The sequence below is a fragment of the Pseudomonas fluorescens genome (assembly GCF_000967965.1).
Taxonomy (GTDB): domain Bacteria; phylum Pseudomonadota; class Gammaproteobacteria; order Pseudomonadales; family Pseudomonadaceae; genus Aquipseudomonas; species Aquipseudomonas grandcourensis.
In genome coordinates this window covers 263255-311299 of sequence record NZ_LACC01000022.1, presented here as the reverse complement: position 1 = coordinate 311299, position 48045 = coordinate 263255, and the positions used below count along the sequence as shown (strand labels likewise).

45 protein-coding genes are annotated in these 48045 nt (G+C 59.5%); 27 read left to right on the top strand and 18 right to left on the bottom strand.

Annotated features, from left to right (window positions below):
- Window positions 1–28: 28 nt before the first annotated feature.
- The 9 genes from msrQ to mrcB form a co-directional block, all read right to left on the bottom strand.
- The gene (gene msrQ / locus VC35_RS18370) at window positions 29–649 is read right to left on the bottom strand and encodes a protein-methionine-sulfoxide reductase heme-binding subunit MsrQ (RefSeq protein WP_046041830.1); all 621 of its coding nucleotides are present in this window, start codon (window positions 647–649) and stop codon (window positions 29–31) included.
- Window positions 649–1662, bottom strand: coding sequence for a protein-methionine-sulfoxide reductase catalytic subunit MsrP (gene msrP, locus VC35_RS18365; RefSeq protein ID WP_046041829.1), 1014 nt, complete (start codon window positions 1660–1662; stop codon window positions 649–651). The genes msrQ and msrP overlap by 1 nt, the downstream gene beginning before the upstream one ends.
- 63 nt (window positions 1663–1725) lie before the next feature.
- Window positions 1726–2583, bottom strand: coding sequence for a CDP-diacylglycerol--serine O-phosphatidyltransferase (gene pssA, locus VC35_RS18360; protein ID WP_046041828.1), 858 nt, complete (start codon window positions 2581–2583; stop codon window positions 1726–1728).
- A gap of 144 nt (window positions 2584–2727) precedes the next feature.
- Window positions 2728–3744 (bottom strand): ketol-acid reductoisomerase, encoded by a 1017-nt coding sequence (ilvC, locus tag VC35_RS18355; RefSeq protein ID WP_003228216.1) that lies wholly within the window; start codon window positions 3742–3744, stop codon window positions 2728–2730.
- 45 nt (window positions 3745–3789) lie between these two features.
- Window positions 3790–4281: an acetolactate synthase small subunit gene (gene ilvN, locus VC35_RS18350; protein WP_003176102.1), complete on the bottom strand. Its 492-nt coding sequence runs from the start codon at window positions 4279–4281 to the stop codon at window positions 3790–3792.
- Between the two features lie 2 nt (window positions 4282–4283).
- The gene (locus VC35_RS18345; RefSeq protein WP_046041839.1) at window positions 4284–6008 is read right to left on the bottom strand and encodes an acetolactate synthase 3 large subunit; all 1725 of its coding nucleotides are present in this window, start codon (window positions 6006–6008) and stop codon (window positions 4284–4286) included.
- A gap of 483 nt (window positions 6009–6491) precedes the next feature.
- Window positions 6492–6827 carry a YqcC family protein gene (locus VC35_RS18340; protein WP_046041827.1) on the bottom strand — a complete coding sequence of 112 codons (336 nt, stop codon included), beginning with the start codon at window positions 6825–6827 and terminating at the stop codon, window positions 6492–6494.
- The gene (locus VC35_RS18335; RefSeq protein WP_046041826.1) at window positions 6827–7564 is read right to left on the bottom strand and encodes a tetratricopeptide repeat protein; all 738 of its coding nucleotides are present in this window, start codon (window positions 7562–7564) and stop codon (window positions 6827–6829) included. Before VC35_RS18335 ends, VC35_RS18340 begins: the two co-directional genes overlap by 1 nt.
- Before the next feature lie 16 nt (window positions 7565–7580).
- Window positions 7581–9899, bottom strand: a complete 2319-nt coding sequence (gene mrcB, locus VC35_RS18330; RefSeq protein ID WP_046041825.1) for a penicillin-binding protein 1B — start codon at window positions 9897–9899, stop codon at window positions 7581–7583.
- A 116-nt stretch (window positions 9900–10015) separates the two neighbouring features.
- On the opposite strand from mrcB, the gene VC35_RS18325 reads away from it, so the two are divergent.
- From VC35_RS18325 to VC35_RS18305, 4 genes are all read left to right on the top strand, one after another.
- Window positions 10016–11572 (top strand): bifunctional aminoglycoside phosphotransferase/ATP-binding protein, encoded by a 1557-nt coding sequence (locus VC35_RS18325; RefSeq protein ID WP_046041824.1) that lies wholly within the window; start codon window positions 10016–10018, stop codon window positions 11570–11572.
- Window positions 11573–11663: 91 nt separating this feature from the next.
- On the top strand, window positions 11664–12008 hold the full coding sequence (locus VC35_RS18320) for a pentapeptide repeat-containing protein (protein WP_046041823.1): 345 nt from the start codon (window positions 11664–11666) through the stop codon (window positions 12006–12008).
- Window positions 12009–12254: 246 nt separating this feature from the next.
- Window positions 12255–12527: a TfoX/Sxy family protein gene (locus VC35_RS18310; protein WP_008053897.1), complete on the top strand. Its 273-nt coding sequence runs from the start codon at window positions 12255–12257 to the stop codon at window positions 12525–12527.
- A gap of 454 nt (window positions 12528–12981) precedes the next feature.
- Entirely contained in the window at window positions 12982–13299 is a 318-nt protein-coding gene (locus tag VC35_RS18305; protein ID WP_046041821.1) for a Rieske (2Fe-2S) protein, read from the top strand.
- Here the strand turns inward: VC35_RS18305 and sfsA are convergent.
- Window positions 13296–14009, bottom strand: a complete 714-nt coding sequence (gene sfsA / locus VC35_RS18300) for a DNA/RNA nuclease SfsA (protein ID WP_046041820.1) — start codon at window positions 14007–14009, stop codon at window positions 13296–13298. The two genes, VC35_RS18305 and sfsA, sit on opposite strands and share 4 nt — an antisense overlap.
- On the bottom strand, window positions 14009–15181 hold the full coding sequence (locus VC35_RS18295) for a pyridoxal phosphate-dependent aminotransferase (protein ID WP_046041819.1): 1173 nt from the start codon (window positions 15179–15181) through the stop codon (window positions 14009–14011). The genes sfsA and VC35_RS18295 overlap by 1 nt, the downstream gene beginning before the upstream one ends.
- Window positions 15182–15512: 331 nt before the next feature.
- Between VC35_RS18295 and dksA the strand changes: the two genes are divergently transcribed.
- The 16 genes from dksA to VC35_RS18215 all read left to right on the top strand — a co-directional run bounded on the left by dksA (window position 15513) and on the right by VC35_RS18215 (window position 36540).
- The gene (gene dksA / locus VC35_RS18290) at window positions 15513–15953 is read left to right on the top strand and encodes an RNA polymerase-binding protein DksA (protein WP_046041818.1); all 441 of its coding nucleotides are present in this window, start codon (window positions 15513–15515) and stop codon (window positions 15951–15953) included.
- 77 nt (window positions 15954–16030) lie between these two features.
- Complete coding sequence (gluQRS, locus tag VC35_RS18285; protein ID WP_046041817.1) at window positions 16031–16921, top strand: tRNA glutamyl-Q(34) synthetase GluQRS; 891 nt, start codon at window positions 16031–16033, stop codon at window positions 16919–16921.
- A 77-nt stretch (window positions 16922–16998) separates the two neighbouring features.
- Window positions 16999–17175: a hypothetical protein gene (locus VC35_RS29560; RefSeq protein ID WP_003176118.1), complete on the top strand. Its 177-nt coding sequence runs from the start codon at window positions 16999–17001 to the stop codon at window positions 17173–17175.
- Window positions 17159–20113 carry a sensor histidine kinase gene (locus VC35_RS18275; protein WP_185754808.1) on the top strand — a complete coding sequence of 985 codons (2955 nt, stop codon included), beginning with the start codon at window positions 17159–17161 and terminating at the stop codon, window positions 20111–20113. The genes VC35_RS29560 and VC35_RS18275 overlap by 17 nt, the downstream gene beginning before the upstream one ends.
- 22 nt (window positions 20114–20135) lie before the next feature.
- Window positions 20136–21575: a sigma-54-dependent transcriptional regulator gene (locus tag VC35_RS18270; RefSeq protein WP_046041815.1), complete on the top strand. Its 1440-nt coding sequence runs from the start codon at window positions 20136–20138 to the stop codon at window positions 21573–21575.
- A gap of 736 nt (window positions 21576–22311) precedes the next feature.
- Complete coding sequence (locus VC35_RS18265; protein WP_046041814.1) at window positions 22312–23712, top strand: polynucleotide adenylyltransferase PcnB; 1401 nt, start codon at window positions 22312–22314, stop codon at window positions 23710–23712.
- Window positions 23713–23715: 3 nt separating this feature from the next.
- A complete protein-coding gene (gene folK / locus VC35_RS18260; RefSeq protein ID WP_046041813.1) occupies window positions 23716–24201 on the top strand; it encodes a 2-amino-4-hydroxy-6-hydroxymethyldihydropteridine diphosphokinase in 486 nt (161 codons plus the stop codon).
- 363 nt (window positions 24202–24564) lie between these two features.
- Window positions 24565–25365, top strand: coding sequence for a 3-methyl-2-oxobutanoate hydroxymethyltransferase (gene panB, locus VC35_RS18255; protein WP_046041812.1), 801 nt, complete (start codon window positions 24565–24567; stop codon window positions 25363–25365).
- The gene (gene panC / locus VC35_RS18250) at window positions 25362–26222 is read left to right on the top strand and encodes a pantoate--beta-alanine ligase (RefSeq protein ID WP_046041811.1); all 861 of its coding nucleotides are present in this window, start codon (window positions 25362–25364) and stop codon (window positions 26220–26222) included. Before panB ends, panC begins: the two co-directional genes overlap by 4 nt.
- Window positions 26223–26471: 249 nt before the next feature.
- Window positions 26472–26852, top strand: coding sequence for an aspartate 1-decarboxylase (panD, locus tag VC35_RS18245; protein WP_008153310.1), 381 nt, complete (start codon window positions 26472–26474; stop codon window positions 26850–26852).
- 224 nt (window positions 26853–27076) lie between these two features.
- Complete coding sequence (gene pgi, locus VC35_RS18240) at window positions 27077–28741, top strand: glucose-6-phosphate isomerase (protein WP_046041810.1); 1665 nt, start codon at window positions 27077–27079, stop codon at window positions 28739–28741.
- Window positions 28742–29016: 275 nt separating this feature from the next.
- Complete coding sequence (gene acs / locus VC35_RS18235; protein ID WP_046041809.1) at window positions 29017–30954, top strand: acetate--CoA ligase; 1938 nt, start codon at window positions 29017–29019, stop codon at window positions 30952–30954.
- A 142-nt stretch (window positions 30955–31096) separates the two neighbouring features.
- Entirely contained in the window at window positions 31097–31969 is an 873-nt protein-coding gene (locus tag VC35_RS18230) for an oxygenase MpaB family protein (protein ID WP_046041808.1), read from the top strand.
- A 210-nt stretch (window positions 31970–32179) separates the two neighbouring features.
- The gene (locus VC35_RS18225) at window positions 32180–33196 is read left to right on the top strand and encodes a class I SAM-dependent rRNA methyltransferase (RefSeq protein ID WP_046041807.1); all 1017 of its coding nucleotides are present in this window, start codon (window positions 32180–32182) and stop codon (window positions 33194–33196) included.
- Window positions 33197–33256: 60 nt separating this feature from the next.
- On the top strand, window positions 33257–36247 hold the full coding sequence (locus VC35_RS18220; protein ID WP_046041806.1) for a DUF748 domain-containing protein: 2991 nt from the start codon (window positions 33257–33259) through the stop codon (window positions 36245–36247).
- Window positions 36247–36540 carry a DUF2845 domain-containing protein gene (locus VC35_RS18215; protein ID WP_185754807.1) on the top strand — a complete coding sequence of 98 codons (294 nt, stop codon included), beginning with the start codon at window positions 36247–36249 and terminating at the stop codon, window positions 36538–36540. The genes VC35_RS18220 and VC35_RS18215 overlap by 1 nt, the downstream gene beginning before the upstream one ends.
- A 183-nt stretch (window positions 36541–36723) precedes the next feature.
- Here VC35_RS18215 and VC35_RS18210 read toward each other — a convergent pair whose 3' ends face one another.
- Entirely contained in the window at window positions 36724–37080 is a 357-nt protein-coding gene (locus tag VC35_RS18210; protein ID WP_046041804.1) for a BON domain-containing protein, read from the bottom strand.
- A gap of 300 nt (window positions 37081–37380) precedes the next feature.
- Window positions 37381–37803: a pilin gene (locus VC35_RS18205; RefSeq protein ID WP_046041803.1), complete on the bottom strand. Its 423-nt coding sequence runs from the start codon at window positions 37801–37803 to the stop codon at window positions 37381–37383.
- Window positions 37804–38030: 227 nt separating this feature from the next.
- Between VC35_RS18205 and VC35_RS18200 the strand changes: the two genes are divergently transcribed.
- Genes VC35_RS18200 through yacG form a run of 4 tightly spaced genes read left to right on the top strand, consistent with a single transcriptional unit; the run spans window position 38031 to window position 40939 of the window.
- The gene (locus VC35_RS18200; protein ID WP_046041802.1) at window positions 38031–39248 is read left to right on the top strand and encodes a type II secretion system F family protein; all 1218 of its coding nucleotides are present in this window, start codon (window positions 38031–38033) and stop codon (window positions 39246–39248) included.
- 1 nt (window position 39249) lies between these two features.
- Window positions 39250–40122: a prepilin peptidase gene (locus VC35_RS18195; protein WP_046041801.1), complete on the top strand. Its 873-nt coding sequence runs from the start codon at window positions 39250–39252 to the stop codon at window positions 40120–40122.
- The gene (gene coaE, locus VC35_RS18190) at window positions 40119–40742 is read left to right on the top strand and encodes a dephospho-CoA kinase (RefSeq protein ID WP_046041800.1); all 624 of its coding nucleotides are present in this window, start codon (window positions 40119–40121) and stop codon (window positions 40740–40742) included. Before VC35_RS18195 ends, coaE begins: the two co-directional genes overlap by 4 nt.
- Window positions 40739–40939 carry a DNA gyrase inhibitor YacG gene (gene yacG / locus VC35_RS18185; protein WP_007970539.1) on the top strand — a complete coding sequence of 67 codons (201 nt, stop codon included), beginning with the start codon at window positions 40739–40741 and terminating at the stop codon, window positions 40937–40939. The genes coaE and yacG overlap by 4 nt, the downstream gene beginning before the upstream one ends.
- 35 nt (window positions 40940–40974) lie before the next feature.
- Here yacG and VC35_RS18180 read toward each other — a convergent pair whose 3' ends face one another.
- Together VC35_RS18180 and VC35_RS18175 are read right to left on the bottom strand one after the other, a co-directional pair.
- Window positions 40975–41664: an energy-coupling factor ABC transporter permease gene (locus VC35_RS18180; protein WP_046041838.1), complete on the bottom strand. Its 690-nt coding sequence runs from the start codon at window positions 41662–41664 to the stop codon at window positions 40975–40977.
- A gap of 71 nt (window positions 41665–41735) precedes the next feature.
- Window positions 41736–42668: a LysR family transcriptional regulator gene (locus tag VC35_RS18175; RefSeq protein WP_046041799.1), complete on the bottom strand. Its 933-nt coding sequence runs from the start codon at window positions 42666–42668 to the stop codon at window positions 41736–41738.
- A gap of 121 nt (window positions 42669–42789) precedes the next feature.
- Between VC35_RS18175 and VC35_RS18170 the strand changes: the two genes are divergently transcribed.
- On the top strand, window positions 42790–43032 hold the full coding sequence (locus VC35_RS18170; RefSeq protein WP_046041798.1) for a DUF2790 domain-containing protein: 243 nt from the start codon (window positions 42790–42792) through the stop codon (window positions 43030–43032).
- Window positions 43033–43041: 9 nt separating this feature from the next.
- Here the strand turns inward: VC35_RS18170 and VC35_RS18165 are convergent, their stop codons facing one another.
- Genes VC35_RS18165 through VC35_RS18155 form a run of 3 tightly spaced genes read right to left on the bottom strand, consistent with a single transcriptional unit; the run spans window position 43042 to window position 46894 of the window.
- Window positions 43042–44310, bottom strand: coding sequence for an OprD family porin (locus VC35_RS18165; protein WP_046041797.1), 1269 nt, complete (start codon window positions 44308–44310; stop codon window positions 43042–43044).
- A gap of 16 nt (window positions 44311–44326) precedes the next feature.
- On the bottom strand, window positions 44327–45547 hold the full coding sequence (locus VC35_RS18160) for a benzoate/H(+) symporter BenE family transporter (RefSeq protein WP_046041796.1): 1221 nt from the start codon (window positions 45545–45547) through the stop codon (window positions 44327–44329).
- A 3-nt stretch (window positions 45548–45550) separates the two neighbouring features.
- The gene (locus VC35_RS18155; RefSeq protein WP_046041795.1) at window positions 45551–46894 is read right to left on the bottom strand and encodes an aromatic acid/H+ symport family MFS transporter; all 1344 of its coding nucleotides are present in this window, start codon (window positions 46892–46894) and stop codon (window positions 45551–45553) included.
- 219 nt (window positions 46895–47113) lie between these two features.
- Between VC35_RS18155 and VC35_RS18150 the strand changes: the two genes are divergently transcribed.
- The gene (locus tag VC35_RS18150) at window positions 47114–47740 is read left to right on the top strand and encodes a DUF1780 domain-containing protein (RefSeq protein ID WP_046041794.1); all 627 of its coding nucleotides are present in this window, start codon (window positions 47114–47116) and stop codon (window positions 47738–47740) included.
- A 104-nt stretch (window positions 47741–47844) separates the two neighbouring features.
- The gene (locus VC35_RS18145) at window positions 47845–48018 is read left to right on the top strand and encodes a DUF3094 domain-containing protein (RefSeq protein WP_046041793.1); all 174 of its coding nucleotides are present in this window, start codon (window positions 47845–47847) and stop codon (window positions 48016–48018) included.
- The last annotated feature ends 27 nt before the right edge of the window (window positions 48019–48045 follow it).

The following is a 48045-nucleotide window of genomic DNA, read 5'->3' as shown; positions in this document are numbered from 1 at the left end:
ACACCTGGAATCTGCCGTCAACCACTATTTACGCCTTTTTGGCAGAAGAGCCCTTTTTAGCCATTAGACGCGGGATTCGTCGAGCCAAAGGCGGTAGCCGCAGCACTGACAGCAATGCACCTATAGATGCATAGATCACCCACTCCTTCAGGTCGGCGCGCACAATCCAGAGCATATGCAGCAATCCCAGCCCGAGAATGACATACGCCAGGCGGTGCAACTTCTTCCAGCGGGTACCCAATCGTCGCTGACTGTATCGATTGGAAGTCACCGCCAATGCCAGCAAACCAAGAAAACCCAGCACCCCGACAATAATGTAAGGCCGCTTGCGCAACTCGACACCCAGCTGCGACCAGTCAAAACCAAGTATGAATGCGCAATAACTACTGAGGTGGAGCAGCACATAGGCAAAGCACCACAACCCCAACTGTCGTCGCACGGCATTCCACCTCGCCCAACCAGTGAGTTTCTGCAAAGGCGTCAAGCTCAAGATTACGAGCAACAGAACAAGCGCTCCCAAACCCAGCCGATCGACCAGTACCTTGCCCGGATCCGGCCCGAGGACATCCTCACAGGCCTGATACAACCACAGCAGCGGCCACATCAGCACCACGACAAATACACCGATACGCCAAAACGGATAGCGCATCAGTAGTTCTTCCTCAGGTCGAGCCCCGTATATAGAGAGGCGACTTCCTCTGAATAGCCGTTGAACATTTGCGTGTCGCGCACATTGGGCTTGAACAAACCGCTAGGCAGGCGGCGTTCACGCGCCTGAGTCCAGCGAGGATGATCAACAGCAGGATTCACGTTCGCATAAAAACCATACTCATCCGCCGCAATGCTCTGCCAGGTGGTTTTCGGCTGCTCGCTGACCAGACTGATCCGCACGATGGATTTGATGCTTTTGAACCCGTACTTCCAGGGCACGACCAGGCGCAGTGGAGCCCCGTTCTGATTCGGCAGTTCACGCCCGTACATACCCACCGCCAGAATCGACAACGGGTTCATTGCCTCGTCCAATCGCAGCCCTTCTATATAAGGCCAATCGATCAAGGCAAAACCGGAGCGCTGACCCGGCATGCTTTTGGGATCCTGCAGGGTTTCGAAGCGGATGAATCTGGCTTTCGAGGTCGGCTCGACTTCCTTGAGCAAGGCCGAGAGGGGAAAACCGATCCAGGGAATGACCATCGACCAGGCTTCCACGCAGCGCAAACGGTAGATTCGCTCCTCCAGCTGATACGGTTTCATGAAGTCTTCGAGCGCATACCGCCCGGGCTTACCCACCTCCCCGTCCACCACCACCGACCACGGCTCCGTCTTCAGCGTGCCGGCATTCGCGGCCGGATCACCTTTGTCGGTGCCGAACTCGTAGAAGTTGTTGTAGTGGGTAGCATCCTTGAAGGGTGTGATTGCCTCATCCTTGACGACAACCGCCCCCCACTTGACCGAGGAAAGCTTTTCGCTGAACCAGGAAGGCGCCTTACCAGGCTCGACGTCCGCATAACGCGCCACATCGTCGGCAGCCGCCCACCGAGGAAGACCGCTCACGGCCAAACCGGCAACAGCAACACCCAATACATTGCGTCGAGAAAGATAGATGGATTCAGGCGTGACATCCGACTCATGGCAGTCGGATGCTTTAGGGACTTTGATCAGCATGGCTACTCCGCAGTATTGGAGAACAGATGCACCAACAGACTGCGGAGTATGAGGGAAATTACATCACTCGACGCTTTTACGCCGACGAAGATGTAACAGGTATTGAACCGGGCCGGACGCGGCATAGGCGAGGAAGACCAGCAGCAGAATGCGCGGCGGATCACTGAACACTACTGCGAACACCAACACCACCGCGAGAATCGCCACGAAAGGTACTCGCCCCTTCAGGTCCAGTTCCTTGAAGCTGTTGTACTTGATATTGCTGACCATCAGCATGCCGGCCGCCGCCACCATCAGCGCAACCAGGAAAGACATCTTGGAACCCTGGATACCGTAGTCGCTGAACGCCCAGACGATACCTGCAACCACACCTGCAGCGGCAGGACTGGCCAGACCGATGAAGTAGCGTTTGTCCGCGGTGCCGACCTGCGTGTTGAAGCGCGCGAGGCGCAATGCCGCGCCAGCCACATAGATGAAGGCGACCATCCAGCCAACCTTGCCCATGTCACCCAAGGCCCAGCCAAAGGCCAGCAATGCCGGCGCAACACCAAAGGCGACCATGTCCGACAGCGAGTCGTACTCGGCACCGAAGGCGCTCTGGGTATTGGTCATGCGGGCCACGCGCCCATCAAGACCATCGAGCACCATGGCGACGAAGATCGCGATGGCCGCGAACGCGAAATACTTGCTCGCATTGGCCGAGTCACCGGCACTCAAGGCCGCCTGGGCGCTCATCGAGCTGATGATGGAATAGAACCCTGCGAACAGGTTCGCAGTGGTGAACAGATTCGGCAAAAGATAGATACCACGATGCCGGACTTTACGACCTTCAGCGTCATGCCCTTCCTCGACATGTTCATCGATGGGCAGCAGGCTTTCGGCGTCAGAAGCCTGGTTTGGCTCTTCGGGGCGTTCGCTCATGGACATTACCTTGCAACGGGGTGGAAAGTTTGGACAGGTGTCTGGGACGACGGTTCGGCCGCAAACGATGCAGCTTTATACCAGAACCGGCCCCTCAAACGAAAAAACGCGGCCTAAGCCGCGTTTTTCGTACAAGCGCGTGACTTAGTTTTTAGCTTTGTCGACGATCTTGTTGGCACCGATCCACGGCATCATGGAGCGCAGTTGCTCGCCGATGATTTCGATACCGTGAGCGGCGTTGTTACGACGCTTGGCGGTCATCGAAGGATAGCCGGTAGCGCCTTCGCTGATGAACATCTTGGCGTATTCGCCGTCCTGAATACGTTTCAGGGCGTTGCGCATGGCCTGACGGGATTCGGCGTTGATGACTTCAGGGCCGGTCACGTACTCGCCGTACTCGGCGTTGTTGGAGATCGAGTAGTTCATGTTGGCGATACCGCCTTCGTACATGAGGTCAACGATCAGTTTCAGTTCGTGCAGGCACTCGAAGTAGGCCATTTCCGGCGCGTAGCCAGCTTCAACCAGGGTTTCGAAACCGGCTTTCACCAGCTCAACGGTACCGCCGCACAGAACGGCTTGTTCGCCGAACAGGTCGGTTTCAGTCTCGTCCTTGAAGGTGGTTTCGATGATACCGGTACGACCGCCGCCAACGCCGGCAGCGTAGGACAGAGCGACGTTCTTGGCATTGCCCGAGGCGTCCTGGTAGATAGCGATCAGGTCAGGGATACCGCCGCCCTTCACGAACTCGGAACGTACGGTGTGGCCTGGAGCCTTCGGCGCGATCATGATCACGTCGAGGTCAGCGCGCGGCACAACCTGGTTGTAGTGGATCGCGAAACCGTGGGAGAAGGCCAGGGTGGCGCCTTTCTTGATGTTCGGCTCGATTTCGTTCTTGTACAGGGAGGACTGGAATTCGTCCGGGGTCAGGATCATGACCAGGTCGGCAGCTGCAACAGCGGAAGCAACGTCGGTCACTTTCAGGCCGTGGGCTTCAGCCTTGGCAACGGTAGCCGAACCTTTACGCAGGCCGACAGTCACGTCAACGCCGGAGTCTTTCAGGTTGCACGCTTGAGCGTGGCCCTGGGAACCGTAACCGATGATGGCAACTTTCTTGCCCTGGATGATCGACAGGTCGCAGTCTTTATCGTAGAAAACTTTCATGAATTTCCCCTATATCAGGCCGTTCAGGCCGTTCGCTAATTTGGTTTAGATGCTGAGTACTTTGTCGCCGCGGGCAATGCCGGTCACGCCACTACGGACGGTTTCCAGAATCGAGGCGGTGCCGATGGACTGAATGAAGCTGTCGAGCTTGTCGCTGGTACCGGTCAGTTGAACGGTATACACGCTGGCGCTGACATCGACGATCTGTCCACGGTAAATATCGGTAGTGCGCTTGATCTCGGCACGCTGGGCGCCGGTGGCCTTGACCTTGACCAGCATCAGTTCACGCTCGATGTGAGCACTCTCCGACAGGTCGACCAGTTTTACCACTTCGATCAATTTGTTCAGGTTCTTGGTGATCTGCTCGATGACTTCATCGTGACCAACCGTGGTCAGCGTCAGACGCGACAGGGTCGGGTCTTCGGTCGGGGCCACGGTCAGGCTTTCGATGTTGTAGTTGCGCTGCGAGAACAGGCCAACCACACGAGACAGAGCACCGGGTTCGTTTTCCAGAAGCAAGGAAATAATGTGCCGCATGATTAGGTACGCTCCGTCTTGCTCAGCCACATATCGCGCATGGAGCCGTCTTTGATCTGCATCGGGTAGACGTGCTCGCTGGTATCGACCGAAATATCGATCACCACCAGGCGATCTTTCATGGCGAACGCTTCTTCCATCTTCGACTTCAAATCTTTCGATTCAGTGATGCGCACGCCAACGTGACCATAGGCTTCAGCCAGCTTGACGAAGTCAGGCAACGACTCCATGTAGGAGTGCGAGTGACGGCTGCCATAGCTCATGTCCTGCCACTGGCGAACCATACCCAGAACGCCGTTGTTCAGAATGACGATTTTTACCGGCAAACCGTATTGCAGACAGGTGGACAGTTCCTGGATGTTCATCTGGATACTGCCTTCGCCGGTGACGCAAACGACGTCGGTATCCGGGAAGCTCAACTTGATGCCCATGGCGGCCGGGAAACCGAACCCCATGGTGCCCAGACCGCCGGAGTTGATCCAGCGGTTGGGCTTATCAAACGTGTAGTACTGCGCAGCGAACATCTGGTGCTGGCCCACGTCCGAAGCCACAAAGGCGTCGCCCTTGGTCACTTCGCACAGGGTTTCGATCACGGTCTGCGGCTTGATGACGCTGCCGTCGCCCTTGTCGTAAGGGAACAGGCCGCGATCACCGCGCCACTCATCAACTTGCTTCCACCAGCTGGCTACGGACTCCTTGTTCGGGGTCTCGCCGATCTCCTTGAGGATCGCAACCATTTCGGTCAGGACGCTCTCGACCGGACCAACGATAGGCACGTCAGCCTTGATGGTCTTGGAAATCGAGGCTGGGTCGATGTCGATGTGAATGATCTTGGCGTTCGGGCAAAACTTCGAAGCGCCGTTGATTACACGGTCATCGAAACGCGCGCCGACAGCGAGGATCACGTCAGCATGGTGCATCGCCAGGTTGGCGGTGTAGCTGCCGTGCATGCCGAGCATGCCGATGAACTGACGGTCAGTGCCAGGGTAGGCACCCAAGCCCATCAGGGTGTTGGTTACTGGCAAGTTAAGCATCTTCGCCAGTTCGGTCAGCGGCGCGGAGCCACCACCGAGAATCACGCCACCGCCTGCGTACATCACTGGGCGCTTGGCCGCCAGGAGCATTTCTGCCGCCTTGCGGATTTGACCGGAGTGACCGCGAACAGCCGGACTGTAGGAACGCAGCTTGGCTTTTTTCGGGAAGACGTATTCGAACTTCTCGGCCGGGTTGGTCATGTCTTTCGGAATATCGACAACGACCGGGCCAGGACGACCGGATTGCGCCAGGTAGAACGCCTTCTTCATGACTTCCGGGATTTCCGACGCGTGCTTGATCATGAAGCTGTGCTTCACGATCGGCCGGGAGATACCGATCATGTCGGTTTCCTGGAACGCATCGGTACCCACCATGGTGCTAGGCACCTGGCCGGAAATGATCACCATCGGAATGGAGTCCATATAGGCGGTGGCGATACCGGTGATGGCGTTTGTTGCGCCAGGACCGGAAGTCACCAGTACCACACCGGCTTTACCGGTGGCACGGGCGTAGCCGTCAGCCATATGGGTAGCCGCTTGCTCGTGACGAACCAGGATGTGGGTCACTTCCGGTTCTTTGAACAGGGCATCGTAAACATGAAGAAGAGCACCACCCGGGTACCCGTAGATATATTTGACGCCTTCGTCGCGCAAAAAGCGGACGAGCATCTCACCGCCAGATAAAAGCTCCACGTTGCTCACCTCTAAAACGCCAGAATACCGCCCACGAAAAACGGGACGGGTCTTAATAGGTTTACTTCTCGGCAGAGCATGAGCGACGGTGGTCGCCGACTACGTCAGCACTGACTGAGCAAGTATTGGGATCGTCCCAAGTGTTGCGGGGCTTTCCCACCCAGCGCGAGGTAACGCGTTGCGGGTGTAACAGGTCGACGCGGATATGCGCCTCATGATCTGCTGAGAGGGTCTGCTTCTGGCAGTCCCTGTACAGCGGACTTTGGATTCTTCTGTTTCGTCCTTCGCAAGTCAAGTCGTCTATGTGCTTTATTCTACTAAGCACATGAGAACGCAAGAAAAAACCCGTAAATCAGCTCTGTGTTAGCTTCGATTGCGCAACTTTTAGCAAAAAATTGGCACGCGAATGCACTTACCCAGCAACGGCCGACAAAATAGAGAGATATTGTGAACAACTGCCAGCGGACGCTGGCAGCTTCTGGCTCAGCGAGACGCTGTGATCAACTGATCAAACTGCTTGAGTAATACCTGCAGCTGCCGATCCTTGCCCTGGACATTGCGTCCGGCAAAGACCATCTCAGCCATTTCCTGAATGCCCGAAGCGTTGGGTAACGGCAAATCCTGCTCGAGGATCATCTTCATGCGTGGCAGGAAGATCCATTGCAGCCACTGCTCGAAATCCAGTGTGTCGACCGAAAACGGCTCGACACTGGAAAGCGCTTCGGCGGAGGGCGGGACTTCATCCCACCATCCTTGCACCCGCAATTCGCGTTCGATCAACAACAGTTGATCGGCGATTTTCAGAAAGCGCGCATCCATCACAGCGTTACCTTGGCCTTCTGACGAGCCAATGCCGCGCCTTGGGAGTCACCCTGCTTATCACGCGCCTGGCCAATCAGGTCCCACAAGTTGGCCTGAAGGGCTGGACGGCCATTGGCCAAGGTCAGCCCACGGCGAGCGAACTGCTCGGCCTGGGCCGCATCGCCCTGAGCCATGCGCACCTGCGCCAGACGGTAAAGCACCTGCGGCTCACGCGGTGCAACGCGTTGGGCGCGTTCGAGACTGGAGGAAGCACCGTTGAGATCACCGCTCGTCTGTTGCTGTTGAGCGGTGGTCAGCAAGGCCAACACCGGACCGTCCAGTTGCTCGTCGGCAGAAAGTCCGCCCGCACTGGCCGATGGAATCCCGCTTGGCGACGACGGCATGCTGTAGCTGCCCTGATTGATCGGGGCCGATTGGACCGGCGTCGTGTCAATCGGCCCCGGCGTGATCGGACCCGGGGTAATCGGCGCGGTGCTGATCGGCGTCGAAGTCGTTGCCGCGCCTGGCACCATCACCACTACGCCGCTGTCACCCTGCGGAATCGCCTGGGTCCGCGACTGACCTTGCGCAGGACGCTTGACGGTCGTCTGGCGGAAGCCGCCATTGGCCGAGATCCGTTCACTGTTGGACACGGCGGTGCCGGAATCCACGACCGGAATCGAGCCACGTTGTACGCTGGAACAACCGCTGAGCAAAGCTACGGCGGCAACCGCTGGAATCAACCACTTGTTCACTTGAAACCCTCTTTGCTTAATTCATCCAGCCTTTGACCCAGTCCATCACCGACTCAGCAGGGTTTTCACCACCGCAAGCGGCGCCGGGAGGCGGTTCGCTGCCGCGAATATACGGCATCTGCACGGCACCCGGGCAACCGGCGTCAGAACCTTGCCCTGTTCGCGAGTCCACCCAGGCCTGAACGATATTATCCGGCTGCGGCATGTCCAGCGGCAACGGGTCGGCCTTGCGCATGAAGCTGGTCCAGACCTGCAAGGCCCCGGTGGCGCCGGTGAATGGCGTCTTGCCGTTGTCGTCGCGACCCAGCCAGACCACCGCCAGCAAGTCCTGGCTGAAACCGGCAAACCAGCTGTCGCGCGAGTCGTTACTGGTACCGGTCTTGCCCGCCAGGGTCAGGGTCCTTGGCAGCACGTTATAGACCGAGCTGCCGGTACCTTCACGCATCACCCGCTGCATGGCGCTCTGGATCAGGTAAATGGAGGCCGGATCGAAACGCTGCTGGATCTGGAACGGATAACGCTTGAGCGGCTCGCCCTCGGCAGTCAGCACGCTGCGAATCCCGCGCATCGGCGTATTGAAGCCGCCGTTGGCGAGGGTCTGGTACATGGTCGCCACTTCGATTGGCGTCATGCCGCCGGCGCCGAGCAACATCGACGGGAAGGCCGGGAATTCACGGGTCACACCCAGGCGCTCCACCGTCTTCAGGACGTTCGGCACACCGACCGCCAAACCGAGACGCGCGGTCGACAGGTTGTAGGAATGCGCCAGGCCTTGATAGAGGAACACCGTACCGTGAGAACGACGATCATAGTTCTGCGGTTTCCAGACCTGACCGTCCGCGCCTTTGACCGAGAAGGATTCGTCCGACAGCCAACTGGTCAGTGTGTACTGGCTTGGCTTCTCCAGCGCAGTCAGGTAAACCGCCGGCTTGATCAGCGAGCCGATCGGCCTTACCGCATCCAGCGCCCGGTTGAACCCGGCAAAACTGGCCTGGCGACTGCCGATCATGGCCTGCACTTCCCCGGTCTCCGGGTTGGTCACGACCATTGCCGCTTCGACGTCATCGGAACCCTTGCGCCCCGCCAGACGCTTGAAGGTGTCGTCGACCGAGGCTTCAGCCTTCATCTGCAGGATCGGGTCGAAACTGGTGAAGATGCGCAGCCCTTCCTCGGTCAAGTCTTCGTCGCGATAGTCTTCGCGCAACTGACGCTTGACCAGATCGAGGAAGCCGGGGAACGAGCTGTCCGCCAGACTGCCGCGCTTGGTCACGCCCAGCGGCATTTTCTTCGCCGCCTCAACCTGCTCGGCAGTCGCGACGCCCTGCTCTTGCAGCACATCGAGTACCAGGTTGCGCCGCTCGAGGGCACGCTCCGGATAACGACGGGGGTTATAGGAAGAAGGCCCCTTGACCATGCCCACCAGCAGCGCGACCTGATGCAGCTTGAGCTCGGCCAGCGGCTGACTGAAGAAGAACTGGCTGGCCAGACCGAAACCGTGCACCGCACGCTGACCGTCCTGCCCGATAAACACTTCGTTGAGGTAAGCCTCAAGGATTTCGCGCTTGTCGTAATGCAGTTCAAGCAGCAGCGCCATCATCGCTTCGGTGAGCTTGCGGCTCAGGCTGCGCTCGTTGGTCAGGTAGAAGTTCTTGACCAACTGCTGAGTCAGCGTACTGCCGCCCTGACGCATGCGCCCGGACGAACCGTTGACCCAGATTGCACGGGCGATCGACTTCGGCGAAACACCAAAGTGATGATAGAAATCACGGTCCTCGACCGCCACCAGCGTTTCAAGCAGGTACGGTGGCACCTGATCGATCTTGATCAGAATCCGGTCTTCGAGGTTTTTCGGGTACAGGCCGCCGATCAGCAGCGGCTCCAGGCGCACCACCGACAACTTCGAGCCTTTTGCCCCCGCCAACTCGGCCACGTAATCGCCGGAAAAACGCACCCGCACCGGTTGCGCTTGCTCCATGCCTTCATAGAACTGGAAGCCACGGGTGTTCAGGTCAACGGTGTTGCCGCTGACCGACGCCGCACCCGGACCATTGGCCACGCTTTCACGGCGATAGCCCAGGGCATCGAGTTCGGTCAGGAAATCATCCCGGCTCAGCTTCTGTCCGACGAACAGCTCGAGCGGGCGCGCGTAAACCTTGGCCGGGATGGTCCAGCGCTTGCCGGAGAACTTCTCCTGGACGATTGCATCAAGGTAAACGGCGAATCCGGCCAGCACCACAAGGGCGACCAGACTGAGTTTAATGGCCCAGCCCAGCCACGGGCGCAGGCCCCTGGAGGGTGGTTTTTTCGTGGTGCGGGGAGTTCGAGTACGAGTCATGGCGGCGGATTATACGCACTTTATTCATCCTCAACAGGAGCGCTCCGAGGTTTGCGTCAGGCGGACTTGCGGCCATAATGACGGCCTTGAATTTTCCAGACTCTGAAGGATCGCCTGTGAGCCAGTCACTGATCGCTGCCCTGCAAAACCCTGCCCTCTACCCGCATCCTGTAGAGGGATTCCAGGTCATCGAGACCCATATTTCCTGGGTACTGCTCACTGGCCCCTATGCCTATAAAGTGAAGAAGCCGGTGAATTTCGGTTTTCTCGACTTCACCAGCCTTGAGGCTCGCGAACACTTTTGCGCTGAAGAACTGCGCCTGAACCAGCGCCTGACCGACGATTTGTACCTCGAAGTGCTGCCCGTTACCGGCAGCGCCGAGGCTCCGCAACTGGGCGGCGCAGGCCCGGCCATCGAATATGTACTGAAGATGCGCCAGTTTCCGCAAACCGGCTTGCTCAGCACCCTGCAAGCCAATGGCGAATTGACCACCGCGCACATCGACGAGATGGCCGAGCAAATCGCCCGCTTCCACCTCAACGCACCGAAAGTGCCGGCCGGGCACGAAGCCGGCACCCCGGACAGCGTCATGGCGCCGGTGCGGCAGAACTTCGAACAGATCCGTCCGTTCCTCAGCGACAAGGCCGACCTGTTGCAACTCGACGCCCTGCAAGCCTGGGCCGAAAGCAGCTTCGAGCGCCTCAAACCGCTGCTCGCCCAGCGCAAGGCCGAAGGCTTCACTCGCGAATGCCACGGTGATATTCACCTGGGCAACGCCACCGTGATCGACGGCAAGGTCGTGATCTTCGACTGCATTGAATTCAACGAACCGTTTCGCTTTACCGACGTTTATGCCGACACCGGCTTCCTGGCGATGGACCTGGAAGATCGCGGCCTGAAGTGCCTGGCGCGTCGTTTCATCAGCCAGTACCTGGAGCTGACCGGCGATTATCGCGGCCTCGAACTGCTGAACTTCTATAAAGCCTACCGCGCACTGGTTCGCGCCAAGGTTGCCCTGTTCAGCATGCCGGCCGACGCCACTGCAGTGCAGCGCGCCACGACCCTGCGCCAGTACCGCAACTACGCCAACCTGGCAGAAAGCTACAGCACCATTCCTTCGCGCTTCATGGCCATTACCCACGGTGTTTCCGCTGTCGGCAAGAGCCATGTCGCCATGCGCCTGGTCGAAGCCCTGGGCGCGATTCGCCTGCGTTCCGATGTCGAGCGCAAGCGCCTGTTCGGCGAGCAAACCGTCGAGAATGACGTACAGGCCGGCATCTATAGCGCCGACGCCAGCGCGGCAACCTATGCCCACCTGCACGAAATCGCCGACGTCATTCTGCGTGCGGGCTTCCCGGTGGTGGTCGACGCCACTTACCTCAAGCGTGATCAGCGTGACAGTGCCGCAAAGGTGGCCGAAGCCACGGGCGCCCCCTTCCTGATTCTCGACTGCAATGCGCCACAGGCCGTGATCGAAAGCTGGCTGGCCATGCGCCAGGCAGACAAGAAAGATCCGTCCGACGCCACCCTGGCCGTTATCGCAGCCCAGCAAGCCAGCCGTGAAGCGCTGACACCCGCGGAAATCCTCTGCAGCAAGCGCGTCCAGACCAATGAAAGCGGGACGCTCGATACCGTTGTGGAACAGATTCGCCAGCGCCTGCCAGGCCTGTAAGAAACTATTTCGGTCGTGAGGCCCGCACTGGCTTCACGACCGTCAAATAGTGGCACTATACTGGCGTCATAAAACCATCAGGTGATGCGACATGAGCCAGCCTAAACTTCTCGACACACCGCTATATGCCCTGCTGCACAAAGACGACATCAAAGGCTTCAACAGTGAACGCCCCAAGGATGGCCTCATCGACATGGTGGGTGGAGATTTCCGGGGGCTGGACCTGCGCGAACTGAATGCCGACGGCGTGGATTTCAGCGACGCCTACTTCCGTTCCTGCGACCTGCGCGGCATCGACTTTCGCAAAGCGAACCTGGAAGGCGCGAGCCTGGCTCACGCGCAGATTTCCGGTACGTACTTTCCGGTGGAACTCAGTGCCGACGAAATCCTGATGTCGATGAACTTCGGCACGCGACTGCGCTATCGCACTCGCTGATCATCGCCGCTGACTGAAACGTCCAGCGCCTCTCGTTGCGCTGGACTGTGGGGATGTTCGCCCTTGATTTCCAGATTCTTCCCCACCTCTTCCCCTGCGCTCATAGACTTGTTCACGCACTGCCAATACTTGTTTCTTAGAAGCATTTGCTTCGTAAACGAGCAAACAATCACGCTTTTCCTACTGATGGCTACACTCCTCAGAAGATTGCCCACGCTCTCCATTCGGCCATCGCAAGGAGGCTTGATGAATGATGAACTGCAACACCTGAAGAATCTTGGCAAGACGTCAGCGCAATGGCTGCATGCCGTGGGCATCCATAGCGCTTCGGACTTGCGTCGCCTCGGGGCGGTGGATGCTTATCGGGCCGTGCGCACGCGCGGTTTTCGGGCGTCCAAGGTGTTGTTGTACGCAATTGAAGGCGCCCTGATGGACGTTCACTGGAATGATATTCCTGCCGAGCGCAAGGAAGCCCTGAACAAACAGCTGGAAGCCATTTCTACACGCCACAAGAATTGATCCGACAAATATTTCTGAAACTTTGCAGCCTTAAACCCAATGATTACGAGGCCTGCAGACGTAAATCCGGCGAATCGCAAGGAAATCGGAAAACAGCGGTTGACTTGGTAATGAGAATCGATATGATTATCACAACTGGTCGCGAGACTGGTCAGATATTCTGAAAAGCCCTTGGTTCGGACTCTCGGATTATCTCCTCATCAGGCTAATCACGGTTATTTGACCCGGCTCTTGCCGGGTCTTTTTTTGCCTGTGGAAAAGTACTGCCGAGATGCGGAGATCGATGGTCAGGCGCATAAACGGCTTCCTTCAAAGGATTCCCGGGCATCGAAGCAGCCGGCCTAGTATCCTCGACGACAGGCACTTGTACCCGACGGGCAAGGCAGCCATTTGATAGCATTTAACCCTCAGACTCGGACATATCCGGTCACGAGCCGCGGGACCGAGGATAGACATGAAGTTGCTTTGCGCAGGTGCCGAGCTGGTCAATGACAGCAGTCGCGGGTTCGACATCGATGGCCAAAAGTTTTTTGCAGTGCGCCGCAGCGGGCAGGTTTACGTCTACATCAATCGCTGTCCGCACCGGGGTGTTGCCCTGGAGTGGCATCCCGACCAGTTTCTCGACCCCAGCAACAGCCTGATCCAGTGCGCCACCCATGGCGCACTGTTCCTGATCGAAGACGGTGAATGCGTCGCCGGCCCTTGCGCGGGGCAAGCCTTGACCAGCGTGGCCTGCCGTGAGGATGAGCAAGGGGTCTGGATCAGCCTTTAGCTGCCCGGAAACACGTCCAGGCGCCGGTCGACCAGCATTTCTTCGTGGCTCAACCGCACACCGTAAGCCAGCACCTCGACTCCACAGGCAATCGCCTCACGCAAGGCCTGCGCATAAACCGGATCGATTTCCTGCGCCGGGCGCACGGCCTCGATGTCGGTCAGGCAAACGCAGTACAACTGCACCGCACGAATACCGTCCCTGGCCAAGTGCGCCAGCTCCCGCAGATGCTTGGCGCCACGCTGGGTGACTGCATCGGGAAACGCCGCCACCGCCGTACCGTCGAAACCCAGGGTTACGCTTTTGACTTCGACGTAGGCCGGTCCTTCGGGGTAATCGAGGCGGAAATCGATACGACTGTTTTCCTGACCATAAGCCACTTCGCGCTTGAGCCCGGTAAAACCGTTCAGTTCGGTGATGACGCCCGCCCGCAGCGCCTCTTCAATCAAACCATTGGCGCGGGCGGTGTTCACGCAAAACAGCCGCCCTTGCGGGGTTTCACCGATCTCCCAGGTGCCAGGCAACTTGCGTTTCGGGTCGTTGGAGCGACTGAACCAGACCTGCCCGCCTTCGACCTGACAATTGAGCATCGAGCCTGTGTTCGGACAATGAATGGTCAGCAACTCGCCGCCAACGGTTTCGATATCGGCGAGAAAACGCTTGTAACGTCGGATCAGGCGCCCTTCTTCGAGGGGAGGATGGAAACGCATCAGCCTTGCCAGCTCCGCAACCCACGGGCAATGCGCTCGACCGCCTCCTGCAAACGCTCGAGATTTTGCGTATAGGCGAACCGCACATGATGCCCGGCCTGATATCGCCCGAAATCCAGCCCCGGGGTGAATGCCACATGTTCGGTCTCGAGAAAATGCTTACAGAACGCGAAGGCATCGCCGCCGAACTTGCTGATATCGGCATACAAGTAGAACGCCCCTTCCGGCTCCACGGCAATGCCGAAGCCCAATTCACGCAAGGCCGGCAGCAGGTAATCCCGGCGCCGGCCAAATTCGGCGCGACGTTCTTCGAGAATGCTGATGGTTGCCGGCTCGAAACAGGCCAATGCAGCGTACTGCGCCATGCTTGGTGCACTGATGTAGAGGTTCTGGGCGAGTTTTTCCAGCTCACCGACCGCCGCGTCGGGAGCCACCAGCCATCCGAGCCGCCAACCGGTCATCCCGAAGTACTTCGAAAAGCTGTTCAAAACGAATGCACTGTCGTCGACTTCCAGCACGCTGGCCGCATCGGTGCCGTAGGTCAGACCGTGATAAATCTCGTCGACCACCAGATGACCGTGGCGCTCCTTGATCGCGGCAGACAGCTTCGCCAACTCGTCGCGGGTCAGGATCGTGCCGGTCGGATTGGCTGGCGACGCCACCAGTGCGCCGACGCTGTCGTGGTCCCAATGACGCTCGATCAGACCAGGCGTCAATTGATAACGCACATCCGGACCGACCGGCACCAGTTGTGCCGCGCCTTCGACCAGTCGCAGGAAGTGCCGGTTACATGGGTAGCCCGGGTCCGCCAGCAGCCAGTGTTTACCGGGGTCGACCAGCAAAGCGCTGGCCAGCAGCAGCGCGCCAGAGCCGCCAGGCGTGATGAGGATGCGCCGAGGGTCGATGTTCAAGCCATAACGCTGCTGATAAAAGCCCGAAATGGCCTCACGCAGCTCCGGAATGCCGCGCGCGGCGGTGTAACGGGTCTTCCCCGCTGTCAGCGCAGCCTGGCCGGCCTGGATGATCGGTTCGGCGGTGGTGAAGTCCGGCTCACCGATTTCCAGGTGGATCACATCGTGGCCGGCTGCCTGCAATTCATTGGCCCGCGCCAACAGCGCCATGACATGGAAAGGTTCGATCGCGCGACTGCGGGCACTGTAGGGCTGAGCCATTGGCCTTCCTTCAACGGAAAAAAACCGATTCTACCCAAGCGCAGGAACGAGCGAGAACCTAAAGCGGTCAGAGGCCTTGTAACCCCGATCACAAACGACTCAAGCGCGCGCGCAAGGTTTGACTAAAATCAATAATTGAGCAGGTTCCAGAGCCACCAGACAACGGTTTGTCATCATTTGCAAGCACCCTGTGCCGCGAGCTCGACATCCGGGAGTAGCGCGGCCCGAGTTGATCTGGTAAGTTCGCCCGCTTGCAGCCGCAGGGCCGGCAGGTGTCGGTGATGGAGCAATCCTGCGCAGATGGATTACAAGAGTAGAGGCGGTCTATTTCATGTCCACCCAAGCAAAGCAGCAAAACCAGACGATCAGCGGCTTCGAGCCCTATGTTCAGAAAACCGGCGAAGAGTACATGGGCGAGCCCATGCGAAAGCACTTCACCAAGGTCCTGAATCAGTGGAAAAGAGAGCTGATGGAAGGTGTCGACAAGACCGTGGACCACATGAAGGACGAAGCGGCCAACTTTCCTGATCCGGCAGACCGTGCCAGCCAGGAAGAGGAATTCGCCCTCGAACTGCGTGCCCGCGATCGTGAACGCAAGTTGATCAAGAAGATCGACAAGACACTTCAGCTGATCGAAGACGAAGAGTACGGCTGGTGCGAATCCTGCGGCATCGAGATTGGCGTCAAGCGTCTCGAAGCGCGCCCTACCGCCGACCTGTGCATCGACTGCAAGACCCTGGCGGAAATCAAGGAAAAGCAAGTCGGCAAGTAATTGCGACTTGAACGAAGAACGGAGCGTGCGAACGCTCCGTTTTTGTTTCTGATGTTTTTTTGGCTTTAAATGTATTCATGACCGCCAACACCCCCTATACCGGGCGCTTCGCCCCCACCCCTAGCGGCCATCTGCACTTCGGCTCGCTGGTCGCCGCACTGGCCTCCTACCTCGACGCGCGCTCGGTGGGCGGACGCTGGCTGATGCGCATGGAAGACCTTGATCCACCCCGCGAGGAACCCGGTGCCCAGGCCGCCATCCTCAAGGCACTGGAAAGCTATGGCTTCGAGTGGGATGGCGACCTGGTTCGCCAAAGCGAGCGGCACGATGCCTATGCCGAGGTGCTCAATCGCCTGTTCAATCAAGGCCTGGCCTACGCCTGCACCTGCTCGCGCAAACAGCTGGAGCCGTATCACGGGATTTATCCGGGGCTATGCCGCAATGCCGGCCATGGCACTGACGATGCGGCCATCCGCCTGCGCGTACCGGAACTGGAATACCATTTCATCGACCGGGTGCAGGGCGAACATCGCCAACATCTGGGCCGGGAAGTCGGCGATTTCGTGATCCGCCGCCGCGACGGGCTCTACGCCTATCAATTGGCTGTGGTTTTGGACGATGCCTGGCAGGGCATCACCGATATCGTTCGCGGTGCCGACCTGCTGGACTCCACGCCCCGCCAGCTCTACCTGCAAGAACTGCTCGGCCTGCCTCAACCGCGTTATCTGCATATCCCGCTGATTACCCAGCCTGATGGCAACAAACTCGGCAAGTCCTACCGTTCGCCGCCGTTGACCGAGGATCAGGCAACGCCCCTGCTGCTGCGGGCGCTTCGGGCGCTGGGACAGAACCCGGGAACCGAACTGACGTATGCCACGCCACGGGAAGTGCTGAATTGGGGCATTGCCCACTGGGATGCCTCGCTGATCCCGCGCACACTGAGCCTGCCCGAGGCACAGCTATCGTGATCGCACTTGCAGTGGCGCGCCCATCCGTTACCATCGCCGCACGTTTTCGGGCACGCACATAAAAAAGAGAGGCCGGGATGTACATCTATCGCTTGGTCCTGCTTTTGGTAGTGGGGATTTACCTGTTTTCCCCGGCCATCATGGATTGGTGGATCGACGCCACTGGCGCCTGGTATCGCCCTTATCTGCTCTGGCTGATTCTGATCGTCGTGACCTTCATCCTGCAGAGCCAAAAAGATGCCGATGAGCTTTAGCCTGACCCAGATGATCCTGATCAGCGCCGCGTACCTGGCGGTGCTGTTCGGTGTGGCCTGGATCAGTGAACGGGGCATGATTCCCCGGGCGATCATTCGCCACCCGCTGACTTACACCCTGTCACTGGGTGTCTACGCCAGTGCCTGGGCGTTTTACGGCACCGTGGGCCTGGCCTATCAGTACGGCTACGGTTTTTTGTCCAGCTACCTGGGCGTTTCCGGGGCATTCCTGTTGGCGCCGGTGCTGCTCTACCCGATCCTGAAGATCACCCGCACCTACCAACTGTCGTCACTGGCGGACCTGTTTGCCTTCCGCTTCCGCAGTACCTGGGCCGGTGCGCTGACCACGATTTTCATGCTGGTCGGCGTATTACCACTGCTGGCCTTGCAGATTCAGGCGGTCGCCGACTCCATTGGCATCCTCACCCGAGAGCCGGTACAGCATCGCGTAGCCCTGAGCTTCTGCGCACTGATTACGCTGTTCACGATTTTCTTTGGTTCCCGCCACATCGCCACCCGCGAAAAGCATGAAGGCCTGGTGTTCGCGATTGCCTTTGAATCGGTGATCAAGCTGATCGCCCTCGGCGGTGTCGGGCTGTATGCGCTTTACGGCGTGTTCGACGGCCCGCAACAGCTTGAACTGTGGCTGCTGCAAAACCAGACCGCGCTCGCTGCCCTGCACACGCCCTTGCAGGAAGGCCCGTGGCGTACGCTGTTGCTGGTGTTCTTCGCCTCGGCGATCGTGATGCCGCACATGTATCACATGACCTTTACCGAGAACCTCAACCCGCGCTCACTGGTCAGTGCGAGCTGGGGCCTGCCACTGTTCCTGCTGCTGATGAGCCTGGCGGTGCCGCTGATTCTCTGGGCCGGCCTGAAACTCGGCGCCACCACCAATCCGGAATACTTCACCCTGGGCATTGGCATCGCCGCCAACAGCAAGGCTTTGGCCTTGCTGGCCTATGTCGGCGGGCTGTCCGCCGCCAGTGGCCTGATCATCGTCACCACGCTGGCGCTGTCCGGGATGGCCTTGAACCACCTGGTGCTGCCGCTGTATCAACCACCGGCCGAAGGCAACATCTACCGCTGGCTGAAGTGGACCCGCCGGGCGCTGATTGTCGCGATCATCATGGCCGGCTACGGCTTCTACCTGATGCTCGGTGCCGAGCAGGACCTGGCCAACCTCGGCATTGTCGCTTTCGTCGCCACGCTGCAGTTCCTGCCGGGCGTGCTCTCCGTCCTGTACTGGCCGACCGCCAACCGTCGCGGCTTCATCGCCGGCTTGCTGGCGGGGATCCTGGTGTGGCTGGTGACCATGCTGTTGCCTCTGGTCGGCAACCTGCAAGGCTTCTACATTCCGCTGCTGAACATGATCTACGTGCTGGACGACACCAGCTGGCACATGGCGGCGATTGCCTCGCTGGCAGCCAACGTGCTGATGTTCACCCTGATCTCGTTGTTCACCAACGCCAGCACCGAAGAAGCCAGCGCTGCCGAAGCCTGCGCCGTGGATAACGTTCGCCGCCCGCAACGCCGGGAACTGCACGCCGCCTCGCCCCAGGAATTCGCCACGCAACTGGCCAAGCCACTGGGTGCAAAAGCGGCGCAGAAAGAAGTGGAACAGGCACTGCGCGACCTCTATCTGCCTTTCGACGAACGCCGACCCTATGCCCTGCGCCGCTTGCGTGACCGCATCGAGGCCAACCTCTCCGGCCTGATGGGCCCGAGCGTGGCCCAGGACATGGTCGAGACGTTCCTGCCGTACAAGGCTGGCGGCGAAAACTACGTCACCGAAGACATTCACTTCATCGAAAGCCGCCTTGAGGATTACCACTCGCGCCTGACCGGCCTGGCCGCCGAGCTCGATGCCCTGCGCCGCTACCACCGCCAGACCCTGCAGGAATTGCCGATGGGCGTTTGCTCGCTGGCCAAGGATCAGGAAATCCTCATGTGGAACAAGGCCATGGAGGAACTGACCGGCATCGCCGCGCAGCGCGTGGTCGGTTCGCGCCTGAGTACCATTGCCGACCCATGGAAAGAACTGCTGCAAGGCTTCATCAATCTGCCGGACGAGCACTTGCACAAACAGCACCTGGCCCTCGACGGCCAGACACGCTGGCTGAACCTGCACAAAGCGGCGATCGACGAACCCCTCGCGCCAGGCAACAGTGGCCTGGTGTTGCTGGTGGAAGACCTGACCGAAACCCAGATGCTCGAGGACAAACTGGTGCACTCCGAGCGCCTGGCCAGCATCGGTCGACTGGCGGCCGGCGTGGCCCATGAAATCGGCAACCCGATCACCGGAATCGCGTGTCTGGCGCAGAACCTGCGCGAAGAACGTGAAGAAGACCGCGAGCTGAAGGAAATCAGCGGCCAGATCCTCGAGCAGACCAAACGCGTGTCGCGCATCGTCCAGTCACTGATGAGCTTTGCCCATGCCGGCAGCCATCAGCACAGCGACGAGCCCGTCTGTCTGGCCGAAGTGGCTCAGGATGCCATCGGCCTGCTGGCCCTGAACCGACGCAATTTCGAAGTGCAGTTCTACAACCTGTGCGACCCCGAACACTGGGTCGAAGGCGACCCGCAACGGCTGGCCCAGGTATTGATCAACCTGCTTTCAAACGCCCGTGACGCCTCGCCTCCCGGTAGCGCGGTACGGGTCAAGAGCGAAGCCGGCGAACACACGGTCGATCTGATCGTGGAAGACGAAGGCAGCGGTATTCCCTCGAGCATCATGGACCGATTGTTCGAACCTTTCTTCACCACCAAGGACCCTGGCGAAGGCACCGGTCTGGGCCTTGCACTGGTCTATTCCATCGTTGAAGAGCATTATGGACAAATCACCATCGACAGCCCGGCTGATGTTCAAAGCCAACGCGGCACCCGAATCAGGGTTACCTTGCCGCGTCATGTCGAAGCGACGTCCGCTGTGAACTGAGACCGTCGAGAGTATCGAATCAATGCCGCACATTTTGATCGTCGAAGACGAAACCATTATCCGCTCCGCCTTGCGCCGCCTGCTGGAACGTAACCAGTACCAGGTCAGCGAAGCCGGATCAGTGCAGGAAGCACAAGAACGCTTCACCATTCCCTCGTTCGATCTGATCATCAGTGACCTGCGTCTGCCGGGCGCGCCTGGCACGGAGTTGATCAAGCTTGCCCAGGGCACGCCGGTGCTGATCATGACCAGCTATGCCAGCCTGCGCTCGGCGGTCGACTCGATGAAAATGGGCGCGGTGGACTACATTGCCAAACCATTCGACCATGACGAAATGCTGCAAGCGGCCGCACGAATCCTGCGTGATCGACAAACGGTACAAACCGGCGGTGAAGCGGTTGCCGGCAAAGCCGCCAACGGCGCGGCGAAATCCGGTACCGACAACAGCAACGGTGAAATCGGCATTATTGGCTCGTGCCCACCGATGCAGGACCTGTACGGCAAGATCCGCAAAGTGGCACCGACCGACTCCAACGTTCTGATCCAGGGCGAATCGGGTACCGGTAAAGAACTGGTGGCGCGTGCCCTGCACAACCTGTCCAAACGCGCCAAGGCGCCGATGATCTCGGTGAACTGCGCGGCCATTCCGGAAAGCCTGATCGAGTCCGAACTGTTCGGCCACGAAAAAGGCGCATTCACCGGCGCCAGCGCCGGGCGCGCCGGCCTGGTGGAAGCGGCGGACGGCGGCACCTTGTTCCTCGACGAAATCGGCGAACTGCCACTGGAAGCCCAGGCTCGCCTGCTGCGCGTATTGCAGGAAGGCGAAATTCGTCGCGTGGGCTCGGTGCAGTCGCAAAAAGTCGATGTGCGCCTGATCGCTGCGACTCACCGCGACCTCAAGAGTCTGGCGAAGATCGGCCAGTTCCGTGAAGACTTGTATTACCGCCTCCACGTTATCGCGCTGAAGCTGCCAGCCCTGCGCGAACGTGGTGCGGACGTCAACGAAATCGCCAACGCCTTCCTGGCGCGGCAAAGTGCGCGAATCAACCGCACCGACCTGAAATTCGCCGCGGATGCCGAGCAAGCCATTCGTCACTATTCCTGGCCGGGTAACGTTCGTGAACTGGAAAACGCCGTCGAGCGCGCCGTCATCCTGTGCGAAAGCCCGGAAATTTCCGCCGAGCTGCTGGGCATCGACATCGAACTGGGTGACCTGGAAGACGACGAGTTCATTGGCCTGGCGCCCCAACAGGGCAACGGCAGTACCAGTAACAGCAACCACGAACCGACCGAAGACCTCTCCCTGGAAGACTATTTCCAGCATTTCGTCCTCGAACATCAGGACCACATGACCGAAACCGAGCTGGCCCGCAAGCTCGGGGTCAGCCGCAAATGCCTGTGGGAACGCCGTCAGCGCCTGGGCATCCCGCGGCGCAAGACCGGGGTGGCCAGCGAAAGCTGAACTGCACCTGTCTCATGTGCGGGTAACACGTGACATTGTGAAAAAACTGTTACCTCAGCTTTTTCACGTAACAGAAGCCGGGGCTTACGGTAACGAAGCCCCGGCTTTTTTTGGCCCTCGAAATACCTGTCGACCGGCCTAACCCCTTGTTTTATTGGGTTTCGCAAAAGTTGGCACGCACCCTGCTATATGTTTGGTACAAGAACAATAACAAGCAATGCACAAGACAATAAAAATAAGACGAATCGACTCACGCACAATAAAAACAAGACGGCGAGAGGCGCAGCTAACTGATTCTTTTGGAGAGGCGTTGTATTTGGGGCTTGCCCCACGACCAGGCCGAGAACAACAAAAAACTGTCTTAAGACAGAGCCTGTACTGGTTGGATCGAAAGATCACTGCAATTCAGCGACCAAAGCAATCCGTTTGCTCTTGGCTCCCGATTGGGAGGGTCATGAAGGAAAGCTTCATGGCGAGGGCACTCAACAAAAACAAGAAGCCCGAAACCAAAAATAAAAATAGAGCATGCAACTACTTCTTGGGGAGCTTCGGCTCCCCTTGTGGTTTCCGCGATTCGGAAATCCTCGCAAATCGGCTCGTTCCAGCCTTGAATCCTGCGGCCTACAGCTCATATCTGCTGTGTCCTACACCATCCCCCGACTAAATGCTAGAATCCCCGCCCATCATGCGGTCATTCTTCTGTTATGGCCGAATATTCCTTCAAACAGTGCATCCCATGCTGAAGAAGCTGTTCCAGTCATTCCGTACTCCCAAGCGTCCTACGCAACACATTCGCAGCACGCCTGAAGTGCTCAACAGCGGCCAACACTCGCTGCAGAAGGCGCAATTCAGCCGTTACGCGGTGAATATCGTTGAACGCCTGCAGAACGCCGGTTATCAGGCTTACCTGGTTGGCGGTTGCGTGCGCGACATGCTGCTGGGTATCACACCGAAAGATTTCGACGTTGCCACCAGCGCTACACCCGAGCAGGTACGGGCCGAATTCCGTAACGCGCGAATCATCGGGCGCCGGTTCAAGCTGGTGCACATCCACTTCGGCCGCGAAATCATCGAAGTCGCGACCTTCCGCGCCAATCACCCGCAGAACGAAGACGAGGAAGACAGCAATCAGTCTTCGCGCAACGAAAGCGGGCGCATCCTGCGCGATAACGTCTACGGCACCCTGGAAGAGGACGCACAACGTCGCGACTTCACCATAAATGCCTTGTATTACGATCCGGTCAGCGAACGCATCCTCGACTACGCCAACGGCGTACACGACATCCGCAATCACCTGATCCGCCTGATCGGCGATCCGACGCAACGCTACCAGGAAGACCCGGTACGTATGCTGCGGGCCGTGCGTTTCGCCGCCAAGCTGAACTTCGGCATCGAAAAACACAGCGCCCTGCCGATCCGCGGCCTGGCGCCGATGCTGCGCGAGATCCCGTCGGCCCGCCTGTTCGAAGAGGTGCTCAAGCTGTTCCTCTCCGGCCATGCCGCCGATACGTTTGAAATGCTGGTCGACCTGCAGTTGTTCGATCCACTGTTCCCGGCCAGCGCCGAAGCACTGGAATACAACCCGACGTACACCCACACCCTGATCAGCGAAGCCCTGATCAATACCGACCTGCGGATCAAGCAGAACAAACCGGTAACTCCGGCGTTCCTGTTTGCAGCCCTGCTCTGGCCTGCCCTGCCGGCCCGCGTCCTGCGCCTGCAGGAACGTGGCATGCCGCCGATTCCGGCGATGCAGGAAGCGGCGCACGAGTTGATTGCCGAGCAGTGCCAGCGCATCGCGATTCCGAAACGCTTCACCATGCCGATCCGCGAGATCTGGGACATGCAGGAACGCCTGCCACGCCGCAGCGGCAAGCGTGCCGATCTGTTGCTGGACAATCCGCGCTTCCGCGCCGGCTACGACTTCCTGCTGCTACGCGAAAGCGCTGGCGAGCAGACCGATGGCCTGGGCGAATGGTGGACGGACTATCAGGACGCCAACGAAAGCGAGCGTCGCGACATGATTCGCGACCTCAGCGGCAAGGACGAAGGCACCGGCGCCCCGCGCAAGCGTCGCCGCAGCGGTGGTTCCAAGCGCAAACGCGCTGCCGGCGCTTCGAGCACCACGGGCGAGTAATCCATGGAACGCATCTACATCGGCATGGGCAGCAATCTGGCTGACCCCGCCGAACAATTGCGTAGCGCCGTCGAGGCGCTGGCGCACTTGCCACAAACGGAACTGGTCGGGGTATCCGCGTTTTACCAAAGCGACTCGCTACTACCCGGACAACCGCGCTACACCAATGCGGTGGCCGCTCTAGACAGCACGCTGGCGCCGCTGGACCTTCTGGATGCCTTGCAGGCCATCGAAAACGGCCAGGGTCGCGAACGCCTTGAGCGCTGGGGGCCGCGCACGCTGGACCTCGACATCTTGCTGTTCGGTGATCGCCTGATCGACGAACCGCGCCTCAAGGTTCCCCATTACCACATGCAGGAACGGGCCTTCGTTCTGTATCCGCTGGCGGAACTGGCACCTGCAGATCTGCGCCTGGCCGATGGCCGGACCTTGGCCGAACTGCTCAAGGCATGCCCGTTCGTCGGCCTGGAACGCCTCCCCCCGAACTGACCAAAATCCCCTGTAGGAGCGAGCCTGCTCGCGATGACTATTCAACATTCACCATATATGTTGACTGACAGTCCGCCATCGCGAGCAGGCTCGCTCCCACATTGGTTTGTGATGCGTCCTACAGAATCTGCTGAATCGCATCAGTTACCCCGGTAACACCCCACCCGTAACAATGCGGTAACACACGCAATTGACTTCCCTCGTTCTCCTCACGACTATAGGCGTCCCGCTGCCGCCTACACGGCGTTCAAGGGCGCAATCCAGGCCTTAAAAGCACGACGAAAGAGCGTGCGCCTGTATTCAACGAAGAATCACGCGCGTTACTCGCAGTAGTTTCCACAGCGCCTGAATGAGGAACTTTTCATGCCAGCCATCACCCTGACCACCCTGCAAGGTCTGAAGCAAAAAGGTGAAAAGATCACCATGCTGACCTGCTACGACGCGACCTTCGCCCACGCCTGCAACCAGGCCGGCGTCGAAGTGCTGCTGGTGGGCGACTCCCTCGGCATGGTTTTGCAGGGTCACGACAGCACCTTGCCTGTCACCACTGCAGAAATGGCTTATCACGTGGCCGCCGTCAAACGCGGTAACAGCGATGCCCTGATCCTCGCCGACCTGCCGTTCATGGCCTACGCCACCACCGAGCAAGCCATGATCAACAGCGCCCTGTTGATGCAGGCCGGCGCGCACATGGTCAAGGTCGAAGGAGCGTTGTGGCTGGCCGATTCGATCCGCCTGCTGGCCGAGCGCGGCATTCCTGTCTGCGCGCACATGGGCCTGACGCCGCAGTCGGTGAACATCCTGGGCGGCTACAAGGTCCAGGGCCGCAATGAAAACCAGGCGCGGCAGATGCGTGCCGACGCGATCGCCCTGGAACAGGCTGGTGCGGCAATGCTGCTGCTCGAGTGCGTCCCGAGCGAACTGGCGGAAGAAATCACCCAGGCGGTGAAGATTCCAGTGATTGGTATTGGCGCCGGCAATCGCACCGATGGCCAGGTACTGGTTCTGCACGACATGCTGGGCCTGTCCATTACCGGTCGCATGCCGAAATTCGTGAAAAACTTCATGACCGGCCAGACTAGCATCGAGGCTGCATTGAATGCCTACGTGACTGAAGTCAAAGCGGCAACATTCCCTGGGATCGAACACGGATTCTCTGCATGAACACCGTAAAAACCGTACGCGAACTGCGGGCCGCCGTGGCCCGTGCCCGGAGCGAAGGCAAGCGCATCGCCTTTGTGCCAACCATGGGCAACCTGCACAGCGGCCACGTGGCGCTGGTAACCAAAGCCTCCCAACGGGCGGACTTCGTGGTTGCGAGCGTTTTCGTCAACCCGCTGCAATTCGGTGCTGGCGAAGACCTCGACAAGTACCCGCGCACCCTCGTCGCCGACCAGGAAAAACTGCTCCAGGCCGGTTGCCATCTGCTGTTTGCCCCCACTGTTGAAGAGATGTACCCCGACGGCATGGCCGGCCAGACCCGCGTCAGCGTCCCGCAATTGTCCGAAGGCCTGTGCGGCGCCAGCCGTCCAGGGCATTTCGAAGGCGTGGCGACGGTGGTCAGCAAGCTGTTCAACATGGTCCAGCCGGACCTGGCGATTTTCGGCGAGAAAGACTTCCAGCAACTGGCGGTGATTCGCGCGCTGGTTCATGACCTGAACATGCCGATCCAGATCATCGGCGAGCCCACTGTTCGCGCAACCGATGGCTTGGCGCTTTCGTCGCGCAACGGTTTCCTCAGCGAGGAACAACGCGCTGTGGCACCAGTGGTTTATCGCACACTGAATGCGATCGGCGAAGCGATCAGGCAGGGCGAACGCGACTACCCGGCGCTGATCGGCACCCAGATCAAACAGCTCGAAGCAGCCGGCCTGCGTCCTGACTATCTGGAAATCCGCCACGCCCTGACCTTGCGCCCGGCGACGGCGCAGGATCGTGACATGGTGATTCTGGTGGCGGCGTTCCTGGGGACAACGCGGTTGATCGACAACCTGCACTTGAACCTCGACGCGCCAAACTAAACACTCTTTAGCCCTGTGGAGTGAGTCTGTGGCGAGGGGGCTTGTCGGACCGCCGCACCGCCCCGTTGGGCTGCGAAGCGGCCCCAAACTTTCGAGCGTTTCCGAAATTTTGCCAGTGCTACGCACTGGAACGGGGGCAAGCCCCCTCGCCACAAAAGTACACTTCAAACCCTTCGCTTCATTCGTATTGCCGCCCACAACCCCTTCGGGCAAACTGCCCGCCGTTCGATTCCGACCTGGGAAATACTCATGCACGCCATCATGCTCAAAGCCAAGCTGCATCGCGCCGAAGTCACCCACGCAGTACTCGATTACGAAGGCTCCTGCGCCATCGACGGTGAATGGCTGGACCTGTCCGGCATTCGAGAGTACGAGCAGATCCAGATCTACAACATCGACAACGGCGAGCGCTTCACCACCTACGCCATCCGTGGCGAAGAAGGTTCGCGCATGATCTCGGTCAACGGCGCCGCCGCGCACAAGGCCAAGGTCGGTGATCGCGTGATCATCTGCGCTTACGCTCATTACAGCGAAGCCGAACTGCTCAACTTCAAGCCGCGCATGCTCTACATGGCACCGGGCAATGAACTGAGCCACACCAGCAACGCCATTCCGGTCCAGGTCGCCTGATCCGAGTCCTGTCTCTTCCGTTTGTCGGACCATTCCTAACTTCGATGTTAAAAAAGTACCGGAAACAGGTCAGACAAAGTCAAGACAGATCATTGCGCGGGGTTTACTGTAGTCGCCCTGCGCCATGAAATCGTGTCGACGCAGTTGACCGGAACGCCCACCCACAGCGCTCCGGGATTTTTAGTGTTCAAAAGGCCGTTCAAGTAATAAGGAAACCCGCAGCGATGGCGTATTACCGCACTCCTCACGACGTTACCGCTCTGCCTGCCTGGCAAGCGTTGAATGACCACCGCCAAGCCATGCAGGATTTCAGCATGCGCGAAGCCTTCAATGCCGATCCGCAGCGTTTTACTCAGTTCACCCTCAGCAGCTGCGGCCTGTTTCTCGACTATTCGAAAAACCTGATCAACGCCGAGACCCGCAATCTGCTGGTGGGCCTGGCCAACGAAGTCGACCTCAAGGGCGCGATCAAGTCGCTGTTCGATGGCGAAATCGTCAACTCTTCCGAAGGTCGTCCGGCCCTGCACACGGCACTGCGCCGCCCGGTTGGCGACAAGCTGTCGGTCAACGGCGTCAACGTGATGCCCGAAGTGCACAAGGTGCTGAACCAGATCACCGACCTCGTCGGCCGTATCCACGACGGTCTGTGGCGCGGTTACACCGAGAAGCCGATCACCGACGTGGTGAACATCGGCATCGGCGGCTCGTTCCTCGGCCCGGAACTGGTATCCGAAGCCTTGCTGTCCTACGCCCAGAAAGGCGTGCGCTGCCATTACCTGGCGAACATCGACGGCAGCGAGTTCCACGAACTGACCATGAAGCTGCGCGCCGAGACCACGCTGTTCATCGTCTCGTCGAAATCCTTCAACACCCTCGAAACCCTGAAGAACGCCCAGGCTGCCCGTGCCTGGTATCTGGCCCAGGGTGGTTCGGAAGCCGAACTGTATCGCCACTTCATCGCGGTATCGAGCAACAACGCCGCCGCGGTAGCCTTCGGCATCCGCGAAGAGAACATCTTCCCGATGTGGGACTGGGTTGGCGGGCGCTACTCGCTATGGTCGGCCATCGGCTTGCCGATTGCCCTGGCCATCGGCATGTCGAACTTCAAGGAATTGCTGTCCGGTGCCTACACCATGGACCAGCACTTCCAGAGCGCACCGTTCGAACAGAATATGCCGGTGCTGCTGGCCCTGCTCGGCGTGTGGTACGGCAACTTCTGGGGCGCGCAAAGCCACGCGATCCTGCCGTACGATCACTACCTGCGTAACATCACCAAGCACCTGCAACAGCTGGACATGGAATCCAACGGCAAGAGCGTGCGCCAGGACGGCAAGCCAGTGTCCACCGACACCGGGCCGGTGATCTGGGGCGGCGTCGGCTGCAACGGTCAGCACGCCTACCACCAGTTGCTGCACCAGGGCACCCAACTGATCCCGGCCGATTTCATCGTGCCGATCGTCAGCTTCAACCCGGTGTCCGACCACCACCAGTGGCTGTACGCCAACTGCCTGTCCCAGAGCCAGGCTCTGATGCTCGGCAAGACCCTTGGCGAGGCCGAAACCGAGTTGCGCGACAAAGGCATGACTGACGCCGAAGTGCAGAAACTCGCGCCGCACAAGGTGATCCCGGGCAACCGTCCGAGCAACACCCTGGTGGTCGAGCGCATCAGCCCGCGTCGCCTCGGCGCACTGGTGGCAATGTACGAACACAAAGTCTTCGTGCAAAGCGTGATCTGGGGCATCAATGCCTTCGACCAGTGGGGTGTGGAGCTGGGCAAAGAGCTGGGCAAAGGCGTCTACAACCGCCTGGTCGGCAGCGAAGAAACCCCGGCCGAGGACGCCTCGACCCAAGGGCTGATCAATTACTTCCGTGGTCGTCACCGCGGGTGATTTGAAAGCACAACCCACGGGATTTGGATCAATCCGAATCCTGTGGGCAAAAACAATCCCCTGTGGGAGCGAGCTTGCTCGCGATGAAGGACTGTCAGTCGACAACCATGTTGACCGCCATGCCCTCATCGCGAGCAAGCTCGCTCCCACAGTGGTTTATGGTGTTCTCTCATTCTGCGGCGAGCCAGTCCCCAGGCCGATTGGCGACTGACTTGAACCCTTTGACCACTCGGCGCATCTTTATCCTTGTCGCAAAACAAGAATAAGGAACCGTCATGTTCGATATCAGCACGTTCCCCAAAGCCGATGCCGTCCGCCGGGCCGCACAATTGAGTCAAGACGACTATCAGCGCCTGTACCGCCAATCCGTCGAACACCCCAGCACCTTCTGGGCCGAACAGGCCACGCGTTTTCTCGACTGGAGCGCGCCTTGGGAAACCGTCCAGCGCTACAACCTGAAGACCGGTGAAGCCAGCTGGTTTGCCGGTGCGCAATTGAACGTCAGCTACAACTGCATCGACCGGCACCTGGAGAAACGCGGGGATCAGGTCGCCATCATCTGGGAAGGCGACGACCCTGCCGACTCCACCTCCATTACCTACAAAAAACTGCATGAAAACGTCTGCCGCCTGGCCAACGTTCTGAAAAGCCGTGGCGTGAAAAAAGGCGACCGCGTGTGCATCTACATGCCGATGATTCCCGAAGCGGCCTACGCCATGTTGGCCTGTACCCGCATCGGTGCGGTGCACTCGGTGGTGTTCGGCGGCTTCTCCCCGGACTCGTTGCGCGACCGCATTCTCGACGCCGACTGCCGCACCGTGATCACGGCCGATGAGGGCGTGCGCGGCGGCAAGGTCGTGCCACTTAAGCAGAACGTCGACAAGGCGCTGCAAAGCTGCCCGGACGTGAACACCGTGCTGGTGGTCGAGCGCACAAAGGGGGAGGTGAACCGGGTCGAAGGACGGGACATCAAGTACCAGCAAGCCCTGAGCGAAGCCAGCGCCGTTTGCCCACCCGAGCCGATGGACGCCGAAGACCCGCTGTTCATCCTCTACACCTCCGGCAGCACCGGCAAACCCAAAGGCGTGCTGCACACCACCGGTGGCTACCTGCTGCAAGCAGCGATGACCTTCAAGTACGTGCTGGACTACCGCGACGGCGAAGTCTTCTGGTGCACCGCCGACGTCGGCTGGGTCACTGGCCACAGCTACATCGTCTACGGTCCGCTGGCCAACGGTGCGACCACGCTGATCTTCGAAGGCGTGCCGAGCTACCCGAGTACCTCGCGCTTCTGGCAGGTGATCGACAAGCACCAAGTGAACATTTTCTACACCGCCCCGACGGCCCTGCGCGCACTGATGCGCGAAGGCCCGGAACCGTTGAAGCAAACATCCCGCGCCAGCATCAGGCTACTCGGTACGGTCGGCGAGCCGATCAACCCGGAAGCCTGGGAATGGTATTTCCATGCGGTCGGCGAAGAGCGTTGCCCGATCGTCGATACCTGGTGGCAGACCGAAACCGGCGGCATCATGCTCAGCCCGCTGGTCAGTGCCCAGTGGATCAAGCCCGGTTGTGCGACACAACCGATATTCGGCGTGCAACCGGTGCTGCTCGACGAGCAAGGCAAGGAAATCAAGGGCGCCGGCAGTGGCGTATTGGCCATAAAGTCCAGCTGGCCGGCGCAGATCCGCAGTGTCTATCGCGACCCGCAACGCATGGTCGACACCTACTTCAAGCCCTACCCCGGCTACTACTTCACCGGCGATGGCGCGCGGCGCGATGAAGATGGCGACTACTGGATCACCGGGCGCATCGACGATGTGATCAATGTGTCCGGCCACCGTATCGGCACCGCCGAAGTGGAAAGCGCCCTGGTGCTGCACGAGAGCATCGCCGAGGCCGCTGCGGTAGGTTACCCCCACGACATCAAGGGCCAGGGCATCTATGTCTTTGTCACGCCCATGAACGACGTCGAAACCAACGATGAGCTGAAGAAGGAATTGCTGGCCCTGGTCAGCCAGGAAATCGGCAGTTTCGCCAAACCGGACTTGATCCAGTGGGCGCCGGCCTTGCCGAAAACCCGCTCAGGCAAGATCATGCGGCGCATTCTGCGCAAGATCGCCTGCAATGAACTGGACAGCCTGGGCGACACTTCGACCTTGGCTGACCCGAGCGTGGTACAAGGCTTGATCGATAAACGCCTGAATCAATGACGTGCCTTTGTAGGAGCAGCCGGTCGACACTCGATTGCTCGCGATGAACTCAAGCGCGCCGCGTGTATTCAGGAGAAACGCGTTACCGTTAACGACCATTGCGAGCAATCGAGTGTCGACCGGCTGCCCCTACAGAGTACCTATGGAATTCATCCGCACCCGCATCGAAACCCAGATCATGAGCCTGACCGGTTTGTCTTTGGGCAAACTCGACCTGGAAAACCCCAAGGGCGACCCCGGGCTGTTCGGGCCGGACTCGGTGAGCTGGCAAGTCCATGGCGATTTCAGCAGCATGCTGATCGGTGGCATCAGCGCCCTGATGCTGCAGGCCCTGCATCCTCTGGCATTGGCCGGGGTCTGGGACCATTCGAACTTTCGTGAAGACATGCTCGGCCGCTTGCGCCGCACCGGGCAGTTCATCTCCGGCACCACCTTCGGTTCTCGAAAGGATGCCGACTGGTTGATCGAAAAAGTCCGCACCATCCATTTGCAGATCACCGGCACGGCACCGGACGGACGCGCCTACGCCGCCAGCGATCCCCAATTGTTGACGTGGGTGCATGTGGCGGAAGTCAGCAACTTCCTCGCCGCACATTTGCGCTATCGCAATCCGCACCTGTCGCCGGTCGATCAGGATCGCTACTACGCTGAAATCGCCCTGGTCGCCGAGCGCCTCGGGGCCCGGGATGTGCCCCGTTCGCGGCAGGAAATTGCCGACTACCTTGAGCGCATGCGTCCACAGTTACTGTGCGACGAACGCAGTCGTGAAGTCCTGCGCCTGTTGCTGAACGCCCCCTCCCCCAGTCGCCTGGCCAAGCCTTTCGGCGGTCTGATGATGCAGGCCGGGATCGATCTGCTGCCGGACTGGGCCAGCGACATGCTCGGCGTCAGCCAGAACCCGCTGCAACGCAAGCTGATCCGCGCCAGCGTCAATCGCAGTGCGCCGATGCTGCGCTGGGCGGTGCGTAATGGATCGGTGCAGCGGGCTAAACGACGGATGGGGTTATTGACCTGAACACAACTTCTTGAATGTGATCATCTCTGTGGCGAGGGAGCTTGCTCCCGCTCGAGTGCGTAGCGCTCGTAAAAAAACCGAAATGTGCCGGGATTTTGGGTCCGCTTCGCAGCCCAGCGGGAGCAAGCTCCCTCGCCACAGGCAAGCCCCTCATCTCTGTTCCACAGTGTTAAACTCCCGCGCCCATTTCCCTCCTGCAAGGCGCCCAGCATGTCTTCCTTGAATCAGGCGCTGCGCGCCGCCCTCGAACGTCGCCAGGATCTGCTGGCGGAGTTGCACAGCCAGGGTACCGATTGCTATCGCCTGTTCCACGGCAGCCAGGAAGGTGCCGGGGGCCTGACCATCGACCGCTATGGCCCGCAACTGCTGGTGCAAAGTTTCCACCAGGCGCTGGAGCGCGAGACGCTGCTGCAACTGCACGAAGCGATCAATCAACACCTGGGTTTTGAAACCCTGCTGGTCTACAACGACCGCTCCCGTGGCAATTCGCGCATCGACCGCGAAGACATCGTTTACCGCGCCGACGAAGCCGCCCTGCAAGACCTGGTCGGCCACGAATGGGGCCTGAACTATCGGGTGCGCGGTCGCCATGTCGGCCAGGACCCGCTGCTGTTCCTCGACCTGCGCAACACCCGCGGCTGGGTCAAGGATCACAGCAAGAACAAGAGCGTGCTGAACCTGTTCGCCTACACCTGTGGTGTCGGCCTCAGTGCCGCCGCCGGTGGCGCGCGCGAGGTGTGCAACCTGGACTTCGCCGAAGGCAACCTGGCGGTCGGCCGGGAGAACGGCCAACTCAACCCGCAGTTGCCGACCATGGAATTTATCCAGTCCGACTACTTCCCGGCCATTCGCCAACTGGCCGGCCTGCCGATCAGTCAGCGCCGCGGGCAAAAACTGCCGAGCTATCAGCGCCTGGAACAGCGCCAGTACGATCTGGTGCTGCTCGACCCTCCAGCCTGGGCCAAGAGCGCATTCGGCACCGTCGACCTGCTGCGCGACTACCAGAGCCTGCTCAAACCGGCCTTGCTGACCACCGCCGACAACGGCGTGCTGATCTGCTGCAACAACCTGGCGAAGGTCAGCATGGACGACTGGCGCGAGCAGGTTTTGCGTTGTGCAGAAAAGGCCGGGCGGCCGGTGCGTGAATGGACCGTGATGAAGCCAGGCGCCGATTTTCCGTCGATGGATCAGCAACCACCACTGAAAACCCTGATCCTGCAGTTCTGACCGTTGTGGGAGAAATCTGAAAAATCCTGAACAGGCCAATCACTTCGGAACCGGAAACGCATGCCATACTCCAAGGCACTCCGATTCAGACAGATGAAGCCGCACATGCACAAAGGATTGATTCGCGCCATCGGCGCCTTGTTGACTGCTCTGGCCCTCTACAGCTTGCTGGGTTTTCTGATTTTACCGGGTGTCGCATTGCGCGTTGCCAACCAGCAACTGACCAACTACGCCACCACACCGGCGACCATCCAGCGGATCGAATTCAATCCGTTCAGCCTTGAGCTTACCCTTTGGGGCTTGAACATCGGCGAACCCGGCAAGGAGCAGGTCGGTTTCGAGCGGTTGTACGCCAACCTGCAATTCGACAGTCTGTGGACCAAGGCGGTGCACCTGTCCGATGTCGAACTGGACAAGCCCAAGACCGAAATCCTGTTCAGCAAGGACGGCAAACTCAATCTGCTCGGGCTGTTCAAACTGCCAGCGAGCGAACCCACGCCGGCCGACCCTAATGCCAAGCCGTTTCCGCTGCGCATCGAGCGGATCAAACTGGCGGGCGGCGCCGTGCACTTTGAAGACGCCCGGCCCAGCGAGCCCATCGAGTTTCTCTACGACACACTCGATTTCGAGCTGAAGAACCTCAGCACCCTGCCCGATGACAGCGCCGACATGACCCTGGTGGCCGTCGGCCCCAATGGCGGACAGATCGACTGGACCGGCAACTTCAGCCTGATCCCGATCGCCTCCGAAGGTAAGCTGAAAATCACTGATGGCAAGATGAAAGCCTTTTGGCCCTATGTGCGCGATGCCGTGCCACTGGATCTCGAAAACGGCGTCATGAGCATCAGCACCGACTACAAACTCAACCTGGCCAAGGAAACCGAGCTGCTGCTGAACAATGTAGCGGTCAGCATCGCCCCCTTCGCGATCAAGGCGCCGGATGGTCGACCGCTGGTAAAGCTCGAGCGCCTGGACGTCAGCGAAACCACCGTGGACCTGGCCAAGCAGCAAGTGGTGGTCGGCAAGATCCGCAGCCACAAACTGGAAACCTGGGCCGCGCTGGAATCGGACGGCCAACTCGATTGGCAGAAACTGTTCGCCAGCCAACCGTCAAAACCCACCGCCAATGCCAAGGCGGATGCCGAACCGACCAGTACTCCGGCGGCGGCAGACTCACCGAAACCTGAACCGGCCGCCCCAGACAAACCCTGGCAGGTGCTGCTCAAGGATGTGCAACTGCGCGACTACCAGGTGCATCTGGCTGACCGCAAGGCACAACCCGCCGTCGCTCTGGAACTGGGTCCGCTGAACCTCGACCTGCAAAACTTCGACAGCCTCAGCGGTTCACCCTTTACCCTCAAGCTCGATACCGGCGTGGGCAAGCAAGGCAAGATCATGGCCGACGGCGAGGTCAACCTGGCCCCGGTCAGCGCCAGACTGAAGGTACAGACCAAGGACATCGACCTGCGGGTTGCCCAGTCCTACATCACGCCGTTCATTCGCCTGGAACTGCGCAGCGGCATGCTGGGCAGCGATCTGGCAGTCAACCTGAAAAGCACCGAGCCCCTGGCGTTCAACGTCACCGGCCGCGCCCAGGTCGATCAGTTGCATACCCTGGACACCCTGAAAACCCGCGACTTCCTCAAGTGGCAACAGGTCGTGGTCGAAGGCCTGAACTATCAGCATGGGGACAGCCTGTCGATCGACAAGATCAACCTGTTCCAGCCCTATGCGCGCTTCATGATCAACGATGATCGCACCACCAACATCGATGACCTGCTGATTCCGCAGCCGGCGGACTCCGGGGCAAAACCGGCGGCAAGCAAACCGGCCAGCAACGAAAAACCGCTGGGCATCCACATCGGCGGGATTTTCATCAATGATGGTTCGGCCAACTTTGCCGACTTCAGCCTGACCCCGAACTTCGCCACCGCCATCCAGCAACTCAACGGGCAGATCGGCACCATCGACAGCCGCCAGCCGAAACCGGCCAGTGTCGACGTCAAGGGCAAGGTCGATCGCTACGCGCCGGTGACCATCAAGGGCTCGGTCAATCCGTTCGACCCGATGGCCAGCCTCGACATCGCCACCAGCTTCAAACGCGTGGAACTGACCACGCTGACGCCCTACTCCGGCAAGTTCGCCGGCTACCGTATCCGCAAGGGCCGGCTCAATCTCGACCTGCACTACCAGATCACCAAGGGTCAGCTCAAAGCCGAAAACAAAGTGGTGGTAGAACAACTGCAACTGGGTGAAAAAGTCGACAGCCCGGATGCCGTGAGCCTGCCGCTGAAACTGGCCATTGCCTTGCTCAAGGACGTCGACGGCAAGATCTCCATCGAACTTCCGGTCACCGGCGACCTGAACAACCCTCAGTTCAGCGTCATGCCGATTATCTGGCAGACCCTGCGCAACCTGGTCGTCAAAGCCGCGGCAGCACCGTTCAAACTTATTGGCGGGCTGGTCAACGGTGGTGGCTCGGAAGACCTGGGCAGCGTTTCATTCGCAGCGGGTTCCAGCGAATTGGGCAAGGACGCCGAAGGCGCCCTGGACAAACTGTCCAAGGCGCTCAAGGAACGCCCAGCCCTGCGCCTGGAAATCGAAGGCACCGCCGCCCAGAGCAGCGATGGCCCGTTGATCGCCGAACAACGCCTGGAGCGTGAGTACCAGTACAACTACTACAAAATGCTCCAGCGCCGCGGTGACAAGGTCCCGGCCCAGGCTTCGTTGCTGGAAGTGCCGGACGGAGAAAAAGGCCCGCTGCTCGAAGGTATCTACCGCACCCGCCTGAAAACCCAGCCCCCTGCCGAATGGAAGGACCTGGGCAAGGAAGAGCGCACCGCGAAAATGCGCGCCGAGGTGATCAAGTTCTGGAGCTCCAGCGACGTGCTGTTGCGTCAACTGGGCCAGGAACGCGCCAGCAGCATCAAGGATTATCTGGTCGACAAGGCCCAGCTGGAAGATGACCGGGTGTACTTCATCGACGCCAACCTGGGCGAGGCGCAAAGTGACGGCCGCGTGGTGACACCAATGCATCTGGATGCCGAGTGATGAATCGGCGGCTGGCAGGCCTGGTTCTGGTGCTCTGCGCCAGTCAGGCTTGGGCGGCCGATACCCTGCGCTGTGGCAGCCAGTTGATCAGCGTCGGCGATCGCTCGAGTGAGGTCCTGCAGAAATGCGGGGAACCGGTCAGTCGCGACTTGCTGGGGTACAAGCGCAGTGCAGATCGGCGCGAGGAGTTTCAGGTCGAGGAATGGACCTACGGACCGAATGGCGGGATGTATCAATACTTGCGGTTCGAAGGTAATCGGCTGAAACAGATCACCAGCAAACGCAGCAATTGATTAGCACTATCCAATGTGGGAGCGGGTTTTCAGCGCTACACATAAAACAGGCCCCGGCAAAAGTGCGCGGGGCCAGTGACGGCCACATCCTTATGGCCCTTCACATGAACACTCAGGTTGCAACAGACGTATGACTCAGCCCGTCTGTCGCGCCTTCTCCCGGTCCAGGCGAGAAGCCTTGTCTTACTCGGCTTTGAGGCCGTCAGCGGAGACCGCCTTGACGCCTTTGATTTTCTTGGTAATGGCCACTGCGGTGGTTTTCTGAGCTTCAGTAATGGCGACCGTCGACGACAGCGATACAACACCCTTGTTGGTTTCAACTTTGATGTCGGTACCTGGAATGCCTTTTTCAGTCATCAGGTCACTTTTAACTTTGGTGGTGATCCAGGTATCGGAAGTAGCTTCTGTAGCCTTGGTCATTTCACCCGCCGCCAGGGTCATTGGAGCCTGGGTGGCTTGAGTGGTCTGGGCGAATGCCGCGTTTGCCATGGTCAGGGTCAGCGCGGTAGCAGTAGCGGCAGCGATAGCGAACTTCTTCATACGAGTAACTCCTGTTTTTCGGAAAGTCTGCCGGGTGTCTTGTCGGCAGGGTTACCTAGGATATTGCGAACGTTGTGCCAACTTCTAAAAAGAGAGTAAAACCTTATTAATCAACAAGTTACAAAATCATCCAATTTTCGGAATCATGCAAAATGCACGAGAACCCCAACCACTGCATGCAAGTTGCGGGTTTATGGAAAGTTCCTAAGATGCTGAAATTTCTGAGCTTTATCTGCGGCATTTGACGACGGGTCGACAAACAGGAAAATCCCCGCAAAAGCGGGGACTTGATTCAGCAATTCATGCCGCAGAACCGGAACACCCTTTAGGCAGGTAATCCTGGGAAACGCTGCTCTTGCATGACCAGCCTTTGTCTTCGTCCCGTGTCAGTGTGACGGTTTTGCCCTGGACCACCCCCGGGGCATTGTGCAACGTACAAACGATTGATCCCGCTCCCGCCGGCGTTGTAGCCGTCACAGACAGGGTGCAGTGGTTGGTCGATGTCTCGCCGGCAGGCGCCACGTTGGCAATTGTCGGGGTTTCCCCCTGGCTGATCACATCCTCGAATGGCACCTTCATTGCAGTCAGCTCGGCCAGCGCCGCCGTGACCTTGGCCCGGGCCTGGTACTTGGAATACATCGGCAGGCCCAGTGTTGCCAGGATCCCGATGATCGCCACCACGACGAGCAACTCGATCAGGGTAAAACCTTTCTGATTGTTCATGTACAAGCTCCATGCATGAGTCGAAGGCTCATGACCTGCCCCATGGCAGCACAGCCTGTGCCAAGGCCAGAAGCCCCTGTTGGCAGGGGGCATGGTGTCCGCAAAGCCCTTACCTACTACCAGGATTAGCACTATCTGACGTTTTTTGTCACCTCACCCTGGCGGGTTTGGCCCCGTCCCTTGACTAGGCTATAAGAGCAATTCAATCGGAATACCCAGGACTGAACATGGCGGTCAAGGCAGCGAAAATCAGCGTGTATGCATGGGAAGGCATCGACCGCAAAGGCACAAAAGTGACCGGCGAACTTAGCGCTCAAAACCCGGCGCTGATCAAGGCGAAGCTGCGCAAGCAAGGCATCACTCCCGGCAAGGTCCGCAAAAAAAACCATTCGGTGTTCAACATGGGCAAGCGCATCACGGCCCAGGACATTGCCCTGTTCACCCGGCAAATGGCGACGATGATGAAGGCCGGCGTGCCGTTATTGCAGTCCTTCGACATCATCGGCGAAGGCTTCGACAATCCGGCCATGCGCAAGCTGGTGGACGAACTGAAACAGGAAGTTGCGGCGGGCAGCAGCTTCGCCGCCGCCCTGCGCAAGAAGCCCCGGTATTTCGATGAGTTGTATTGCAACCTGGTGGATGCCGGCGAACAGGCCGGTGCCCTCGACACCCTTTTGGAACGGGTCGCAACCTACAAGGAAAAAAGCGAAAGCCTCAAGGCCAGGATCAGGAAAGCCATGACCTACCCGCTGGTGGTGGTGTTCGTCGCGGCGATTGTCACCGGGATTCTGCTGGTCAATGTCGTGCCACAATTCGAATCGGTGTTCAAAGGCTTTGGCGCCGAACTGCCGGCCTTCACCGTGATGGTCATTGGCCTGTCGCAATTCATGCAGACCTGGTGGTGGGTGGTCCTTGGCGCGCTTATCACGATGACCTTCGGCGTGCGCCACGCCCTCAGGACATCCCCCGCCTTCCGTGACCGGTTGGACACCTCGCTGCTGAAACTGCCGCTGGTGGGCACCCTGATGCACAAGTCCGCCGTGGCCCGGTTCGCCCGTACACTGTCGACCACTTTCGCTGCCGGCGTGCCGCTGGTGGAGGCCCTGGAATCAGTGGCCGGTGCGACCGGCAATGTCGTGTTCAAGCGCGCGGTACTGCGCATCCGGCAGGACATCTCGACCGGCATGCAATTGCATTTCGCCATGCGCACCTGCGGCGTCTTTCCGAACATGGCGATACAAATGACCGCCATCGGCGAAGAGTCCGGCACCCTGGACGCTATGCTCGACAAAGTCGCGGGGTTCTACGAAGACAACGTCGATAACATGGTCGATAACCTCACCAGCCTGATGGAGCCATTCATCATGGTGGTGCTGGGTGTTATCGTCGGTGGACTGGTAGTTGCCATGTACCTGCCCATCTTCCAACTTGGCTCAGCGATCTGACATGCCCTTGAATGAAATCCTGATTCACTCTGCGCTGGCCTTTGTCCTTCTCGCAGGCATCACCGGCCTGCTGGTCGGCAGTTTCCTCAATGTTGTGATCTGGCGCCTGCCGAAAATGCTCGAACGCGACTGGCGTGAGCAGGCCCATGACATTCTCGGGCTGCCTGGCGAAACGCCGTTGCCGACCTATAACCTGTTGCTGCCCCACTCCCAGTGCCCGCACTGCGGTCACCGAATCCGCGCCTGGGAAAACATCCCGTTGCTCAGTTATGTATTTTTGCGCGGCCGCTGCTCAGCCTGTGCGGCAGCGATCAGCCCGCGCTATCCGTTGACCGAACTGGCCTGCGGGCTGTTGTCGGCGTTTGTTGCCTGGCACTTCGGCTTCGGTTGGCCGGCCGCCCTGGTGCTGGTCCTGAGCTGGGGGTTGCTGGCGATGAGCCTGATCGACGCCGAACATCAGATATTGCCGGACGTACTGGTGCTGCCGTTGATATGGCTGGGGTTGATCGTCAACAGTTTCGGCCTGTTCGTGTCGTTGCACGAGGCGCTTTGGGGGGCGATCGCCGGTTACAGCCTGCTGTGGTCGGTGTTCTGGCTGTTCAAGCTGACCACGGGCAAGGACGGCATGGGCTACGGTGATTTCAAGCTGCTGGCGATGCTGGGCGCCTGGGGTGGCTGGCAGATTTTGCCGCTGACCATCCTGCTGTCCTCGCTGGTGGGTGCCATTATCGGGCTGATGCTGCTGCGCTGGCGTAATGCAAAAACCTCGACGCCGATCCCTTTCGGCCCCTATCTGGCCATTGCCGGCTGGATTGCGTTGCTCTGGGGTGGTCAAATAACCGACCTCTATTGGCAGTTTGTCGGTTTGAAATGAATAGCCCTGTGGAAAAACCCTGGATTCTCGGCCTGACCGGCGGCATCGGTAGCGGCAAAAGTGCGGCCGCCCAACACTTCATCGATCTGGGCGTGCATGTGGTCGACGCCGATCATGCCGCTCGCTGGGTAGTGGAACCCGGCCGCCCGGCACTGGCGCAAATCGCCGAGCACTTCGGCCCCGGCGTGTTGCAGGCCGACGGGCAACTGGACCGCGCCGCGCTACGCAAATTGATCTTCGAGGTGCCTGAAGAACGCCGCTGGCTCGAGGCCCTCCTGCATCCGCTGATCGGTGAGGAGATCGCTCACCACCTGGCGCTGGCAAAATCGCCTTATGCGATTCTGGTTTCGCCGCTGCTGATCGAGTCCGGGCAATACGCCATGACCCAACGGGTGCTGGTGATCGATGCCCCCGAACAATTGCAGATCGAACGTACCCTGCAACGTGACCAGACCAGCGAACAGCAAGTCCAGGCGATCCTCAAGGCCCAGTCCAGCCGCCAGGATCGCGTGAGCCATGCCGACGACGTCGTGGTCAATGACCGCGACCTTGCCTGGCTGCACAGCGAGGTTGAACGCCTGCATCACTTTTATCTTTCTTTGCGTGGAGGCCAGTCATGAGCCAACCAACAACTGTCGAATGCCCAACCTGTGGCGCCCCCGTGGAATGGACCGCCGAGAGCAAATTCCGGCCATTCTGCTCCGACCGCTGCAAACTGATCGACCTGGGTGCCTGGGCGTCCGAAGAGCACAAGATTCCAGTGGCTCCCGATGCCGAGGACGAGATGTTCAGCGGTGACTTCGACCCGCGCCACTGATCCATCGAGAAGGCGATTCCAGGTTTTGATGTGGATCAGGACTTGGGATCGTCGTCTTTCCAGGGGGCCGAGAGGTAGCGGGTGCGGTTGAACGTCTCCAGCCATTCCGGGCAGAACACCACCAGCGCACTGACGATCATGCCGTTGATAAACGCTTCGGGAAAAATGATCAGCCACAGGTAACCGACAAAATCCTCAAGCCAGTACGGCATCTCGAAACGCTCATCGAACCATAGCAACCACAGCGCCAGCAGCAGGCACAGCAACGCCGACAGCGCGGCGGCAAAGAATCCGGAAACGAAGATATACACGAAGGGATTCCGCGGCTGCGCACGCTCCACCAGAATGGCGCAGCACTCGGTGACCAGCACCGGCAGCGCAATCAACAGCGCGCCATTGACCCCGACCGCCGCCAGGTCCTGTCGGCCGAGCAGCACCAGCCCCGTTTGCGCAACCAACCCGCCGACCAGCGCCAGCGGCCAGTCCAGCAGTAGCGTCACCGCTGTCATGCCGATGAAATGGTAAGACACGCCGGTATCAAAGTCGCGCCGCACCAACCACAACAGAAACAGCGCAAACACCGTCCCGAACAGCAGATGCTGGCGACGGCTGTCGGTGAACAGTTCAACCCACGGCGCGCGACAGATCGCCCAGATCAACACCGGCACATAGATCAGCCAGCCGACCGCAAGGGTTTGCGATGACAGCAACTCTGCACCGATCATGGCTACGCGCGCCTCCCAGGCGAAGAACAACAGACACTCAGTCTACACCGCCGCTCGTCTGCCCTTCGACTTCAGGCCCAATGCCTCGGATCGTTCATCACCGCGTCATGTTCGGCGAACAGTTTCGGTAGCTCTGACTTGAGAAAGTCCACCCAGGTGCGGACCTTGGCATCGAGAAAGCGTCGCGAAGGATACAGCGCATACACATTGCGTTCGCGCAGGCGCCATGCAGGTAACACGCGCAGCAAAGTACCGTCGTTCAAGGGTCGCGTCGCGGTGTAGAACGGCAGCAGGCTGATGCCCATGCCCGCTTCCGAAGCCTTGACCATCGACTCGGCAACATTGCACTGAAAGGTCTTGGCCGGGCTGACGGCATGCTCGCCGTGCGCGTCCTGGAACAGCCATTGATCGCTGTACAACGGGTCGAGCATGCGCAGGCATTGATGATCGCTCAGCGCCAGCGGCTGCTGCGGCACACCCCGGCGTTGCAAGTAAGCCGGGGAAGCACAGGGCACGCTGTAGATCTGCCCGATGGCCTGCGCAACCATTTGCGAATCGGCCAGTTCGGGAGCGATCGAAATCACCACATCGTGCCCCTCCTCCAGCGGATCGGGATTGCGCTGCGACAAGGTCAGTTCGAACACCACATCGGGATAAAGCTCGCTGTAGCGGGCGATCAACGGCGTGAGCAGCACACCCAGGCCGTTCATGCTGTGCACCCGCAGGCGTCCGGCCGGATTGATATGAGCGCCACGGGCCTCGGCCGTCGCCTCATCCATGGCATCGACGATTTGCCGGCTGCGCAGCAGCAAGCGCTCGCCGGCGTCGGTCAGGCTCAAGCGCCGCGTGGTGCGTTGCAGCAGACGCGCCTGAACATGCTCCTCCAGATCCGCCACCAATCGGGATACCTGCGCGGTCGACAGATCCAGCGCATCGGCAGCCCCGGTGAAACTGGCGCAGTCCACCACGCGGATGAACACGCGCAAGTTGTTAAGCACATCCATAAGCCTCCTTCGAGCGGTGATTGTTACGTTTCATGTAAGGCTGCATCCGCCGTTCGCCCCTTTATCCGTGGGTGGCAAAGACTAAAATTCAGACATCGAAACCGACACGGAGCACGCCAACATGAAAACGTTGATCAGCCTGTTGCTGACCGTCATCGCCACCTCGGCCATGGCCGCCGACAACGACCCCCTCGCGGTCCTGTACAACCCGGCGCAGCCACTGGACATCGCCAAGGTGGTTTCTGTGTCCGACACGGCGACAGCGTGCGGGGTTGTACCGGCGACCATGGAGTATGTCGATCATCAGGGCCAGACCCACCGCGTGACGTACAACGTCATGGGTGATTGCACCAGCAACCTGTGATCAAAGGGCTCACAGCAAGGTCCACGTGTAGCTGAGGATCAAGCGGTTCTCGTCGATATCACTGCGGTAGTTTGAACGCGCCATCGCGTTGCGCACGCGAATGCCCAAACCTTTGAGGCTGCCGCTCTGCAGCACATAGCCGATGTCCAGGTCACGTTCGCGGTCCTTGCCTTCAAAGCCCTTGCCGGTATCGACATTGTTGCCGCTGATGTAGCGCACGGTACTGGTCAGCCCCGGTACGCCGAGCGCCGCGAAGTCGTAGTCGTAGCGCGCCTGCCAGGAACGTTCATCGGTGAAGGCGAACTCGTAGGTCGGCACTTCGTTGCCCAGTGGTGAGATGTTGGCAAACACCCGTGGGAACGCACTGTCGCCGAACATGCCTTGATAGCCGACGTAAAACGTATGGCCGCCACGCTTGGCGGACAGCAACGAGAAGAACGCCTGGTTGTCGATGTTGCCCAGCAGTTTCTTGCCGTCCTCGCGCGAATCGTAGTAACCGAGATTGGCGCCGAGGATCCAGTCGCCCACCGGCTCACTGTGCTTTAAACCCAGAAAACGCTGGTTGTAGATATCTTCCAGTTGCCCGTACCAGGCGCTGACCGAGCTGCGCTTGTCATTGAAGGCATAATCAGCGCCGGCAAAATTGAAACCGTCGCTGCTGACCTGACGCTGCGGTACGTGCCCCAGCATCGCTTGCATCTTTTCGTCGCCAGCTTCGTTGCGCAGGCTGGTTGAACTCAAGTGCCCCCCCTGCAGCGTCAGGCCATTGATCTCGTTGGAAGTGATGCTTGCGCCCTGATAACTCGGTGGCAGCAGGCGAATATCGCTGAATGCCAACACCGGCAGATTGGGTTGCAACTCACCGACTTTCAGCTCGGTTTTGGAGTAACGCATCTTCAACGCGCCTTCCAGACGGCTGTAGTTATCCGCCGCGTGGCCGTCGCTCTGCACCGGTAGCAAACCGGTATTGGTCCGGTCCGGGGCGCTGTCGAGCTTGAGGCCGAGCAAGCCGATGACGTCCACCCCAAACCCGACGGTGCCCGGGGTGTATCCGGACTTCACGTTGAGGATGAAACCCTGGGCCCACTCTTCAGCCTTCGATTGCTGGTTGGCGCCGACGATGTCGGAATAGTCGCGGCTGAAGTAGTAATTGCGCGCCTGCAACGTCGCGGTGGTGTCTTCGATAAAACCTTTTTCAGCGGCCATCGCGCCTGTGGAGAAACTCGAGACGACAGCCAGGGACAACGCAGAACCGGTTGTTGGGAAAATCTGTTTCATCGTTTTTCTCTTATTGTTATTGATCGACTGGTTGAAGGACTTCAGTTGCAGTGGATTTGCGACGGGGGACGGAACGACGGGCGCTCAACAGCACATGGGTGACCATGCCGAAAATCAGCCCCCAGAACGCCGCGGACAAACCGAACAGCGACATGCCCGAAGCCGTGACCAGAAAGGTCACCAGCGCGGCTTCACGATCGCTCGGCACCGCCATCGCGCCCGTCAACGCGCCGGCAATGGCGGCGAACAAGGCCAGCCCGGCCAGCGCCGCGATCAACTCTTTGGGGAATGCTGAAAACAGCGAGACCAGCGTGGCGCCGAAGATCCCCAACAGCAGGTAACACAGGCCGCCGACGACCCCGGCCACATAGCGTTTGCGAGGATTTTCGTGGGATTCGCGACCGGTGCAGATCGCCGCTGTGATCGCCGCCAGATTCAGTCCATGGCAACCAAACGGCGCCAGCAATGCCGTGCCCAGCGCGCTACTGGCGATGATCGGGCTCGCCGGCGTTGGATATCCGCTGGCCCGCAGCACCGCCATGCCGGGCACGAACTGACCGGTCAACGCCACCATCACCAGCGGCAAGGCGATGTTCAGGATCGCGCCCAAGCTGAACTCGGGCGTGATCCACACCGGCGCGGCCAGGCCGATCACCAGCGCTTCACGATGCAAATCACCGGTGAACGCGGCAATCGAACAGCCCACCAGCAGCACCATCATCACTGCATAACGCGGCATCACACGCTTGCAGATCAGGTAGCAGGCAAACATCGCCAGGACCAGCAACGGCTTGCGCTGCATCGACACGAACAACCCGGTGCCGAAACTGAACAGGATCCCCGCCAGCATCGCCGCCGCGATGGCTGCAGGCAGCTTGCTGATGATCCGGTCGAAAGCCCCCGAGATGCCAACCACGAAAATGATCAGGCTGCTGACCAGATAAGCCCCCACCGCCTCTGCCATGGAGATGTCCGGCAACAGCGTCACCAGCAACGCCGAGCCCGGCGCCGACCAGGCGATGATCACCGGAACGCGATAGCGCAGGCTCAGACCGATACCGAGCACGGCGCTGCCAATGGAGATCGCCCAGATCCAGGACGACAACACTTCCCGCGAAAGATGTGCCGCTTCTGCCGCCTGAAAGATGATCACCAACGGGCCGGCGTAGGAAATCACCGTGGCAACGAATCCAGCCACGGCGGCTGACAACGAGAAGTCCTGGAAAAACGCTTTCATGATTCAGGCACCGGTCGCTGACAACGCAGGGTTGACGCCAGCAGCGCTGCGTCGGCTGCTGATGGCGAACACGGTCATGGCCAGGGCCGCCACCGCACCGGGCAAGGCAAACGCCATGAAGTTCAGTTGCAGGGGCAAGCTGATCCCGAGCAAGGCACCACCCAGCAGCGGACCGACGATGGCCCCGTTGCGCCCAATGCCCGACGCCCAGCCCAGACCGGTAGAGCGAATCGTCATGGAATAAAACTGCGCGGCGCAGGCGTACAAGAGAATCTGCGAGCCAATGGTGGTGGCACCCGCAATGGCGATCAGCAGGTACAACACCGGCATCGGGCTGTTGAAGCCCAACAGGGTTATCGACACCGCCGCCATGGCGAAAAACACCGCCAGCACTCTCGGCAGATTGAGTTTGTCGCCCAGCACCCCACCACCGACCGCGCCGAAGATCGCCCCGAAGTTCAACACCAGCAGGAACGACAGGCTCGAACCCAAGCTGTAACCGGCGTTGGCCATCAGTTTCGGCAGCCAGGAACTCAGCGCGTACACCATCAACAGGCAGCAGAAAAACGCCAGCCAGAGCATCAGCGTGCGCAGCGCACGGCCTTCACGGAACAACTGCAACACTGGTGTGCCGGTGCCTTTCACTTCGGCCATGTGCAATTGATCAGTGGTTTGCGCGACGTAGGCCGGATCGATGCACTGAAGAATGTTGCGCGCCTCTTCATTACGCCCCTGACGCAACATGAAGCCCACCGATTCGGGCAGGAAATACATGATCAGCGGCAACAACAGCAACGGCAGGATCGCCACGTAAAACACCGACTGCCAGCCGAAACTCGGGATCAGCACAATGCCCAGGCCGGCGGACAGCATGCCGCCCACCGAGTAACCGCTGAACATGATCGCGACCAGCGTGCTGCGGATTTTTTTCGGCGCGTACTCGTTCATCAGCGCCACGACGTTAGGCATCACGCCGCCAATGCCGAGCCCGGCAATGAAGCGACAAAGGCCAAACTCGGTGGGGTTTCGGGCGAAACCATTGAGCACGGTGAAACCACTGAAGAGCATCACGCAGATCGTGATGGCTTTCTTGCGGCCGATCCTGTCTGACAGCGGTCCGAAGAACAGCGCGCCGAACATCATGCCGAACAGTGCATAGCTGCCCAGGGCACCGGCTTGCAGAGGACTGAGCCCCCACTCTTTCATCAGCATCGGCAGGACCACGCCGTAGATCACCAGATCGTAACCGTCGAAGATGATGATCAGGGCACACCAGAACAGCACCATCCAGTGAAAGCGGTTGAAGCGAGCGTTGTCGATAACCTCATGTACGTCGATCTTGCGCATGGCATATATCTCTTGTTGTTGTTTTTTTAGAGCGGCGGTAACACGGCTTACGTCCGTACAGCCGAGGGTAGAGCCGCCCGATACGTGGCAATAGCCAATGAGCGCAGATCACTATCCGTTTTGTGCAGGGCCCTGGAACGGGCATGGGAACGGAAGGCATTGAGCCTCTCCGACAAATTGTCTTCTTTGCGATCACATTTGAACGCTAAGCTTGGGCCTATGGATGACTCAGATTATTTACGCCTGCTGACCATCGCGGCCGAGCAAGCCAACGCGTTCCTGTCCAATGCCCGCAAATGGGAGCGTGAGCGTTGGGTTTGCCAGCGCCTGCTGCAAGGCTTGAACATTCCCTATCGCGCCGATGAGTTCGCCCCCGCCGGGGAGCCGCCGGATGTGTTGTTTCGCGATGCCAGTTTCGAGGTGTTCTTCGTGCTCGACGAGGGGCGGCGCCTCAACGATGAATGGCGCGACGAACTGAAACGCCGACGCAGTGCGTTTTCCCTGAGCCAACTGGTGCGCCGCGAGGCCAAGCCACGACGCATCCCCGCCAACGAGTTCTTGCTGCGATTGGCGCCGACCTTGCGCAAAAAAGCACACAACTATAAAGAACGCGGCATGGATCTGGGTGAGCTGGACATCATTGCCTTCGCCAGCCTCAAACGCGAAGTGCTGGACCTCAACAGCCATTTCCCGCCGCCGACCGAATACCTGCGCCAGGGCTGGCGTTCGCTGTCATTGGTTGGGCCGACATTCGCCCGCGTGCTGTTCGCTCACCCGGATGCGCCGGACTTCTTGCGCAGCAACCTGGGGCGCAGCATTGTGTTCGACGTCGGGATCAGCCTGTGAGCCTCGAGCCTTTCCCCGGTCAGCAGCTAAGCTTCGTTCACAGCTGAATAATTTCCCTGTAGCTTCTACACATTCAGCAACGTCTACTCCTGACGAGGCCCGATATGACCAGCCGCCTGAACCCCGACGACCAAAAGCATGTCGAAGAGTACCTGCAGTTGTCCCAGCACCAAGTCGAGCGCAAGCCTTTCCGGCCGTGGATGCTCCTTGTACTGGTATTGGCAGTGACCATTGGTCTGGGCCTGTTGAGCCGACTTATCAGTTACCTGACGCTATGAGCTGCCGAGGGTCTGTTGACGTTTGAT

Bases quoted from the DNA above. Each gene is read 5' to 3' on its own strand.
- acs (WP_046041809.1), top strand. From the start codon at position 29,017: ATGTTCGATATCAGCACGTTCCCCAAAGCCGATGCCGTCCGCCGGGCC.
- VC35_RS18150 (WP_046041794.1), top strand. From the start codon at position 47,114: ATGGATGACTCAGATTATTTACGCCTGCTGACCATCGCGGCCGAGCAA.
- VC35_RS18320 (WP_046041823.1), top strand. From the start codon at position 11,664: ATGAGCCAGCCTAAACTTCTCGACACACCGCTATATGCCCTGCTGCAC.
- folK (WP_046041813.1), top strand. From the start codon at position 23,716: ATGGAACGCATCTACATCGGCATGGGCAGCAATCTGGCTGACCCCGCC.
- VC35_RS18295 (WP_046041819.1), bottom strand. From the start codon at position 15,181: ATGGCTCAGCCCTACAGTGCCCGCAGTCGCGCGATCGAACCTTTCCAT.
- VC35_RS18205 (WP_046041803.1), bottom strand. From the start codon at position 37,803: ATGAACAATCAGAAAGGTTTTACCCTGATCGAGTTGCTCGTCGTGGTG.
- coaE (WP_046041800.1), top strand. From the start codon at position 40,119: ATGAATAGCCCTGTGGAAAAACCCTGGATTCTCGGCCTGACCGGCGGC.
- VC35_RS18165 (WP_046041797.1), bottom strand. From the start codon at position 44,310: ATGAAACAGATTTTCCCAACAACCGGTTCTGCGTTGTCCCTGGCTGTC.
- VC35_RS29560 (WP_003176118.1), top strand. From the start codon at position 16,999: ATGTACATCTATCGCTTGGTCCTGCTTTTGGTAGTGGGGATTTACCTG.
- VC35_RS18180 (WP_046041838.1), bottom strand. From the start codon at position 41,664: ATGATCGGTGCAGAGTTGCTGTCATCGCAAACCCTTGCGGTCGGCTGG.
- VC35_RS18200 (WP_046041802.1), top strand. From the start codon at position 38,031: ATGGCGGTCAAGGCAGCGAAAATCAGCGTGTATGCATGGGAAGGCATC.
- pssA (WP_046041828.1), bottom strand. From the start codon at position 2,583: ATGAGCGAACGCCCCGAAGAGCCAAACCAGGCTTCTGACGCCGAAAGC.
- VC35_RS18265 (WP_046041814.1), top strand. From the start codon at position 22,312: ATGCTGAAGAAGCTGTTCCAGTCATTCCGTACTCCCAAGCGTCCTACG.
- VC35_RS18230 (WP_046041808.1), top strand. From the start codon at position 31,097: ATGGAATTCATCCGCACCCGCATCGAAACCCAGATCATGAGCCTGACC.
- VC35_RS18225 (WP_046041807.1), top strand. From the start codon at position 32,180: ATGTCTTCCTTGAATCAGGCGCTGCGCGCCGCCCTCGAACGTCGCCAG.
- ilvC (WP_003228216.1), bottom strand. From the start codon at position 3,744: ATGAAAGTTTTCTACGATAAAGACTGCGACCTGTCGATCATCCAGGGC.
- VC35_RS18215 (WP_185754807.1), top strand. From the start codon at position 36,247: ATGAATCGGCGGCTGGCAGGCCTGGTTCTGGTGCTCTGCGCCAGTCAG.
- panD (WP_008153310.1), top strand. From the start codon at position 26,472: ATGCACGCCATCATGCTCAAAGCCAAGCTGCATCGCGCCGAAGTCACC.
- msrQ (WP_046041830.1), bottom strand. From the start codon at position 649: ATGCGCTATCCGTTTTGGCGTATCGGTGTATTTGTCGTGGTGCTGATG.
- VC35_RS18210 (WP_046041804.1), bottom strand. From the start codon at position 37,080: ATGAAGAAGTTCGCTATCGCTGCCGCTACTGCTACCGCGCTGACCCTG.
- VC35_RS18160 (WP_046041796.1), bottom strand. From the start codon at position 45,547: ATGAAAGCGTTTTTCCAGGACTTCTCGTTGTCAGCCGCCGTGGCTGGA.
- VC35_RS18310 (WP_008053897.1), top strand. From the start codon at position 12,255: ATGAATGATGAACTGCAACACCTGAAGAATCTTGGCAAGACGTCAGCG.
- VC35_RS18220 (WP_046041806.1), top strand. From the start codon at position 33,257: ATGCCATACTCCAAGGCACTCCGATTCAGACAGATGAAGCCGCACATG.
- VC35_RS18170 (WP_046041798.1), top strand. From the start codon at position 42,790: ATGAAAACGTTGATCAGCCTGTTGCTGACCGTCATCGCCACCTCGGCC.
- VC35_RS18155 (WP_046041795.1), bottom strand. From the start codon at position 46,894: ATGCGCAAGATCGACGTACATGAGGTTATCGACAACGCTCGCTTCAAC.
- dksA (WP_046041818.1), top strand. From the start codon at position 15,513: ATGTCCACCCAAGCAAAGCAGCAAAACCAGACGATCAGCGGCTTCGAG.
- VC35_RS18305 (WP_046041821.1), top strand. From the start codon at position 12,982: ATGAAGTTGCTTTGCGCAGGTGCCGAGCTGGTCAATGACAGCAGTCGC.
- gluQRS (WP_046041817.1), top strand. From the start codon at position 16,031: ATGACCGCCAACACCCCCTATACCGGGCGCTTCGCCCCCACCCCTAGC.
- VC35_RS18270 (WP_046041815.1), top strand. From the start codon at position 20,136: ATGCCGCACATTTTGATCGTCGAAGACGAAACCATTATCCGCTCCGCC.
- VC35_RS18145 (WP_046041793.1), top strand. From the start codon at position 47,845: ATGACCAGCCGCCTGAACCCCGACGACCAAAAGCATGTCGAAGAGTAC.
- ilvN (WP_003176102.1), bottom strand. From the start codon at position 4,281: ATGCGGCACATTATTTCCTTGCTTCTGGAAAACGAACCCGGTGCTCTG.
- pgi (WP_046041810.1), top strand. From the start codon at position 27,077: ATGGCGTATTACCGCACTCCTCACGACGTTACCGCTCTGCCTGCCTGG.
- yacG (WP_007970539.1), top strand. From the start codon at position 40,739: ATGAGCCAACCAACAACTGTCGAATGCCCAACCTGTGGCGCCCCCGTG.
- VC35_RS18340 (WP_046041827.1), bottom strand. From the start codon at position 6,827: ATGGATGCGCGCTTTCTGAAAATCGCCGATCAACTGTTGTTGATCGAA.
- mrcB (WP_046041825.1), bottom strand. From the start codon at position 9,899: ATGACTCGTACTCGAACTCCCCGCACCACGAAAAAACCACCCTCCAGG.
- VC35_RS18175 (WP_046041799.1), bottom strand. From the start codon at position 42,668: ATGGATGTGCTTAACAACTTGCGCGTGTTCATCCGCGTGGTGGACTGC.
- VC35_RS18275 (WP_185754808.1), top strand. From the start codon at position 17,159: ATGCCGATGAGCTTTAGCCTGACCCAGATGATCCTGATCAGCGCCGCG.
- msrP (WP_046041829.1), bottom strand. From the start codon at position 1,662: ATGCTGATCAAAGTCCCTAAAGCATCCGACTGCCATGAGTCGGATGTC.
- panB (WP_046041812.1), top strand. From the start codon at position 24,565: ATGCCAGCCATCACCCTGACCACCCTGCAAGGTCTGAAGCAAAAAGGT.
- sfsA (WP_046041820.1), bottom strand. From the start codon at position 14,009: ATGCGTTTCCATCCTCCCCTCGAAGAAGGGCGCCTGATCCGACGTTAC.
- VC35_RS18195 (WP_046041801.1), top strand. From the start codon at position 39,250: ATGCCCTTGAATGAAATCCTGATTCACTCTGCGCTGGCCTTTGTCCTT.
- panC (WP_046041811.1), top strand. From the start codon at position 25,362: ATGAACACCGTAAAAACCGTACGCGAACTGCGGGCCGCCGTGGCCCGT.